Source organism: Massilia sp. Root418, assembly GCF_001425265.1.
Lineage (GTDB): Bacteria > Pseudomonadota > Gammaproteobacteria > Burkholderiales > Burkholderiaceae_D > Rugamonas.
This window is the reverse complement of the sequence record NZ_LMEC01000020.1, coordinates 1199397-1254645: the sequence shown is the minus strand read 5'-3', so window position 1 is coordinate 1254645 and position 55249 is coordinate 1199397. Positions and strand designations below refer to the sequence as shown.

Annotated in this window: 50 protein-coding genes and 1 tRNA gene (2 of these 51 only partly in view); 14 read left to right on the top strand and 37 right to left on the bottom strand. The window is 66.5% G+C overall.

Going from position 1 to position 55249, the window contains the following annotated elements:
* The 4 genes from ASC94_RS17915 to ASC94_RS17900 all read right to left on the bottom strand — a co-directional run.
* Nucleotides 1-2134 carry the 5' portion of an ATP-binding protein gene (locus tag ASC94_RS17915; protein WP_229417311.1) on the bottom strand. It extends 758 nt beyond the left edge of the window, so 2134 of the gene's 2892 nt are visible here — the first part of the coding sequence; the start codon lies at nt 2132-2134; the stop codon falls past the left edge of the window.
* A gap of 75 nt (nt 2135-2209) precedes the next feature.
* Entirely contained in the window at nt 2210-3157 is a 948-nt protein-coding gene (rsgA, locus tag ASC94_RS17910) for a ribosome small subunit-dependent GTPase A (RefSeq protein ID WP_056397691.1), read from the bottom strand.
* Entirely contained in the window at nt 3154-3504 is a 351-nt protein-coding gene (locus ASC94_RS17905) for a 4a-hydroxytetrahydrobiopterin dehydratase (RefSeq protein ID WP_056397688.1), read from the bottom strand. The genes rsgA and ASC94_RS17905 overlap by 4 nt, the downstream gene beginning before the upstream one ends.
* Nucleotides 3505-3514: 10 nt before the next feature.
* Nucleotides 3515-4783: a M48 family metallopeptidase gene (locus ASC94_RS17900; RefSeq protein WP_056397685.1), complete on the bottom strand. Its 1269-nt coding sequence runs from the start codon at nt 4781-4783 to the stop codon at nt 3515-3517.
* A 47-nt stretch (nt 4784-4830) separates the two neighbouring features.
* Here ASC94_RS17900 and orn point away from each other — a divergent pair, with 47 nt between their 5' ends.
* Entirely contained in the window at nt 4831-5415 is a 585-nt protein-coding gene (gene orn / locus ASC94_RS17895; protein ID WP_056397682.1) for an oligoribonuclease, read from the top strand.
* 22 nt (nt 5416-5437) lie between these two features.
* On the opposite strand, the gene ASC94_RS17890 is transcribed toward orn, so the two are convergent.
* From ASC94_RS17890 to ASC94_RS17860, 7 genes are all read right to left on the bottom strand, one after another.
* On the bottom strand, nt 5438-5866 hold the full coding sequence (locus ASC94_RS17890; RefSeq protein WP_056397678.1) for a hypothetical protein: 429 nt from the start codon (nt 5864-5866) through the stop codon (nt 5438-5440).
* Between the two features lie 66 nt (nt 5867-5932).
* Complete coding sequence (locus ASC94_RS17885; RefSeq protein WP_056397676.1) at nt 5933-6352, bottom strand: DUF6691 family protein; 420 nt, start codon at nt 6350-6352, stop codon at nt 5933-5935.
* Between the two features lie 9 nt (nt 6353-6361).
* Nucleotides 6362-6796, bottom strand: a complete 435-nt coding sequence (locus tag ASC94_RS17880; RefSeq protein ID WP_056397671.1) for a YeeE/YedE family protein — start codon at nt 6794-6796, stop codon at nt 6362-6364.
* Nucleotides 6793-7116, bottom strand: coding sequence for a helix-turn-helix transcriptional regulator (locus ASC94_RS17875; protein ID WP_056397669.1), 324 nt, complete (start codon nt 7114-7116; stop codon nt 6793-6795). The genes ASC94_RS17880 and ASC94_RS17875 overlap by 4 nt, the downstream gene beginning before the upstream one ends.
* 95 nt (nt 7117-7211) lie before the next feature.
* Nucleotides 7212-8588, bottom strand: coding sequence for a DUF1501 domain-containing protein (locus ASC94_RS17870; protein WP_162251436.1), 1377 nt, complete (start codon nt 8586-8588; stop codon nt 7212-7214).
* Nucleotides 8589-8602: 14 nt separating this feature from the next.
* Nucleotides 8603-10207, bottom strand: coding sequence for a DUF1800 family protein (locus ASC94_RS17865; protein ID WP_082616614.1), 1605 nt, complete (start codon nt 10205-10207; stop codon nt 8603-8605).
* Between the two features lie 164 nt (nt 10208-10371).
* Complete coding sequence (locus ASC94_RS17860; protein ID WP_056397661.1) at nt 10372-11070, bottom strand: UPF0149 family protein; 699 nt, start codon at nt 11068-11070, stop codon at nt 10372-10374.
* Between the two features lie 87 nt (nt 11071-11157).
* Here ASC94_RS17860 and ASC94_RS17855 point away from each other — a divergent pair, with 87 nt between their 5' ends.
* From ASC94_RS17855 to ASC94_RS17845, 3 genes are all read left to right on the top strand, one after another.
* Nucleotides 11158-12162 carry a serine/threonine protein kinase gene (locus ASC94_RS17855; protein WP_056398150.1) on the top strand — a complete coding sequence of 335 codons (1005 nt, stop codon included), beginning with the start codon at nt 11158-11160 and terminating at the stop codon, nt 12160-12162.
* Between the two features lie 209 nt (nt 12163-12371).
* Complete coding sequence (locus tag ASC94_RS17850; protein ID WP_056397657.1) at nt 12372-12794, top strand: cupin domain-containing protein; 423 nt, start codon at nt 12372-12374, stop codon at nt 12792-12794.
* A gap of 142 nt (nt 12795-12936) precedes the next feature.
* Entirely contained in the window at nt 12937-15267 is a 2331-nt protein-coding gene (locus ASC94_RS17845) for a hypothetical protein (RefSeq protein ID WP_056397653.1), read from the top strand.
* Nucleotides 15268-15374: 107 nt separating this feature from the next.
* On the opposite strand, the gene ASC94_RS17840 is transcribed toward ASC94_RS17845, so the two are convergent.
* Nucleotides 15375-15749 carry a hypothetical protein gene (locus tag ASC94_RS17840; RefSeq protein WP_056397649.1) on the bottom strand — a complete coding sequence of 125 codons (375 nt, stop codon included), beginning with the start codon at nt 15747-15749 and terminating at the stop codon, nt 15375-15377.
* Between the two features lie 37 nt (nt 15750-15786).
* Nucleotides 15787-16818: a DUF475 domain-containing protein gene (locus ASC94_RS17835; RefSeq protein ID WP_056397646.1), complete on the bottom strand. Its 1032-nt coding sequence runs from the start codon at nt 16816-16818 to the stop codon at nt 15787-15789.
* A gap of 113 nt (nt 16819-16931) precedes the next feature.
* Between ASC94_RS17835 and ASC94_RS17830 the strand changes: the two genes are divergently transcribed.
* The 4 genes from ASC94_RS17830 to ASC94_RS17815 all read left to right on the top strand — a co-directional run bounded on the left by ASC94_RS17830 (nt 16932) and on the right by ASC94_RS17815 (nt 23528).
* Nucleotides 16932-17363 carry a divergent PAP2 family protein gene (locus ASC94_RS17830; protein ID WP_056397643.1) on the top strand — a complete coding sequence of 144 codons (432 nt, stop codon included), beginning with the start codon at nt 16932-16934 and terminating at the stop codon, nt 17361-17363.
* A gap of 166 nt (nt 17364-17529) precedes the next feature.
* Entirely contained in the window at nt 17530-18708 is a 1179-nt protein-coding gene (locus tag ASC94_RS17825) for an efflux RND transporter periplasmic adaptor subunit (protein ID WP_056397640.1), read from the top strand.
* 3 nt (nt 18709-18711) lie between these two features.
* A complete protein-coding gene (locus ASC94_RS17820) occupies nt 18712-21924 on the top strand; it encodes an efflux RND transporter permease subunit (RefSeq protein ID WP_056397637.1) in 3213 nt (1070 codons plus the stop codon).
* A 191-nt stretch (nt 21925-22115) separates the two neighbouring features.
* On the top strand, nt 22116-23528 hold the full coding sequence (locus ASC94_RS17815) for an OmpP1/FadL family transporter (protein ID WP_056397634.1): 1413 nt from the start codon (nt 22116-22118) through the stop codon (nt 23526-23528).
* A gap of 70 nt (nt 23529-23598) precedes the next feature.
* On the opposite strand, the gene ASC94_RS31990 is transcribed toward ASC94_RS17815, so the two are convergent.
* From ASC94_RS31990 to ASC94_RS17735, 16 genes are all read right to left on the bottom strand, one after another.
* Nucleotides 23599-23952, bottom strand: a complete 354-nt coding sequence (locus tag ASC94_RS31990) for a hypothetical protein (RefSeq protein ID WP_082616613.1) — start codon at nt 23950-23952, stop codon at nt 23599-23601.
* 105 nt (nt 23953-24057) lie between these two features.
* Complete coding sequence (locus ASC94_RS17805; RefSeq protein ID WP_056397627.1) at nt 24058-24990, bottom strand: NAD(P)H-hydrate dehydratase; 933 nt, start codon at nt 24988-24990, stop codon at nt 24058-24060.
* Between the two features lie 30 nt (nt 24991-25020).
* Nucleotides 25021-25782, bottom strand: coding sequence for a histidine phosphatase family protein (locus ASC94_RS17800; RefSeq protein WP_056397617.1), 762 nt, complete (start codon nt 25780-25782; stop codon nt 25021-25023).
* Nucleotides 25783-25852: 70 nt separating this feature from the next.
* Nucleotides 25853-27265: an L-cystine transporter gene (locus ASC94_RS17795; RefSeq protein ID WP_056397613.1), complete on the bottom strand. Its 1413-nt coding sequence runs from the start codon at nt 27263-27265 to the stop codon at nt 25853-25855.
* 68 nt (nt 27266-27333) lie between these two features.
* The gene (locus ASC94_RS17790; protein WP_056397610.1) at nt 27334-28143 is read right to left on the bottom strand and encodes a hypothetical protein; all 810 of its coding nucleotides are present in this window, start codon (nt 28141-28143) and stop codon (nt 27334-27336) included.
* 130 nt (nt 28144-28273) lie between these two features.
* On the bottom strand, nt 28274-29698 hold the full coding sequence (locus ASC94_RS17785) for a PAS domain-containing sensor histidine kinase (protein WP_056397607.1): 1425 nt from the start codon (nt 29696-29698) through the stop codon (nt 28274-28276).
* A 38-nt stretch (nt 29699-29736) separates the two neighbouring features.
* Nucleotides 29737-31200 carry a sigma-54 dependent transcriptional regulator gene (locus ASC94_RS17780; protein WP_056397604.1) on the bottom strand — a complete coding sequence of 488 codons (1464 nt, stop codon included), beginning with the start codon at nt 31198-31200 and terminating at the stop codon, nt 29737-29739.
* Nucleotides 31201-31236: 36 nt separating this feature from the next.
* On the bottom strand, nt 31237-32451 hold the full coding sequence (locus ASC94_RS17775) for an ABC transporter permease (RefSeq protein WP_056397599.1): 1215 nt from the start codon (nt 32449-32451) through the stop codon (nt 31237-31239).
* Nucleotides 32451-33689: an ABC transporter permease gene (locus ASC94_RS17770; RefSeq protein ID WP_056397596.1), complete on the bottom strand. Its 1239-nt coding sequence runs from the start codon at nt 33687-33689 to the stop codon at nt 32451-32453. Before ASC94_RS17770 ends, ASC94_RS17775 begins: the two co-directional genes overlap by 1 nt.
* A gap of 9 nt (nt 33690-33698) precedes the next feature.
* Complete coding sequence (locus tag ASC94_RS17765) at nt 33699-34364, bottom strand: ABC transporter ATP-binding protein (protein WP_056397593.1); 666 nt, start codon at nt 34362-34364, stop codon at nt 33699-33701.
* Nucleotides 34365-34376: 12 nt separating this feature from the next.
* Nucleotides 34377-35621 carry an efflux RND transporter periplasmic adaptor subunit gene (locus tag ASC94_RS17760; RefSeq protein WP_056397591.1) on the bottom strand — a complete coding sequence of 415 codons (1245 nt, stop codon included), beginning with the start codon at nt 35619-35621 and terminating at the stop codon, nt 34377-34379.
* 219 nt (nt 35622-35840) lie between these two features.
* Nucleotides 35841-37244, bottom strand: coding sequence for a glycoside hydrolase family 19 protein (locus ASC94_RS17755; RefSeq protein WP_056397586.1), 1404 nt, complete (start codon nt 37242-37244; stop codon nt 35841-35843).
* 131 nt (nt 37245-37375) lie between these two features.
* On the bottom strand, nt 37376-39736 hold the full coding sequence (locus ASC94_RS17750) for a chitinase C-terminal domain-containing protein (protein ID WP_056397583.1): 2361 nt from the start codon (nt 39734-39736) through the stop codon (nt 37376-37378).
* Between the two features lie 12 nt (nt 39737-39748).
* Nucleotides 39749-40783, bottom strand: a complete 1035-nt coding sequence (locus ASC94_RS17745) for a cupin-like domain-containing protein (protein ID WP_056397580.1) — start codon at nt 40781-40783, stop codon at nt 39749-39751.
* Between the two features lie 4 nt (nt 40784-40787).
* Entirely contained in the window at nt 40788-42464 is a 1677-nt protein-coding gene (locus ASC94_RS17740) for a glycosyl hydrolase family 18 protein (RefSeq protein ID WP_082616612.1), read from the bottom strand.
* Between the two features lie 274 nt (nt 42465-42738).
* On the bottom strand, nt 42739-43644 hold the full coding sequence (locus ASC94_RS17735; protein ID WP_056397574.1) for an RNA polymerase sigma-70 factor: 906 nt from the start codon (nt 43642-43644) through the stop codon (nt 42739-42741).
* A 170-nt stretch (nt 43645-43814) separates the two neighbouring features.
* On the opposite strand from ASC94_RS17735, the gene ASC94_RS17730 reads away from it, so the two are divergent.
* Together ASC94_RS17730 and ASC94_RS17725 are read left to right on the top strand one after the other, a co-directional pair.
* Nucleotides 43815-44699: a helix-turn-helix transcriptional regulator gene (locus tag ASC94_RS17730; protein ID WP_082616611.1), complete on the top strand. Its 885-nt coding sequence runs from the start codon at nt 43815-43817 to the stop codon at nt 44697-44699.
* Between the two features lie 88 nt (nt 44700-44787).
* The gene (locus ASC94_RS17725) at nt 44788-45231 is read left to right on the top strand and encodes a hypothetical protein (RefSeq protein ID WP_157201487.1); all 444 of its coding nucleotides are present in this window, start codon (nt 44788-44790) and stop codon (nt 45229-45231) included.
* Between the two features lie 37 nt (nt 45232-45268).
* Here ASC94_RS17725 and ASC94_RS17720 read toward each other — a convergent pair whose 3' ends face one another.
* Complete coding sequence (locus tag ASC94_RS17720) at nt 45269-46156, bottom strand: neutral zinc metallopeptidase (protein ID WP_056397566.1); 888 nt, start codon at nt 46154-46156, stop codon at nt 45269-45271.
* Between the two features lie 39 nt (nt 46157-46195).
* Nucleotides 46196-47110 (bottom strand): GGDEF domain-containing protein, encoded by a 915-nt coding sequence (locus tag ASC94_RS17715; RefSeq protein ID WP_056397563.1) that lies wholly within the window; start codon nt 47108-47110, stop codon nt 46196-46198.
* Between the two features lie 144 nt (nt 47111-47254).
* Between ASC94_RS17715 and ASC94_RS17710 the strand changes: the two genes are divergently transcribed.
* Nucleotides 47255-47782: a PEP-CTERM sorting domain-containing protein gene (locus tag ASC94_RS17710; protein WP_162251435.1), complete on the top strand. Its 528-nt coding sequence runs from the start codon at nt 47255-47257 to the stop codon at nt 47780-47782.
* Nucleotides 47783-47789: 7 nt separating this feature from the next.
* Here the strand turns inward: ASC94_RS17710 and ASC94_RS17705 are convergent, their stop codons facing one another.
* Entirely contained in the window at nt 47790-48092 is a 303-nt protein-coding gene (locus ASC94_RS17705; RefSeq protein ID WP_056397556.1) for a YciI-like protein, read from the bottom strand.
* A gap of 224 nt (nt 48093-48316) precedes the next feature.
* Here ASC94_RS17705 and ASC94_RS17700 point away from each other — a divergent pair, with 224 nt between their 5' ends.
* A complete protein-coding gene (locus ASC94_RS17700; protein WP_056397553.1) occupies nt 48317-50356 on the top strand; it encodes a PKD domain-containing protein in 2040 nt (679 codons plus the stop codon).
* On the opposite strand, the gene ASC94_RS17695 is transcribed toward ASC94_RS17700, so the two are convergent.
* Nucleotides 50353-51312 carry a winged helix-turn-helix domain-containing protein gene (locus ASC94_RS17695; protein WP_056397550.1) on the bottom strand — a complete coding sequence of 320 codons (960 nt, stop codon included), beginning with the start codon at nt 51310-51312 and terminating at the stop codon, nt 50353-50355. The two genes, ASC94_RS17700 and ASC94_RS17695, sit on opposite strands and share 4 nt — an antisense overlap.
* Before the next feature lie 189 nt (nt 51313-51501).
* Between ASC94_RS17695 and ASC94_RS17690 the strand changes: the two genes are divergently transcribed.
* Both ASC94_RS17690 and ASC94_RS17685 read left to right on the top strand, forming a co-directional pair.
* Nucleotides 51502-51918: a DUF1566 domain-containing protein gene (locus ASC94_RS17690; RefSeq protein ID WP_056397547.1), complete on the top strand. Its 417-nt coding sequence runs from the start codon at nt 51502-51504 to the stop codon at nt 51916-51918.
* A 16-nt stretch (nt 51919-51934) separates the two neighbouring features.
* The gene (locus tag ASC94_RS17685; protein ID WP_056397544.1) at nt 51935-52495 is read left to right on the top strand and encodes a YceI family protein; all 561 of its coding nucleotides are present in this window, start codon (nt 51935-51937) and stop codon (nt 52493-52495) included.
* On the opposite strand, the gene ASC94_RS17680 is transcribed toward ASC94_RS17685, so the two are convergent.
* The 4 genes from ASC94_RS17680 to ASC94_RS17665 form a co-directional block, all read right to left on the bottom strand.
* Entirely contained in the window at nt 52492-53958 is a 1467-nt protein-coding gene (locus ASC94_RS17680; RefSeq protein WP_056397540.1) for a PLP-dependent aminotransferase family protein, read from the bottom strand. The two genes, ASC94_RS17685 and ASC94_RS17680, sit on opposite strands and share 4 nt — an antisense overlap.
* 9 nt (nt 53959-53967) lie before the next feature.
* The gene (locus ASC94_RS17675) at nt 53968-54552 is read right to left on the bottom strand and encodes a LysE family translocator (protein WP_056397537.1); all 585 of its coding nucleotides are present in this window, start codon (nt 54550-54552) and stop codon (nt 53968-53970) included.
* Between the two features lie 182 nt (nt 54553-54734).
* A tRNA-Lys gene (locus ASC94_RS17670) sits at nt 54735-54810 on the bottom strand.
* 62 nt (nt 54811-54872) lie between these two features.
* A protein-coding gene (locus tag ASC94_RS17665; protein ID WP_056397534.1) for a YigZ family protein crosses the window boundary here: on the bottom strand, nt 54873-55249 show its 3' portion. Its footprint extends 229 nt past the window's final position; the window shows 377 of its 606 coding nt (coding positions 230-606); its start codon lies beyond the right edge, outside the window — the gene reads right to left on this strand; the stop codon is at nt 54873-54875.

Sequence of the window (55249 nt, the reverse complement as noted above, 5' to 3'; positions counted from 1 at the left end):
CGGCCAGCTTTTCCTGCGACACCAGCTGCGTCTGCGCGTCCTGCAGTTGGCGGTAGGCTTCGGCGTTGTCGAGCGCGATGGCGCCGTAGGCGCACAGCGAGCGGAAGATCAGCCGCTCGCGCTCGCCGTAGGCGTTCACCTCCAGCGACTGCGCCGTCATCACGCCCAGTACGCGCTCGCCCACCAGCAGCGGGACGTACAGCGCGCTGCGGTTGGGGCAGGTGCCGGGGATGACGAAGCTGTGGTCCGTGCTGTTCAGGTCCGGCACGTACACTTCGCGCCGCTGGTTCAGGCAGCGCACCGAGAACGAATGCGGGTGCGACAGCGGGATCACATTGGTGCGCAGCGCGCGGCCGCCCTCCACGCCGAAGGCGCGCGTGAGCGACTGGCCGCCATGGTCCACCAGGTAGATGGCAAAGGTGTGCGCCTGCAGCAGCGCCGCCACGTGGCGGTCCAGCGCCTGGAACACGGCCGCCGCGTCCAGGTGGGTGGTGATTTCCTGGCCGATGGCCGACAGCCGCTCCAGCATGGCGCTGGTCTGCTGCAGCACCTCGGCGCGGCGCGCCTCGGACGCGGCCAGTTCGCGGTGGTGCAGGCCTTCGGCGCGCGCGTGCTCGGTCTGGTGGTGCACCTGCATGGCCACGGCGCGGTTGGTGGCTTCTTGGCTGTGCGTTTTTTCGCGCGCGGCGCTGGCGGCCACCGCCATCTGGTAGGCCTGCTGGTAGCTGCCGGCGCGCGCGTATTCGCGCGCCAGCGCGTCCAGCAGATCGCCCGGCACGGTATAGCCCTCGATGGTGGAGGCCACCGCCAGCGCCTGGTGCAGATAGTGCAGCGTGGCGTTCAGCTCGGTCATGCCGGGCGGGCTGGGCAGCGAATGGCGGCTGTAGATCAGCGACAGCACGCGCAGCGCGGTCACATGGTGGTGGGTGTTGCGCTGGGCGCCCGCCAGCCGCACCGCCTCGTGCGCCGCCGCCAGCGCCTCCTGCGGCCGGTCCAGTCCGGACAGCGCGTGCGCCTGGCCGCGCCGCGCCACGGTCTGCAGGTCGGCCTGCTGCAGCGCGTCGGCGCGGCCCTGCAGCAGCAGGAAGGCGTCCAGCGCGGCACCGTAGCTGCCGCGCGCCAGCGACAAATCGCCCAGGTACTGCAGCGCGATGGCATAGCTGCGCGCGCCCGACAGCGGCGCCAGGATGTCCAGCGCCTCGTGCAGCAGTTCCTCGGCCGCGTCCAGCCGGCCCAGGCGGCGCATGGTGTCGGCCGTGTGCATCAGGCAGGCGCCCACGCTGCGCGGCCAGCCGGCCGGGCGCGCCAGGTCCAGCGCGCACTGCATCCATTCCAGCGCGGCGTGGTGGTCGTTGAGGTTGGTGAAGTCTTCGCCGATATTGGTGGCGGCAGTGATGGCCGCGCGCAGCTGGCCGGTGGCCAGTGCGTTTTCATAGCAGCGGATGTAGTGGCTGGCGGCGGTGCCGAAGTCGCTGGACAGGCTGGCAGCCACGCCCAGGTAGTCGTGGCGCCAGGCGGCGCAGCCGGGGGCCAGCAGCGCCGGGGGCGGAGGCGGCGCGAGCGCGGCGTCCGGCGAAAAGTCGAGCGCAATGCGCGGGGTCCAGTGGGCGGCGCAGGCCGGGTCGCGCAGGATGGCCCAGCGCGCGGTGGCCGCCTCAATGATGTGCTGGCGCTGCACGTCCTGCGCCTGGCTGGCGGCGGCCAGGGCCAGCGCCAGTTCGCTGTCGCGCCCCACATGGTCGCCGCGGTCCACCTGCACCCATGCCTGCAGCCAGTGGGCGTCGGCGCAGCCGGCATGGTCGCCCAGCGCGCACAGCTGCCCGAAGGCGGCGCTGGCGCGCGCTTCGGCCGCGTCCAGCGCGCCGCGCAGCCACAGCACCTCGGCCTGCACCAGCTGCATGCGGCCGGCGATGGCGGTCTGGGCGGGGGAATCGAGATTGGTCTGGGGCAGCAAGGCGAGCGCTTCGGCGGCCAGCGCGTCGGCGCGTTCGCTGTCGCGCTGGCGCAGGTGCCAGGCCAGCGGCACCAGCACGGGCAGGCGCGCAACGCCGCGCAAGGGCAGCAGCGATAGCTCCCATTGCGCAACATCCTCCTCGACCGCGAACATGTCCATGGCCTGACCCTTGTTTGTCACCACCCCGCCAATAATGCTCTAGAGCACTGGAACGCGCAATCGACTTTTAGAATAGATGTTAAGTTAATTGTTTTTTTAATACAGCGTCTGCGCCGACTCGTGCAGCAGCTGGCCGTACAGCTCGTGGCGCAGCTTGGCGATCTCGCCGGCCTTGACCGCATCCAGCACCGGGCATTGCGGTTCGATCAAGTGGCGGCAGTTGTAGAACTTGCAACCGCCGAGATAAGGCTTGAAGTCGCGGAAGGCGCGCTCCAGCATGCCTTCGCTCAGGTGGTACAGGCCGAACTCCTGGAAACCGGGTGAATCGATGATGGAGGTGTCCGGGCCCAGGTCTGGCATGGTGTACAGGCGCGTGAAGGTGGTGGTGTGCTTGCCGGTGTCCAGCGCGGCGGAAATTTCGCGCACGGCAATGTCGGCGCCCGGCACCAGCAGGTTGATCAGCGAGGACTTGCCCATGCCGGACTGGCCGATCAGGATGGACGAATTGCCCTTGAGCAGGGGGCGCAGGGTGGCCACCGCGTGTTCGGGATTGCCCTTGGCGGACACTTCGTGCACCGGGTAGCCCAGCTTGGAGTACATCTTCAGGCGCTCGCGGGTGCGTTCCAGCGATTCGGTCACGTCCACCTTGTTCAAAATCAGGTGCACGTCGATGCCGGCCGCCTCGGCCGCCACGGTGGCGCGCGAGACCAGGTCGTCCGTGTAGCCGGGCTCGGTGGCCACGACGATGAACAGCTGGCTCACATTGGCCGCCAGCAGTTTGGACTTGTACTGGTCCGAGCGGTACAGCAGCGTCTTGCGCTCGGTGATCTCGTCGATGACGGCCTGGTCGGCCGAGGTGGCGGTGAGCTTGACGATGTCGCCCACGGCCACATTGGTTTTCTTGCCGCGCGTAACGCATTGCACGCGTTCGCCGTCTACGTCCGCCAGGTAGTGGCGGCCGTGGGCGGCAATGATGATGCCGGTCTGCTGTGCAGGCTTGCCGGATGCTGCCTTGGCTGCCTTGGCTGGTGCTGGCTGCTTCATGCTCGCTCCGCCAGTGCATCAGCCCTGGCGGCGCAGATGAAATCGTTGAGCGACAGGCCGCCCTGGCCCTGGTTCACGGAGTGGGTGTCGTAGCGGGCGATGCAGCGGTTATAGGTCACAGTCAGTTCCGGGTGGTGGTCTTCGGCGTGCGCCAGGTAGGCCAGCGCGTTGACGAAGGCCAGGGTTTGGTAATAGTCGGCAAAGCGGAACTCGCGCACCAGCTTGCCGTGTTCCAGCCGCCACAGGGGCAGCAGGGCGGCCAGGCGGCGCACTTCCTCGCCGTCCAGCGCGTCCTTGGCCGGCGCGCAGTGCAGCGTCAGCAGGTGTTGTGCGTCCAGGATCGTCATGGGCTGGCCCTCATTGAACAGCCAGGTTCAGCTGGCGGATGCGCACGCTGGCCGGCGGGTGGGAATCGTAGAACGCCGAGTGCAGCGGGTCCGGCGTCAGGGTGGAAGCGTTGTCTTCGTACATTTTCACCAGCGCCGACACCAGGTCGCGCGCGTCGGTGTGGCGGGCGGCGAAGGCGTCCGCTTCGAACTCGTGCTTGCGCGAACTGAGCGAGGTCAGCGGTCCCAGCAGGAAGGTGAACACCGGCAGCGCCAGCGCGAACAGCAGCAGCGCCATGGCGTTGTTGCTGGCGCCGGGCAGCAGCAGCGGGTCCACGCCCAGGCCGGTGTAGAACCACAGCTGGTTCTTCAGCCAGCCCAGCAGCGCCAGGAAGGCCAGCGAAATGGCGAACATCATGGCAATGCGCTTGACGATGTGCTTGAGCTTGAAATGCCCCAGCTCATGCGCCAGCACCGCCTCGATTTCCTGCGGCGCCAGGCGCGACAGCAGGGTGTCGAAGAACACGATGCGCTTGTTGGCGCCAAAGCCGGAGAAATAGGCGTTGCCGTGCGCGCTGCGCTTGGAACCGTCCATCACGAACAGGCCCTTGGAGGCGAAGCCGACGCGCTGCATCAGGCCCTCGATGCGCGACTTCAGCGATTCGTCGGCCAGCGGCGTGAACTTGTTGAACAGCGGCGCGATCACGGTCGGGAACAGCACCATCATCAGCAGCTGGAAGCCGCTCCAGACGAACCAGGCGTACAGCCACCACAGGGCGCCGCTCTTGTCCATCAGCGTGAGCACCACCCACACCAGCGGCAGGCCGATCACGGCGCCCAGCGCCACGCCCTTGAGCAGGTCGGCGAAGAACAGGCCGCGGCTCATCTTGTTGAAGCCGAAGCGCTGCTCCATGCCGAACTGCTTGTAGTAATCGAAGGGCAGGTCCACCAGGCCGGAGATGGCGGCGTAGGCCACCAGCAGGCCGATCTGGTAGGCCATGCCCGGGCCGGCCAGCTTGTACACTTCCACCGACAGCCACTGCAGGCCGCCCAGCAGGGTGAAGGCCACCAGCACGGCGGCGTTGACCAGCATGGCCAGCATGCCGAACTTGGTGCGGGCGATGGTGTAGTCGGCGGCTTTCTGGTGCGCCGCCAGCGGGATTTTTTCAGCGAATTCGGCCGGCACGGCGTTGCGGTGGGCAAGCACGTGGCGCAGCTGGCGCGAGGCCAGCCAGAAACGGACGGCCAGCGTCAGGACGAGGAAAGTAACGAACAAAATCGAAAACGCGTGTGAATACATTCTATGCCTGTGAGAAAATGGCGGATTGTTTAGGCCAAGAGAGAATTATGTCACAAGCGACCGAAATCCCAACGACTACCCCGCAAGAGCGTCCGAACGAGACCAACCTGGTGTGGGTGGACATGGAAATGACGGGTCTGGAACCCGAAACCGACCGCATTATCGAAGTGGCCATCATCGTCACCGATATGCACCTGAACTTCCTGGCTGAAGGCCCGGTGTTCGCCATTCATCAATCCGATGAAACGCTGGACAAGATGGACAACTGGAACAAGGGCACGCATGGCCGTTCCGGCCTGACCGAGCGCGTGAAGGCGTCCACCATCACGGAAGAATTCGCCGAAGCCGAACTGATCGCCTTCCTGAAGAAGTGGGTCCCTGCCGGCAAGGCGCCGATGTGCGGCAACACCATCGGCCAGGACCGCCGCTTCATGGTGAAGTACATGCCCAAGCTGGAAGCGTTCTTCCATTACCGCAATATCGACGTGTCCACGCTGAAGGAGCTGTGCAAGCGCTGGAAACCGGAAATCGTGGGCGGCTTCAAGAAGCACCAGAAGCACACCGCGCTGGCCGATATTGTCGAGTCCATCGAAGAGCTGAAGTACTACCGCGAGCACTTCATCAAGCTGTAAGGGGGCGGGCTAGCAGGAACGGCTAGTCGCTGGACACCTCCAGCAGCGCCTCCAGGAAGTTGTTCTCGTTGAAGTCTTCGAAGGCGGGATACTCGCCTTCCTTGGTGGCGATCTTCCAGTCCCCGGCAAGGTCGGGCAGCATGAAGCGCACCTTGCCGCGGTGGCCTTCCAGGTCAAGCCGGCCGCCGCCGGTGTCGAGCATGACGCCGACCGGCCGCAGCAGTACGTGCTGGCGCCCCAGGCTGATGCCCAGCGTGCGCGTGCTGTACGTTCCCACCAGTTCCTCCGTCAGCACCAGCGCGTGGAAATCGTATTTCACCTGCCCCTTGGCCGCGTAGCGCGCCAGCCACTGCTGCACCTCGCCGTAAAAGCCGTCAATGCGCGCCAGCCAGAGCGCCGTGCGTTGCTGATAGCGCTGCTGATCACGCAGCTGATCTTCGTTGTGCCCCATTTGCGTTCCCGCCCAAAGTCACTCTCTCTTTGATTGTAGGCCTTCCTGCGGCGGCGGGGGCGCTACTTAGGCGGCTTTGCGCTTTTCCAGCAGCTCGAACAGGCCCATGCCGGCCAGCATCGCCAGGACGAACAGCAGCACCTTGGGGTTGCCCGTGCCCAGCGACGCCAGGGCCGGCCCCGGGCAGAAGCCGGCGATGCCCCAGCCTGCGCCGAACAGCAGGCTGCCCAGCAGCAGGCGGCGGTCGATATCGCGCCGCGCCGGCAGGCGGAAATGCTCGCCCAGCAAGGACGCCCGGCGGCGCCTGGCGATGGCGAACGCGAGCAGCCCCACCGCGACGGCGCCACCCATGACGCAGGCCAGCGACGGGTCCCACTGGCCGGCCAGGTCCAGGAAGCCCAGCACCTTGGCCGGATTCGCCATGCCGGACACCATCAGGCCGATGCCGAAGACCAGGCCCGCCAGCAATGCAAACAAGATCAGCATGACGGCCTCCTAAGCGGAAAGGACATGACGCAGCAGGTAGACGGTCAGGAAGCCCGCTGCCATGAAGGTGGCAGTGGCTGCCGCCGAGCGCGGCGACAGGCGGGACAGCCCGCACACGCCGTGGCCGCTGGTGCAGCCCGCGCCGTAGCGCGTGCCCACGCCCACCAGCAGGCCGGCCAGGACCAGGGCGCCGGAGCCGGCATCGATCTGCGCTGCCGGCATGGGCGCGAACAGCGCGTAGGCAGCCGGCGCGGCGGCAAGGCCGAGCACGAAGGCCAGCCGCCAGGCGACGTCGCCCTTTACCGGCCGCAGCAGCCCGCCGACGATGCCGCTGATGCCCGCTATCCTGCCGTTCATGAGCAGCAGCAGGGCGGCGGCAAGACCGATGAGCACGCCGCCCGCCAGGCTGGCGTACGGGGTGAATTGACTCCAGGCGATGCTCATGGCTGCTCCTTGGGACAGTAGAGGCGGTACAGCACCGCCAGGATCTCCAGCAATTCCGGCGACGCGACGCGGTAGTAGATTTTTTTGCCGTCCCGGCGCGGAACGATGGCTTCCTCGTTGCGCAGCACGCCCAGCTGCTGCGACAGCGTGGGCTGGCGGATGCCCAGCGCGGTTTCCAGCTCGCTGACGCACATTTCGCCCTGCGACAACTGGCACAGCAGCAGCAGGCGTTCTTCGTTGGCGAGCAGTTTGATGGCGCCAACGGCACGGCTGGCGCCGGACCGCAGCGCATCGACGTTGATGGCGTGTGTTTCCTGCATTAGAAGAGAGGGGGAGCGTGAAGTTGGGGCCATGCTATCACATATTATGAATATACATAATATGAGGAAGTATAGTGTTTGCTTCCGCTCCCCGTTCAGCCCATGAAGCCGAGGTCTTTCAGCGCGAAATTGGCCAGCTCGTTCTTGAACACCTGTGATTCCAGCATGGCGTCGTCGGCGCCGAACCAGCGGCCCAGGGTGGCGCCGTACTGCTGGTTGGCGATCTGCGGGATCCACACGCCGCGCCCGGTGGCGTCGTCCCTGCCGCCCAGCGTGAAGTCGGGGAACTGGCCGTACAGGCCGCCCTTTACCGCGCCGCCCACGATCAGGTGGTGGTTGCCCCAGCCGTGGTCGGTGCCGCCGCTGTTGGGCTGCAGGCTGCGGCCGAAGTCGGACAGGGTGAAGGTGGTTACCTGCTGCTGGGCGCCGATCTCGGCGAGCGCCAGCTGGAAAGCGGCCAGTGACTGCGACACCTGGCGCAGCATGTCGAACTGCTGGTAGGCCTGGCCGCCATGCGTGTCGAAGCCGCCCTGCGACACGAAGTACACCTGCCGCCCCGGGCCCTGCGTGGCGCGCAGGCGGATCAGCTGCGCCACGGTGTGCAGCTGGCGCGCCAGGTTGTAGCCGGGGAAGGCAGTGGCCAGCGGCGCGCCGCCGCTGGCCGCCTTCAGGTCGGACACCAGTTCCATGCCGTTGAGCAGTGTGCGGTTGGCCGTGCCGGCCACCAGGCTGGACTGGCTGGCCGACAGCAGTTCGACCAGCGCGGCGCGGCGCTTGTCCGCTTCGGCTTGCGGCCAGAAGTTCATGCCGGCCAGGTTGAGCTGGCCGTTCGCGGGGATCAGGTTGCCGTGCGTCTTCGCGCCTTCGATGAACAGGCCGCCGCCGCCCAGGGCCACCGCGTCCAGGTCGCCGCCTGTGCCCAGCAAGTCCACCAGGCGGCCGCCCCAGCCGGTGCCGGCCAGCGAGGGCGTGCCGGCCTGGTTCTGCAACTGCTGGTCCGGATGCGAGAACAGCTGCGGCGGCACCGCCACGCCGGACTGGTATTGCGCCTTGCTCAGCGGCTGGCGCAGGCTGCCCACATTCAGCACGGCAGCCACCTGGCCCTGGCCGTACAGGGCATCCAGCTCCGGCATGCCGTAGTGGAAGGCGAACGGCTGGTCGACCGGCTCGGCCACCGCCTGCAGGCGTGCGCTGCGCTCGGCCACCAGGGTCTTGCTGGCCAGCGACAGCGCCAGGCCCTGGCCGCCGCGCACGGCGTTGTACTTGCCATAGCGGACGCTGTCGAGCGGCACGATCATATTGTTGCCATCGTTGCCGCCGAACATATACAGGCATACCAGCGCCTTGTAGTCACCCACGGCCGCCTGCGCGGGGCGCGCACCCAGCAGGCCCAGGGTAGACAGCGCGCCCAGCATGCCGGCTTGTGCCCCCATGCCGAGGAAACCGCGGCGCGACAGCTTGTTCTTGCTCATATTGGTCTCCTGGATCATTTCTGTACCGAGAATTCGGCGCTGATGGCGGTGAGATAGAGCGCGGTCAGGGCGCGCTGCGTCTTGTCGGTGGTGGCGCCGACGGAGCCGGCGATGGCGCTGCGCGCGGCCGGCGACATGCGGCCTTGCAGCAGCCTGGCGTCCACCAGGTTCAGCAGCGCGGTGACGTCGCCGGCCGCGCTGACGTAGGGCGCGATGTTGATGGCCACCATGCCCTTGTATTCGCCGGACAGGAAGCGGTACAGGAAATTGGCGCGCGCCACCGCCAGCGCCGGGGCGTAGACCTGGAACTCGGGGCCGAATAGGCCGGGCGCGCCGGGCAGGCCGGTCATCGGCGAGTAGAAGTTGAAGACGCTGGGCGCGTTCAGCAGCTTCTGGCCCAGCTGCGAGTATTCCCAGAACGCGTTGCCGGGGTTGACCACGGTGGCGTCCAGCGCGCGGAACAGGCTCAGCGTGTGCAGTACCGGGTCCTTCAGCTTGCCGCGGCTGGCGCCGGCGGTGTCCTGGCGCGCTTCGGGGTCGGTCAGCACGGCGGCCAGCGTGGCTTTCAGGTCGCCGCGCCCGGCCGGACCGCTGGCGAACACGCCGGCTACCCTTTCGATATAGGCCGGGCTCGGATTGCTGGTGGTGAAGGCGCGGATCAGCCGGGTGGCGATGAAGGGCGGCAGGTTGGGATGGTTGAACAGGTTCTCCATCACCGCGTCCAGGTCTTGCACGGCAGTCTGGCCGGCGGGCAGCACGGTGCCGAGCAGCAGCGTCTTGCTGCCCTTGTCGTGCAGGCGCTCGCGCGGCTGCAGCGGGCCGCTGAATTTTTCCCAGTTGGCGCCGGTGGTGCTGGTCCCCGGGTAGGTCCAGCCGCTCAGGGCGCGCGAGATGTCGGCAATGCGGGCCTGGTCGTAGCTGGGGATGGGGTCGCCGTTGCGGTCGGTCTGCACGCTGCCGTCCAGGTTCAGCAGCACCGGGCCGATGGTGAACAGCTGCATCACCTCGCGCGCATAGTTCTCGTTCGGCGCAGGCGCCTTGCTGTTGGCCAGGTCCAGGTATTTGCCCATGGACGGGTTCAGCGTCATCTCGCGCAGCAGGGTGTTGAAGTTGCCGAAGGCGTTGGCGGACAGCGTGTGGAGCCAGGGCTGCATCTCGCTGGCATACGGGTTCTTGTCGGCGGACACCACGAACAGCTGGGACAGTGCGAATATCATGCGCTGGCGCAGCTGGTCCTGGCCGGCGGCCATATTGTTGAACCAGTTGGCGCGCAGCACGTTCAGGTCCTCGGTGGCGGGCAGGGCGCTGGCGGGCAGGTCGAACTGTTGCGCCAGCCAGGCGGCCTGGCCCAGGGTCTTCACTTTGGCGATGTCGGCAGCGGTGGGGCCGAATGTGGCGTGCTCCAGCAGGCGCGCGGCTGCCACGGTGGCCGGGTCGACAGCGGGCTGGACGCCCAGCGGCGGCTGGGCCGGCGCGGGCACCTGGGCAGGCTTGGGCGCCGTGGGCAAAGTTGACGTAGGCGCGGACGCGGGCTTTAGCGTCGGCGTGGCCGCCCAGCTGCCGGCGGCCAGGCTCATCAGGCATATCGCCGCCCAGGTCCGGCACAGTGCTCCTTGCATGGCATTCTCCTTGTTTTGGATTCTTGTTTCCAAACAGCAAGTGTCGTGCCAAGTAAAAAGTGACAATTATTGTTCGCTTGCGAGGTGCAAGGCGACAATAATTGTCACTCAGGTCAGGCTGGGTGCAAGGGGGCGCCGAAAAATGTCAGCGCCCGGGAGGCGGATTACTCGGCCGCGCCTTCCGCGCCGTGGCACTTCTTGTACTTCTTGCCGCTGCCGCAAGGGCAGTCGTCGTTGCGGCCTACTTTAGGCTCTTCGCGCACCACGGTGCTGACCGGCGCTTTGCGGCGCGGCACCCAGAACTTGTGGATGGCCGGCAGGTTGGCTTCCAGTTCCTGGCCCAGCTTGTGCGCCTTGACCGGATCTTCCACCAGCGGCAGTTCGTCTTCCTCGATCTCGTCCGCGCCCAGCAGGTAGATTGGACGCATCAGGTCGCCCACTTCCGAATCCCAGATCGCGTCCCACGAGCCCGGACGCAGTTCCATGCCTTCCCAGAAGCCCCAGCACCAGGCTTCGGCGTCGATCAGGGTCTGGCCCTCCACTTCGTGTTCCACGAACAGCGGCTCGAACTCTTTCGGCGCCACTTCGAACGTCACCAGCACCTCGTTCATGAAGCGCATGATCAGGTTGACGATGCGTTCTTCTTCCTTGGCGTTCTTGAACTTGGGCGCGTCGTTGCCGTCCGGGCCCCACACGCGCGGCAGCCATTCGGCCGGCATGATCGGCTCGGGGCCGATGGCGATGGCGGTCAGGTAGCCGTGCAGGTGGTCCATGGTCATGGAGTCTTCCGGGCTGCGCTCGGACAGCAGGAAGTTGTCCAGTTCGTCGAATTCTTTTTCGCTCAGGGGCTGATCGAGTTGCATATGCATTCCTTCTATTTGAATGCCGCCAGTATACGCTGCGGCGCAGCGTTCCGGGCGGAAGAATGCTGCGGCGCTTACAATGGCGCCATGACAACCGACACCCCAGACCAATCCGGCGTCCCGCACGCCTACGCCGCCCTCGGGCCCGACTGCGTGCTTGATGCGCTCGACAGCATCGGCCTGTATGGCGACGGCCGCCTGCTGGCGCTGAACAGCTACGAGAACCGGGTCTACCAGGTGGGCATGGAGGACGGCAAGCCGCTGGTGGCCAAGTTCTACCGCCCGGAGCGCTGGAGCGACGCCGCCATCCTGGAGGAGCACGCCTTCGTGGCCGAGCTGGCCGAGCGCGAAATCCCCGTGGTGCCGGCGCTCACCGTCCACGGCAAGACCTTGCACGAATACCAGGGCTTCCGCTTCTCCGTCTTTCCGCGCCACGGCGGCCGCGCCCCCGAACTGGGCGACCCGGCCGTGCTGGAGTGGACTGGGCGCTTCATCGCCCGCATCCACGAGGCCGGCAAGCTGGGTGTCTACAAGGAGCGTCCTGCGCTCGATCCGGCCACCTTCGGCGCCGAGCCGCGCGACTATCTGCTGGCCAACAGCTTCATCCCGGCCGAGCTGCTGGCCGCCTACAGCAGCGTGATCGACCAGGCACTGGACGGGGTGCGGCGCTGCTACGACAGGGCAGGGGATGTGTCCCTGCTGCGCCTGCACGGCGACTGCCACGGCGGCAACGTGCTGTGGACCGACGCCGGCCCGCATTTCGTGGACTTCGACGACAGCCGCATGGGCCCGGCTATCCAGGACTTGTGGATGATGCTGTCCGGCGAGCGCCACGAGCAAGTGCGCCAGATGGGCGACGTCCTGGCCGGCTACGAAGACTTCTGCGACTTCGACAGCCGCGAAATGCACCTGGTGGAAGCGCTGCGCACCTTGCGCCTGATCCATTATTCGGCCTGGATCGCGCGCCGCTGGGACGACCCGGCCTTCCCCGTGGCTTTCCCCTGGTTCAACACCCAGCGCTACTGGCAGGACCGCATCCTTGAACTGCGCGAGCAAATCGCGCTGATGGACGAGGCGCCGCTGCCGGTCTGATCCGGCGGGTGCGCGGCGTTGGCGTCCAGGCGGGCGGGCAACCGCGTGCCTGTAGGCCGTTCCATCTTATCAGCTTGGCATTGCTCACCTATACCGGCGACGGACTACATTGCCAGACGGGCGCGTGAAACAATCAAACAGGGCCGCATCAAGCTCGGCCAATGGCTGCGCCGCGCGCAGGCCACTGCCTCACTACCCTGGAGATAACGATGAAACACTTGCTCGCCATCCTGTCCGCCGCCATCCTGCCGTTCGGCGGCGCATCCGCTGAAACGCCCGGGCACAAAGCGGCGCTGAACGCCAAAGTCACCCTGGTCTACCAGCACGAACTGCCGAATGTGCCCGGCAAAAGCCTGAAGGGAGTGATGGTCGAATACGGCCCGGGCGGCTACTCGCCCGGCCACACCCACGCCCGCTCCGCCTTCATTTACGCCACCGTGCTGGAAGGGGCCATCCGCAGCCAGGTCAACGACGGTCCGGAAACCGTCTATGAGGCAGGCCAGAACTTCTCCGAACTGCCGGGCGACCGCCACGGCGTGAGCGCCAACGCCAGCCAGACCAAGCCGGCCAGGCTGCTTGCCGTGTTCGTGGTCGATACGGATGACAAAGCATTAACCACGCCGTTCGACTGAGGCCGCAGGAACAGCCCGCCATGAGGAGAAATGGCGGGTTTTTCCCGCTCTGCTTGCGGCTCGGCCGATGGGCTGGCTGTTTGATAATGCTTATTCAGAAGTCCCGGCGGGTGTCGGGGCGCAAGATTAAGCGAGAATCTCCATGCAAGCACAATCGGCACAGCCCTTCGACACCGCGGTTCCAGCCCTCGATGACCTCGCCTTGCCTGAGCAGGAGTCCGCCGAGACGGCGCCGCGCGGCGCCATGGACATGAACGCCATCAAGGAAGCCATCGCCCGCGTGGAAGCGGAAGCCAAGGCGGCGTGCGCCGCCGAAAGCCGTGCCCATGCCGAAGCGCGCGCCCGCGCCCTGGCCGACGACCGCGCCGCCATCGACGCCGCCGCAGCCGCTGCCGCGCAGCAAAGCGCGCAGGCGGCCGAGGAAGCCATTGCCGCCAACCGCGAGCGCCTGGAAAGCCTGCGCGCCGCCGCGCAAGCCAGCGTGGCGCGCCTGGAAGCGGTGAAGCAGGAAACCGCCGAACTGCGCGCCCGCGCCGAAGCCGACACCCAGATCCGCCTGGCCGCCCAGCAGCGCGCCCGCGCCGAAGAAGAAAGCCGCCGCCGGGCAACCGAGCAGATCGCCACCGAATCCGAACTGGCCGAACAAGCTGCCCGCGCCGCCGACGAGCTGACCGCGCAGACCGAACAGGCCCGCAAGCAGGCCGCCGAGCGCCTGGCTGCCGTGCAGGCCGCGCGCGAAGAGATGGTGGGCATCGCCTCCGCCGACGCGCGCCTGGCGACGCTGGCACGCGAACGCGAGCGCCACGCCTACGGCGCGCGCCAGACCGCCGACGCGCTGGCCACCGCCGAAGCCGAAGCGCTGGAGCTGACCGTGCAGCGCGAGCGCGCCGACCAGATCGCCCTGGAGGCGGCGTTCAACCGCGCCGCCGCCGAGGCGCGCGCGCTGGAGGAAGCGCGCGCGCTGGCCCACCTGGAACAGGAGCGCGAAGCCATCGCCCTGGCCAAGGCCGAATCCGAGCGCAGCGCCGCGCAGTCGCTGCACCTGCGCCTGCAGACCGAGAAGGAAATCCGCGACGCCGCCGTCCAGCGCGAACGCCTGGAAGCGGTGGCCGCCGCCAGCGCCCAGGCCCGCCGCGATGCGGACGCGCGCATTATCAGCGCCACCGAGGCGCGCATCGAGGTGGACCGCCAGCTGCGCGCCGTGGCGCTGGTGCGCTTCGAGGCGGAGCAGCAGGCGGAACTGGAAACCCTGGCCAAAGTCGAAGCGGAATCGCAGGCGCTGGAACAGGCCCGCCTGCGCCAGGCCGCAGAGCAGGCCGCCGCCGAAGCGGCACGTGCCGACAGCCTGGAGCAGCAGCGCGCCGCCCAGCTGGCCGACGAGCGCGCGTCGCTGTCGCGCGCCGCCGTGGAGCTGGCTGCGGCCCAGAATGCCGCCGAGCAGGCCGAGGTGGCCACTCTGGCGGCCCAGGTGGAAGCGCAAAACGCCGCCACCACGCTGGCGGAAGAGAAGGCCGCCCGCGCCGCCGAGCTGCTGGCTGCCGAGCAGGCCCGCGTGGCCGCCGAGCAGCAAGCCATTGCCGCGCTGAAGGAGCGCCTGCAGGCCGAGGAGGACGCCGCCGCTGCAGCCCAGGCGCGCGCCGCCGCCGAGCAGCAACAGGCCGCCGCGCTGCGCCAGCAGCAAGCCGCCGATGAAAGCCTGGCCGCCGCCGCCGGCAAGGAAGCCGCCGCCATGCAGATGATGGCCGAGCAGACCACCGTGGAAGCGGAGCAGAAGGCGGTCGCCGCGCAGGCCGTCGCCGCCCAGGCCCGCCTGGCGGTGGAGCTGAGCGAAGTGCACGTGCAGCGCGCGCAGGTGGAAGAAGAGAAGGCTGCCAAGGCGGCCGAGCTGCTCAAGGCCAAGCAGGAATTTGTGGAAACCGAGCGCCATTCGCTGGCGGTGATTGACCAGAAACTGACCCAGCAGCGCCTGGCCAACGCCGCCGAGGCGCGCGCCGCCAAGGCCATCGAGAGCCGGCTGGAATCCGAACAGGCCGCCACCGCCGCGCTGCGCGCGCAGGCCGATGCGGAGCAGGAACAGGCCGAGCTGGCGCGCCAGCATGCGCTGGCCGTGCAGGCCGCTGCCCAGGCGGCTCAGGATAAGGCGGATGAACAGAAGGCGCTGGTAGAAGCAGCCCAGGCGCACGCGGCCATGCAGCGCAAGGTGGCCGACACCACCCAGGCCATGACGCTGGCCAAGCAGAAGCTGCTGGAACTGGAAACCCGGCGCCAGCACGCGGCGCAGAATGCGCTTAACGCGATCGAGGAGAAGCTGGCGGCGGAGACGGCGCAGACGGCGCTGGTGGAGGAGAATGCGTTTGCCGCCACCCTGGCTGCGGCCCGCGCGCGCGCCGAGCATGAACAGTCGGAGACGATGGCGCGCGACGTGATCGGGCGCTTGAAGGAGACGGCCGGCGCTGTGTGGCGCGGCCGGTGAGGCTGCGGCGGGTTACGGCGCTGCGCGCCTAACCCGCCCTACGGAAGACGAGCGGCGGCGTAGGGCGTAGGGCGGGTTAGGGGCAAAGCCCCGTAACCCGCCATTTTTCATTGCGCCGGAACCTGCAGCCGTTCGGCGTAGTACTCGGTTTCGCCGAAGCAGTCGGTGGGCACGCCTTTGTGCTGGGCGTAGGTGAGCAGCACGCGCTTGCCGGTGGCGGCGGACATCTGCCTGGCCAGCTCGGGATCGCGCACGCTGAACTGGAACTTCTCCGGGATGGCGCCCGGCATCGAGGTCAGCAGCAGTTCGCCTTCCCAGGTCTTGCAGATCCAGCCCCGTTTGGAGAACTTTTGCAGGTAGCCTGCGCGTTCGCCCTCTGAATAGGACACGCTGAGCGTGATCCAGGTATAGCCGGCGAACAGCAGCCCGGCGCCCAGCACGAGCGCCAGCAGGATGTATTTGATGCGAGGTGATTTGATCATGGGTTTTGCTGGTTTTGGTGGCAACCTTGCGATCTTATCATTCCCCGCCCATCCGGCGGCGGTAACGCACCGACGACCATAGCGACACCAGGATGAAGGCCACGCCGGACAGCCCGGTGAACCATTCCGGAATGTGGTATTTCACGCTGGCCAGCATGATCAGCGCCAGGATGCCGATCGCGTAGTGCGCGCCGTGTTCCAGGAATACGAATTCGTCCAGCGTGCCTTTGTGCACCAGGTACACCGTGAGCGAGCGCACGAACATGGCGCCGATGGCCAGCCCCAGCATGATGATGACCACATCCGAGGTGATGGCGAAGGCGCCGATCACGCCGTCGAAGCTGAAGGAGGCGTCCAGCACTTCCAGGTACATGAAGCCGCCGATGCCGCCCTTGGCCAGCGCCACGCCGGTGTGCGGGTCGTGCTCTTCGCTTTCCAGCAGGCCGCTGATCCAGTCCACCGCCACGTACACCGCCACGCCGATCACGCCGGAGGACAGCACGCTGAGTTTTTTGGCTTCCGGCACCAGCGCCACGCAGGCCAGCACGCCCAGCAGGGCCAGCAGCACGGCCAGGCCGCTGGTGCCCAGCGCGCCCAGCTTTTCCTCCACCCAGCCCAGCCAGTGCAATTCCTTTTCCTCGTCGAACAGGAAGTTCAGGAACACCAGCAGCAGGAAGGCGCCGCCGAAGGCCGCCACCTCGGCGTGCACGCCGGTCAGGTAGCGCGAGTATTCGTCCGGCGTGGTGAGCGCCATATTCCACACGGCCACCAGGCCCAGCCCGGTGGCGAAGGAGACGATCAGCAGCGGGAACAGCAGGCGCATGCCGAACACGGCCACCACGATACCCACAGTGAGGAAGAGTTTCTGCCAGAAGGCGTTCCAGTCTTTCAGCACGGCCGCGTTGACCACCGCGTTGTCGAAGGAGAGCGAGACTTCCATCACGCCCAGCACGGCGGTGATCCACAGCGCTGTCAGCAGTCCGGCGCTGCCGCCGCGGCTGTAGCCCCACCAGCCGGCGATACCCATCAGGATGACGGTGACGAGGATGGATATTCTGAAGTGTTTCATGTAGTTCCTTGTTGTGTTCTTTTAGCCTGTTGAGGGTGTCGATTTTATATGACTTGCTACCGCCGTCCACACCCATTCTGCGATAATGGACGGATTGCCACAAAGGAATTCCGATGGATCTCGCCTATTTGCTCACCCCTGTCATCACCTGGACCGCCGTCGGTCCGATCAAATTTTTGATCAATAGCGTCAAAGCGCGCCGCTGGGCGTTCAACCTGGTCGGCAACGGCGGCTTCCCCAGCAACCACAGCGCCGTGGTGTCCAGCATGGCCACCCTGATCGCGCTGCGCGAGGGCATGGGCCATCCCGCCTTCGGCGTGGCGGTGACGCTGTGCTTCATTGTCGTCATCGACGCCAACAGCCTGCGCCAGCACGTGGGGCGCCAGGCGTCCGCCATCAACCGCCTGGCCAAGGGCGACGACGGCAAGAGCGGCGCCCACACCTGGCTGCGCGAACGCATGGGCCACACGGTGGTCGAAATCATCGGCGGCCTGTGCACCGGCATCGCCATCGGTCATCTGGTGCATGCGTTTTTTGCCCGATGAATGCCCGCCGGTTTTGCTGTCTATCCGCCATTTCAGCATTCCAGCCACAAAAACCCGCAGTCTGGCCCCCTGCGAATTGACACTGCCCCCGGCCGAACGGATACTCTGCGGCTTGCAGAAACTGCATCTAATAACAGCAAAGTAGTTCTATCCTCTGGAGATTTATATGTTGCGTAAAACCCTCATAGCTTTTGCCGTCGCCTCGGCGCTGGTCGCTTGCGGCAAGTCCGACAAAGCGCCGGAGGCCGGCAAGGCCAGCGCGTCAGCCACGGCCAAGGCGGACGACAAAAAACTCGCTACGCTGCAGATCGCCCCAGAGGATCTGGTCACCGTGGAAACCAACGCCCTGGCGTCGGGGCCGGTCATCACCGGTTCCATCGAGCCCGAGCGCAAGGCCGACATGCGCGCCGAAGTGGGCGCGGTGGTGATGCAGGTGCTGAAGGAAAACGGCGAGCCGGTGAAGAAGGGCGACCTGCTGGTGCGCCTGGACGACACCTCGCTGCGCGACGCCATGAACTCGGCCAACGAGGCCGTGCGCGCCTCCACCCAGTCGCTGGAACAGGCCGAGCGCGTGCTGGTGCGCCAGAAAACGCTGAAATCGTCCGGCATGGTGTCCTCGCAGGTGCTGGAAGACGCCGAAGTGCGCCGCAACAATGCCCTGAGCGACCTGTCCGCCGCGCGCGCGCGCCTGGTGGCGGCCAACCAGCAGCTCTCGCGCACCCTGGTGCGCGCGCCGTTCGACGGCATTGTTTCCGAACGCAAGGTGTCGGCCGGCGATACCGCCCAGATCGGCAAGGAGCTGGTGAAAGTGGTGGACCCGTCTTCCATGCGCTTTGAGGGCCGCGTCTCGGCCGACAAGGTGGGCGTGGTGAAGACCGGCCAGAACGTGGTGTTCGCCATCAACGGCTACCCGGGCCAGAGTTTCAACGGCAAGGTCAAGCGGGTCGACCCGGCTGCCAATTCGGTCACCCGCCAGGTGGAAGTGCTGGTGGAGTTCGCCGACAAGCACCGCCCCGGCGTGGCCGGCCTGTTTGCCGAAGGCCGCATCGAGGCCGCCACCACGGCCGCGCTGATGATACCGGAGTCGGCGCTGGTCAAGCAGGGCGACGACGCCTTTGCCTGGAAGATCAAGGACAAGGCCCTGGTGAAAGCCCGCCTGGCGATCGGCGCGCGCGACGCGCGCAGCGGCAGCTGGCAGGTGCAGAACGGCCTGGTCTCGGGCGACATGGTGCTGCGCGCGCCGTCCTCGGCCTTCCGCGACGGCCAGAAGGTTGAAATGCAGCAGTCCAAGGCCGTGGCCTCGGCCGGCGGCAACGCGCCTGCGGCAGTAAACAAAGGAAACTAAGCCATGTTCTTATCCGATTTCAGTATCAAGCGCCCCGTGGCCATGATCGTGCTGATCGTGGCGATGATGGCCATGGGGCTGCTGGCGCTGTCCAAGCTGCGCGTCAACCAGAACCCGGACGTCGACATTCCTGTCCTGATCGTCAACATCCCGTATCCAGGCGCGTCGCCGGAAACCGTGGAGCGCGAGATCGTCAACCGCCTGGAAAAATCGCTGCAGAGCATTTCCGGCGTGACCGACGCCTTCAGCACCTCGCGCGAGGGCAGCGCCACCATCGAACTGCGCTTTGCCTTCGACAAGAACCTGATCGAAGCCTCGGACGAGGTGCGCAACTCGATCGCCTCGGTGCGCTACAAGCTGCCCACCGAGATGCGCGAACCCATGATACAGCGGGTGGACGACTCGGCCCAGCCGGTGATGCAGATCTCGCTGTCGTCGAAGGGCATGTCGCACGCGGCGATTTCGCGCCTGGCCGAAGACAAGCTGGCCGACCGCTTCCGCGCGCTGGACGGCGTGGCCGTGGTCAACGTGAACGGCGCGCTGCGGCGCGAGCTGTCGGTGCTGCTGCGCGCCGAGAAGCTGCGTGAATACAATGTGTCGGTGGCCGAGGTGGCCAACGCGCTGCGCATGCAGAACACCAACGCCCCGGTGGGCAAGGTGCGCGGTGCGCTGGACGAGAAGGCGATCCGCCTGGTCGGCCGCATCGAGCGCCCGGAAGAGTTCCAGGACGTGGTGGTCAAGCGCCGCGGCGACGAGCTGATCCGCCTGGGCCAGCTGGCCACCATTGAAGACGGCTTTGCCGAAATCAACAACGTCAGCCTGCGCTCCGGCAAGGCCAACGTGGGCCTGTCCATCATCCGGTCGCGGGAAGCGTCCACCGTCAGCGTGGCCAAGGAAACCCGCGCCATGGTGGCTGAAATCAACAAGGAACTGGGCGACACCGCTTCCCTGGAAATCACCCAGGACGGCGGCGAGGACGCGCAGGATTCCCTCAACAACGTGATCGAAGCGCTGGTGTTCGGCGCCGTGCTGACCATTTTCGTGGTGTACGCCTTCCTGAACTCCTGGCGCTCCACCCTGATCACCGCGCTGTCTCTGCCGACTTCGGTGGTGGCTGCCTTCATCGCCGTGTGGCTGTGCGGCTTCACGCTGAACTTCATGACCCTGCTCGGCCTGTCGCTGGCGATCGGCGTGCTGATCGACGACGCCATCGTGGTGCGGGAAAACATCGTGCGCCACATGCAGATGGGGTCGGACCGCCGCAAGGCCGCGCTGGACGGCACGGCCGAGATCGGCCTGGCGGTTGCCGCCACCACCTTCTCCATCATGGCGGTGTTCATTCCGGTGGCCTTCATGCCGGGCATGCCGGGCGAGTGGTTCCGTCCGTTCGCGCTGACCGTGACCTGCTCGGTGGCGGTGTCGCTGTTCATCTCCTTCACGCTGGACCCGATGCTGTCGGCCTACTGGGGCGACCCTCCCGACCACCATACGGCCCAGAAGAAGGGCATTGGCAAGGTGCTGGACAAGTTCAACCACTGGTTCGACCACCAGGCCGACCGCTACGGCAAAGTCATCGCCTGGGCGCTGCACCATCGCCGCTGGATGGCGGTGATCGCCTTCGCCACCTTCGTCGGCGCGCTGTTCCTGCAGGCCAAGTGGGGCGGCACCAGCTTCCTGCCGAAATCGGACTTCGGCAGCCTGGCCATCGAGGTGCGCACGCCGTCCTCGTCGAGCCTGGAATACACCAAGATGAAGATGTCCAAGGCGGCGCAAATCGCCCACACCATTCCGGAAGTGAAGGCCACCAGCACCTATGTGAACCTGTCGGGCGGCCGGATCTGGGTCGACATCGGCAAGCGTTCCAAGCGCAACCGCGACGCCACCGCCATCGGTGTGGAGCTGCGCCAGAAGCTGGCCGGCCTGGTCGGCGGCGAGTTCGTGGTGCTGGACGACCTGTCCAACAATGCCCGCAAGCCGGTGCAGATCGACTTCGTCGGCCCGGACTCGCGCAAGCTGATGGAAATCACCAACACCTTCATGGAGAAGCTGCGCCAGGTGCCGGGCGCGGTGGACGTGGGCCTGTCCGAGCAGGATCCGAAGGACGAGCTGCAGATTGAACTGAACCGTTCGCTGGCCAACTCGATGGGCATTTCGGCCGGCGACGCGGCGCAGGCGCTGCGCGTGGCGTTTGCCGGCATCGAGGTGGGCGACTGGGTCGACCCGACCGGCGAAACGCGCGACGTGGCGGTGCGCCTGCACCCCGAAGACCGTGTCAGCCTGGACAATATTGAACGCCTGCCGATCGGCGTGTCCAACACCAATATGATGGTGCCGCTGGACCAGATCGCCCGCATCACCATGGGCAAGGGCCCGTCCACCATCCGCCACAAGGACGGCAAGCGCTCCATTTCCGTGTCGGCCAACGTGGAAGGCCGCTCGCACGGTGAAGTGATCTCGGACGCCATGAAACTGGCCAAGTCGCTGGACTACCCGCCCGGCTTCGGCCTGGACGTGGGCGGCTCCGGCAAGGACCAGAAGGAAGTGTTCACCCAGATGGGCATTTCGCTGGCGGCCGGCATCGGCCTGATGTACCTGGTGCTGGTGATGCAGTTCGGTTCCTTCACGGCTCCGGGCGCGGTGATGCTGTCCTTGCCGCTGTCGCTGATCGGCGTGGTGGTGGGCCTGCTGCTGACCGGCGGCACCCTGAACCTGATGAGCTTTATCGGCGTCATCATGCTGATGGGCCTGGTGGCCAAGAACGCCATCCTGCTGCTGGACGCGGCGCGCAAGCGCGAGGAAGAAGGCTACGGCCGCGAGGATGCGCTGATGTACGCCGGCCGCATGCGCTTGCGTCCCATCCTGATGACGACCTTTGCGCTGATCGCCGGCATGATGCCGGTGGCCATCGGCATGGGCGAGGGCGGCGAATTCTACCGTCCGATGGCGATCGCCATCATCGGCGGCACCATCACCTCCACCTTCCTGACCCTGCTGGTGGTGCCGACCTTCTACGACAGCATCGAGATCGCCCGCGACCGCATGGTGGCCAAATTCCACCGCCGCGACGCGCGCTGGGGTTCGGCGCTGGCCTTCCTGCTGACCTTCGTGGAAGCGCTGCTGGCGCTGGTGTTCGTGCGCCTGGTGTACCGCATGCTGAAGTGGGTGGTGCTCAAGCTGATGGGCCGCGGCGCCGGCAGCCTGAAGCCGGCCGCCTGACGCCTGACGCCAGATCCCGGCCGGAACGCACGGTGACGCTGAAAGGACCCTTCGGGGTCCTTTTTTTATTAGAAGGATAACTCAAGGTAATTCCTTCATAAATGTAGTATGCTACCGCCCCTCCCGCACCGGTCCCCCGCTGCAGGGAATATGAAAATGGCAATGAAGCATAATACTCAGCGAGACCCACATTGAAAACTAAACACCTGCCCCTGATCGTGGCCGCCGCCCTGGCCGCCATGTCCACTTCCGCCCTGGCTTCCGGCTACCGTTTCGGCTCGCAGAGCGTGGCCGCGCAAGGCACGGCGGACGCCAACGCCGCCGAGGCGGACGACGCCAGCGTGCTGTTCTACAACCCGGCCGGCATGAGCCGCCTGCAGGACCAGAACTTCAGCGCCGGCGCCACCGCCGTGGTGCCGCACTCGACTTACAAGGACACCGGTTCCAGGCGCTTCACCGGCACCCCGACCGGCGGCACCGCCACCGAAGACTACGCCCCGGACCTGGTGGTGGCGCCGTCGCTGTACTACACCAGGCAGATCAATAGCCAGTGGACCGCCGGCGTGGGCTTGTTCGTGCCTTATGGCACCAAGCTGAACTACGGCGACAACTGGAACGGCCGCTTCGCGCTGACCAACATCAAGCTGGAATCGATCGCGCTGAACCCGTCCGCCTCGTTCAAGCTGAACGAGCAGCACTCCTTCGGCTTCGGCGTGACCGCCGAGTTCATGAAGGCCGAGCTGGGCCAGGCAGTGGACGTGCCGGGCACCGTGGCCGCGCTGGCGGGCACGCCGAACAGCGCCGCGCTGATCAAGCAGATCGTGGCGCTGGGCGGCAACCCTGCCGCGCTGGCCACCGTGAAGGACGGCCGCGGCGAGAACGACGGCAAGGACTGGGGCTTCGGTTTCAACCTGGGCTATATGTTCCAGCTGAACAAGGACACCCGCTTCGGCATCGCTTACCGCTCGTCCATCTCGCACAAGCTGAAAGGCTCGACCGTGTGGGACTTCTCCAAGGTGACCGGCGACCAGGTGGTGAACAAGGTGCTGGCGGCCAGCTCGCGCAAGGTGAACTCGGCTGCCCTGGTGGCGCTGCGCACGCCCGAATCGCTGTCGGTGAACGGCTTCCACCAGATCAACGACCGCTGGGCCGCCATGGGCGACGTGACCTGGACCCGCCATTCGCGCCTGGGCGACCTGCACATCGAATTCCCCGGCACGGACGAAGGTGACGAGGTGATCCGCCAGCAGTGGAAGAACAGCGTGCGCGTCTCGCTGGGGGCGAACTACAAGTTCGACGACAAGCTGACCCTGCGCGGCGGTATCGCGCATGACCAGACGCCGGTCAACAGCGACGAGCTGCGCCATCCAGCGCTGCCGGACAGCGACCGCAACCAGTTCTCCTTCGGCGCCAACTACAAGCTGTCGCCGCGTTCGTCGATCGACCTGGCGTACAGCTACCTGGACTTCAAGGATGCGAACGCCAACTACCGCAACAATTGCTCGCCGCTGACCCTGGGCTGCACCGGTAACGGCGAAACCACGCGCGGTACATACCAGACCCATCTGCAACTGCTGGGCGTGGCGTACAACTACCAGTTCTAAGCGCCGCCAGGCGGCTTGAACGCGAAGAGGCAGGCTGTCCCGCAAGGGCAGCCTGCTTTTTTTTTATTGATTAGTATTTCGGCGGCGGCGTATCTTTGCTGGTGTTGCTGCCGCTGGTACCGCTAGTACCGCTAGTACCGCTAGTGCCGCTGCCGGTAGTCCCCGATGTGCCCGACGTGCCGCTGGAGGGCGGCGTGGCCGAAGGCGTGGTGCCCTGGTCGGCTGGCGGGGTGGGGGCCGGGGTCGGGGTGGTGTCGGGCGTGGTGCTCGGCGTAGGTGTCGCGGCCGGCGGCGTGGTCGTGGCCGGGGTGGTCGTGTTGCCGCTCGTGCCGGTGCTGGTGTCGGTGGCGCGGTCCTTGCAGCCTGCCAGGGTGGCGGTGGCGAGGACGGCGCTCAACAGCAAGGTGGTGCTCAGTGCTTTCATGGTGTTTCCTTTCACGGTGATCAGGTTATAACGGTGGATTCGCCAGAGTAAGTCCTTGTGATTGGATTCGCTTGCGGGCCGAAGGTTCCGCCTATCTTTGCCCGCTCAAGCCGGCGCCAGCGTGCGCAGCAGCGCCGGCACTTCGGCCGAGATTTCCCGCGCCAGGTAGCCCAGGATGCCGTAGCGCAGCGCCAGCTGGTCGCCGGCTGCCGCGTGCAGCGCCACGCCCCAGGCGGCGGCCTGTTCCAGCGCGCAGCCGCGCGCCGCCAGCCCGGCAATAATGCCGGCCAGCGCGTCGCCCGAGCCGGAGATGGCCAGGCCGATATTGCCGCCCTGGTGTTCCCACAGCTCGCCGTCCGGCGCGGCAATCACGGTCATCGCCCCTTTCAGCGCCACCACCGCATTCCAGCGCGTCGCATAGCGCTGCGCCATGCCGTGCGGGTCGGCCAGCACCGCCGGGCGCGGTTGCCCGCTCAGGTGGGCCAGCTCGCCGGCATGCGGCGTGAGCAGCACCGCTTCCTCGAAACGGAAGTGTTCGCTGTCCACGGGGTCGGCCAGCAGGTGGGGCTCGGCCGGCGGGCGCAGCAGTTCCATCGCGCCCGCGTCCAGGATGATCTTGCAGCCGGCAAAGCGCGGCAGCAGGGCGCGCACCAGCTCGGCGCTGGCGGCCTCGTCCTGCATGCCGGGCCCGACCAGCAGCGCATCCACCTTGGACGCCAGTTCGCCCAGCTTGCGCGCGGCGTCGATGGAAAAGCCGCCGCCGGCCGTCTCCGCCAGCGCGATCACGCGTGCTTCCGGCAGCGCGGCGGCCACGTGCGGCGCGGTGCTGGCGGCCGTGGCCAGGGTCAGCTTGCCGGCGCCTGCGCGCAGCGCCGCCGTGGCTGCCAGCAGGGCCGCGCCCGGCATTTCACGCGAGCCGCCCACCACCAGCACGTGGCCGCGCACTTCCTTGTCGCTGTCGAAGTTGGGCAGCGGCAGCGGCCACTCGCGCAGCGTGCGCATGCTGATCTCGATGGCGGATGTCTTATTGCTGGGCATGGCTGCTCTCTGCGTATGCCTGTGCGGCGGTCAGGATTTGGGCGCGGCCGGCAAGTCCGGCTTGGCGGTGACGGGCGTGCCGCTGTCCTCCAGCGGTGCGACGAAATTGGCCGCTTGCAGCACCAGCTTGCCGTGCTTGCCTGCCGCCGCGTCGAACACATAGGAGGTGACGCCGCAGTTGGGCACGTCCGCCTCGCGGTCGATGGCCAGGATTTCGCCCTCGTCCATGCGCTCCAGCAGATAGCGGAAGCAATTGACGATGACCTGGTGGCCAACGATGAGCACGCGGTCGCCCCGGTACTCGCGGGTGATGGTGTCGAGCACGCTGCGCAGGCGCAGGATGACGTCGCACCAGCTCTCGCCGCCGGGCGGGCGGAAATAAAACTTGCCCACGTGCTTGCGCTGCTCGGCCAGCTCGGGAAACTTGTCGGCAATGCCGAGCGGCGTGAGCCGGTCCAGGATGCCGAACTCCTTCTCGCGCAGGCGCTCGTCGGCAATCACCGTCAGCCGTTCGCGGCCCAGCAATTCGACCACGGCGGCCGCTGTGCCGGCTGCGCGCACATAAGGGGAATGCAGCACCACGTCGGGCTGCTGCGCGGCGGGCAGGCCGCCGAACCAGGCCGCCAATGCGCGCGCCTGGCGTTCACCCAGTTCGGACAGGGGAACGTCGACATCCCGGTGGGCGATGTCGATCAAAAACTGCGACGCGGCCTCCGCCGCTTCGCGTGCCACGTTGCCCGCGCTCTGGCCATGCCGCACGAGCCACAGTTGCTGAGGCCACTTCTGTTCCATGCCGTCTGCTCCGTCCGAGAAGAAGTCCGGCCATGCTAGTCGAATTTACAAAAGTGTGTCGCGAGGATGCTTAGGCTGCTTTACTTTTCTCTTCCGTTTCCGTGTCCTCGCCCAGTTCGGCGTCGGCATGGAACACCGCCATATCGGTCTGGCCCAGCACGCGGCTGGCGACGGTGCCGGCCGCAATCGAGCCGCTCACGTTGAGCGCGGTGCGGCCCATGTCGATCAGCGGCTCGATGGAAATGAGCAGGCCGGCCAGCGCCACCGGCAGGTTCATGGACGAGAGCACGATCAGCGCGGCGAAGGTGGCGCCGCCGCCCACGCCGGCCACGCCCACCGAGCCGATCGCGATGATGGCCAGCAGCGGCACGATGAAGCCGGCCGTGAAAGGATCCATGCCCACGGTGGGCGCGATCATGACCGCCAGCATGGCCGGGTAGATGCCGGCGCAGCCGTTCTGGCCGATGGTGGCGCCAAAGGAAGCGGCGAAGTTGGCGATGCCTTCCGGGGTGCCGAGGCGGCGCGTCTGGGTCTGCACGCTCATCGGGATGGAGCCGGCGCTGGTGCGCGAGGTGAAGGCGAAAGCCAGCACCGGGAATATTTTCTGCACGTAGCGCAGCGGGTTCAGGCCGGCCGCCGACACCAGCGCCAGGTGCACGCAGAACATCAGGATCAGCGCGCTGTACGAGGCCAGCACGAAATGGATCAGCTTGAGGATGTCGGCATAGCTGGAGCTGGCCACCAGGCCGGCCATCAGCGCGAACACGCCGTAGGGGGTGAGCCGCAGCACCAGGGTCACCATGCGCATCACGATGGCGTGCGCCACCTTGATGAAGTGGTCGAAGGAGGCGAACAGCTCGGGCTTCTTGTCGTGGATGCCGATGGCGGAGATGCCGATGAAGATGGAGAAGATCACCACCGCGATGGTGGAGGTCTTGCGCGCGCCGGTCAGGTCGAGGAAGGGATTGGCGGGGATGAAACTGATGAGCATGCCCGGCAGCGAAATCGCCTGCGCGTCGCCCAGTTTGCCTTGCAGGTAGGCGCCGCGCGCGGCCTCGGCCGCGTTGGCGGTCAGGCCCACGGCGCTCAGCTCGAACAGCCGCGCCATCAGGATGCCGATGCCGGCCGCCACGATGGTGGTGGCGATCAGGGTGCCGATGGTGAGCGCGCTGATCTTGCCCAGCGATGTGGCGTTCTTGAGCTTGAGGATGGCGGCGATGATGGAGACCATGATCAGCGGCATGATGATCATCTGCAGCAGCTTCACGTAGCCGGTGCCGACAATGTCCAGGTAGTCGCCGGTGGTCTTGAGGTCCAGGCTGGCGGCGCCGTACACGGCTTGCAGGCCTGCACCCAGCAGCACGCCCAGGCCGAGGCCGGTGAACACGCGCACGGTAAAGCTGGCGTGGCTGCTTTGCTGCCGGTACATGAAGGCCAGCAGCGCCAGCGCCACCGCCAGGTTGATAACTATGTTGATTGCCATTGGCCCGCCCCGGACTTGTTGTGAATGAACTGTTGCCGGTGCATTTTAAGGTAAATCCAGCTCAGCCGTCAGACCGCCACCTTGTTGTACTTCAGCCAGCGCGCCATGGCCTCGTCGCGCACCGGGCCGGGCGGATGTTCCTGCACGCTGAGCTGGGTCTGCAGCAGCCAGCGGTACAGCGCTTCGTTGTCCTTGAAGACGGCGGCCGGCGCATGGATGGTGAGGCAGGCCAGCGCCTGCCGCGTCCACAGGCTGAGCACGAGGTAATGGCTCAGGTGCGCACCGCTGCCGTCCAGCCCCGGGAAGGTGCCCTGGTATTCGGTGGCTACACCCTGCACCCGCATGCCCCAGTTCTCGCCCTCCAGGCGGTAGGGGCGCTTCACCTGATTGAGCCAGGGCATTTCCTCCGCCACCTTGCGCAGGCGCAGTTCGTTCCAGTCATGCACGGTGAGGCTGGTGTTGGCCACGCCAACGGCTGCCAGCTGGCTGCCGCCGGAGATGTCGAACAGCTGATAGACGTGGCCGTCCACGTTGTCGCGCCAGCCCTGCGGCGCGTTCAGCACGATGCCGATGCCGGGGCTGGCGAAACGCTTGAGCGGCAGGGTGCTGAAGTCCGGCGCCTCGGCCTCGATGTGGCAGGCGCAGCCGCAATTTTCCAGTGCCTGGGCGAATTGCTGGGCGCTGGCCAGGTCGATGTCTTTTTTCACGATGGCAAACGGCGCCGCCAGCAGCGTGTGCATCTGCTGCACGCTGCGCTGGAACAGCGCGGCCAGGCGCGCCGCCACGTGCGCGGTATCTTGCCCGGGCTTGGGGCCGCGCGCGATGACGCGGTAGCGTGCTGGCAGGCCGGCGGCGGCCTGGTCGACGGAGTTTGGCATGCGGTGTATGCGATTTAACAGAATTGCCAATAGGATAGGATAAACAGGGGCGTGCAAAATGCGCGCATTGTCACTTACGCAAAAAAAGTTTGCCAAACGGAAGTACGGGGCAGGGCGGGGCGGTTAAGGTTCAGGCGGGTGCGAGCCAGATGTCGAAGCTGGTTTCGCCGCTGCCGGTGGCGGCCAGCTTGTGCGCGTAGCCGTGCCGGTTCAGCACTTCGCGCGCGAACAGCAGGCCGATGCCCTGGCCGCCCTTCTTGGTGGTGAAGAAGGGGGTGAACAGCTGGCTGGCGGGCACGCCGCCCAGGCGGTCGCCCGAATCAATAATGCGCAACAGGATGCCTTGCCCGGCGGTCAGCGACAGGTGCACGTGGCCGCTGGCCTCGCCGCGTTCCTGCATGGCCGCTTCCACTGCCTCCATGGCATTCTTCACCAGGTTGAGCAGCGCCTGCTCCATCAGCTGGCTGTCCATGGGCAGCGCGGGCACGTCGTCGCGCCGCGTCCAGGCCAGGGTGATGCCCCGGCTGCGGCAGGGCTCGCGGTACAGGCCCACGATGTCGTCCAGGATGGCGCCGATGGCGGCGGGACGCAGTTCGGGCGCCGGCATTTTTACCACGCGGGTGAAGCGTTCGATGAATTCCCCCAGCCGCACGTTGCGGCGCCTGACCGCCACGATGGCGGTGCTGAAATCGTCGGCGTCGCGCTCGGCCAGCTGGCTGCGGTAGTACAGCAGGGATTCCAGCACCGAGCCGGTGGCGGCCACGGTGTTGTTCACCTCGTGGCCCAGTACCCGTATCATCTTGTCGTAGGTGGCGTGCTCCGAGTCGGCCAGCTCGGCGGTCAGCTCGTCGATCAGCAGGAAATGGCGGGCGAAGCCGCGGTCGTAGAAGTGCCCGCGCTGGCCGCGGTAGCGGCGGCCGTCCGGGTCGCTCAGCAGGCGGCTTTCGCCAAGCGGCAGCGCGTCCAGCTGTTCGAGCAGGCTGATGCGACGGGCGCGCGCCTGTGCGCCGGCCGCCGACGCTGGCGCCTCGGGCGGCGCAGCGGACGCGCTGCCGTCCAGCCACGCGCGCAAGGGCTTGCCGAGCGGCGCGTCCAGCCCGAGCAGGGCGCCGGCGCTGGCGTTGAGCAGGCTGATGCGGCCGTCGAAATCGAACACCACTACGGCGCTGGGCGTCGCCTCCAGCAGGCGGTCGAGGAAGCCTTGCTGTTCGCCCAGGCGCAGGCGCTCCTGGCAGAGCGCGTCCAGCATGCCGTTGTACTGGCTGACCAGCTGGCCCAGTTCGCTATCGTCGTCCGGTCCAGCCCGCTTGCCACGGGTGCGCAGGCGCGCCGCATAGTCCTGGTCCTGCAGCAGGCCCTGGAAGCGCTGGGTGTAGTCCAGCGGCTCAAGCGCCTGGCGGACCAGGCGCAGGCCCAGCACCCAGCTGGCCAGCAGCGTCGCTTCCAGGCCGATGAACAGCAGCGGCTGCGTGCGGTAGTGCAGCAGCACGGCCGCCAGCAGCAGCACATGCAGCGCCGCCAGGTACAGTTGCAGGCGCCGCCGCAGGCCTAGCATGCAGGCTCCCTCATGTGCTTACCCTCATGTGCTTTCCCTCATGTGCTGCCCCGGCCTTGGAGGGGGGCGGCGGATTCGGCGGCTTCGCCGGAGCCGCCGCCCATGCCGTGCCGCTCCAGGCGGCGGTACAGGGCGTTGCGGCTCAGCCCCAGCGCCTTGGACACGCGGGAGATATTGCCCTGGTGCTGCTGCATGGCCTTTTCTATCATGTGGCGCTCGACCTGCTCCAGCGTCATGCCGTCCACGCCCAGGCGCGTGCCGTGCCCCGTGGACGCGTCGCGCTGCTCGGCGTCGAGGAAATCGGCCTGCGCCAGCTGCCGCTTGCCCGATAGCAGGATGGTGCGCTCCAGCGTCTGCTTGAGCTGGCGGATATTGCCCGGCCAGGGCTGGGCGCCCAGCCAATCGAGTGCCGACTGCGCCAGGCCGATGTCGGCCAGGCCATAGCTGGCTGCCACTTCGGCTGCAATATGGCGCGCCAGCAGCGGAATGTCGCTGCGGCGCTCGCGCAGCGGCGGCAGGCGCAGGGTGATCAGGTTGAGGCGGTAGTACAGGTCCTCGCGGAACTCGCCGGCGGCGACCTGCCCGGCCAGCTCGCGGTTGGTGGCCGAGACCACGCGGATGTCGGCCTGCTCGCTGCGGCTGGCGCCCACCGGCAGGTAGCGCTGGTCCTGCAGCACGCGCAGCAGCTTGACCTGGTCGGTCCGGTTGAGCTCGCCGATTTCGTCCATGAACAGCGTGCTGCCGTGCGCCTCCGCCACGTGGCCCTTGCGGTCGGCCTTGGCGTCGGTGAAGGCGCCGCGCACGTGGCCGAACATTTCGCTTTCAAACAGCGACGGCGTGATGGCGCCCATGTTGATCTTCACGGCGGCGCGCGCGGCGCGCGGACTGTTGCGGTGGATGGCGTCGGCGATCAGCTCCTTGCCGCTGCCGCTTTCGCCCAGGATCAGCACCGGCGCACGCGTGGCGGCCACCTGGCCCACGGTAGCCAGCAGCTTGAGCAGGGCAGGGTGTTCGCCGACGATGCCGCTGAAGTCGAAGCGGCGGTCGAGCGCGGCGCGCGTGGGCGCTGCGGGCTGCGCCGCATCGCCGCTGCCGCCATCGCCGCCATCGCCGCCGCAGCTGTCTAGCGTGGCGCGGATCAGCTCCACCAGTTGCGCGTTATCCCAGGGCTTGGTGAAGAAGTTGGCCGCGCCGGCCTGCATGCCCTTTACCGCCAGCGCGATGGAGCCCCAGGCCGTCATCAGCAGCACCGGCACGGCGGCATGCTGCCGGCGGATGCGGCCCAGCAGGTCCAGTCCTTCTTCACCGCTGGTTTGCAGCGAGAAGTTCATGTCCTGCAGTACCAGGTCGTATGGTTCCGCAGCCAGCAGCGCCAGCGCGCGGCGCGGGTCGTCGCAGCTGTGCGGGTCGAAGCCGGACTGCTTGAGCAGCAAGGCCAGCGATACCAGGACGGCGTTGTCGTCGTCGACGATGAGGATGCGGGGCTTGCGGGATGATTCCATTGAGGCCATTGAGCTGCTTGTCGGTTGCGGGTTGATCTACTCGTAATGCAGCGCGGCGGTCGGGCTGAGGCGGCTGGCCCGCCAGCCCGGATACACGGAGCAGAGCAAGGATAGCAGATAGATAACGAGCATCGCCAGCCCGGCCGCCGCGAAAAACACTGGCCAGTTCAGGCTGGCGCCCAGCGCTCCGGTCAGCGGCAGCTGCACCAGCAACGCCAGGCCGCCCAGCATGGCCGCGCTGCTGAGCATGAACTGCTCGGCGATGATCTGGCGGTAGATGTCGCCGGCGCTGGCGCCGACGGCGCGCCGCAGCCCGATCTCCGGAATGCGCCGGGTGGTGTTCTGCCACAGCACGCCGAACAGGCCGAAGGCCACCATCAGCAGCAGGAAGGCCGCCACCACGGACAGCACCAGCAGCGGCGCCATGTCCACCTTGTGCATGGCGCTGCGCAGGTCGTCGAGCGGGGAGATGGCGAATTCCCAGCCGGGGCGCAGGCCTTTCAACTGCGCCTGCAGCACCGCCTCGAAACCGCGCGGCGTGCCCGGTTTCATGCGCAGCAGGATGGTCTGCGCGCCGTGCATGGTGGCGTCGGGGCCGAAGCGCATCAGCATGTAGGGGCGCGGCGTGGAGAACTCGCCGTGCTGGCGGAAGTCCTCCACCACGGCGCGCACCACGTAGCGGCTGGGCGTGCCGGCATATTCGCTGCTCAGGTACACCTTGCCGACGGCGCGCCGGGCGGCATCCGGTCCGGGAACCAGCTGTTCGGCGAACAAGCGGTTGATGACCACCGGCGTGTCGGCCAGGCCGTCGTCCGCCGCCGAATACCATGTGCCGGCCAGCGCCTGCATGCCGAGCGCGCGGAAGAAGCTGTCGCTGGTTTCCATCATGCCGACGCGAACGGCGCGCGCATCCGGCTGCAGGCGGAAGGTGCTGCTCATGCTGGCATGCTGGAACGGCGAGAAATTGCTGAAGGCGACTTCCTCCACCTGCGGCAGGGCGGCCAGCGTGCGCCGGAAGTGGTCGCGCAGTTGCGCGTCCCCTTTCATGGGCGGCGCATCCCTGCTGGTCTTGATCGTCACCGACCACACGTCCCCGGGCTGGTAGCCCAGCGGCATCCGGTACAGCTGCCAGCTGCGCGCGCCGAAAGCGGCAATGGCGAACACCAGCACGAAGGCCAGCAGGATTTCCAGCGTCAGCATCAGGTTGCGCGACTTGCGCTTCCAGATCAGTTTAAGCAGATGGCGCAGCATCAGGCGGCTCCCTTCAGGGCATGGACAGGATCGAGGCGCGACATTTTCCAGGCCGGCAGCACGCCGGACAGCAGGCCGAAGACGATAGTCACCATCAGGCCGTAGCCGAACACGGTGAAGTTGAGGTGCACCTTCAGGTAGGGGATGAGGGCGGACGCCTCCAGCCAGGCCAGAAGACCCCAGGTGCACAGCAGGCTCAATGCGCCGCCTGCCAGGCACAGCAGCACGTTCTCCAGTAGCAGCTGCCCGGCCAGCTGCGCGCTGGTGGCGCCGAAAGCCTTGCGCACGCCGATCTCGCCGCTGCGCTCCATGATGCGGCCCATGTTCAGGTTCACCAGGTTGAGCGCGGGCAGCAGCATGAACAGCAGCATCAGCACCGCCAGCGCCGCGAGCACAGTGGCGGCGCCGGAGTCCTCGCCTTCGCTGCGGGTGAGCATGCGCGAAAACAGCTCCAGCTTGTTGTCGGCCCAGAATTGCGCCGTGGCCCAGGCCTTGGGGTCGTCGAACTGGAAGTTGCGCGCCGCGCGCATCACTTCTTCCTTGATCAGCGGCAGGCTGGCCTGGTCGCGCGCCATCAGCAGCGCGGTGAAATTGCCGAATTGCTGGTTGCGGTATTCGGAGGAGGCATAAGTGGTGTGCGGCACCCAGATGTCGGAAAAGGCGTTAAGGTGCAGTTCGTCCTCCACCACGCCGACGACCTTGAACAGCTGGCCTCCGGTGCTGATCGGCTGGCCCAGCGCGGAAGCGCCGGCGAACAGCTTGCGCGCGGTGGTGGCGTTGACGACGGCCACCATGCGGCCCTGCGCCACGTCGTCCGCGTTCAGCACGCGCCCGGCCAGCACAGTGAAGTCGAGGATGCCCCAGTATTCGGCGTCGGTGCGGCGCAGCAGCAGTTCGCTCACGCGATCGCCCTGGTACACCGACACCGTTTCCGGCCCCGTGACGGCGGATACCAGCTGCGCCGATTTGATTGGCTTGAGCGCCTGCTCGATCATCTTGAAACCCAGCGGGCTGCGGCTGAGCTGGTGGCGGTCGGCGCCGCGGGCCTCGATCAGGTGCACTTGCAGATAGCGTCCGCTGCGCCCTTCCACGCCGGTGGGCTGGAAGGCGTTTTGCAGCAGCGCCGTCACCACCAGCAGCACCACCAGGGTGAGCACGATGCAGGCCAGGTTGATGGCCGTGAACAGCTTGCGGCGCATGAAGACCTTGAAGGCGGTCAGCAGGTAATTGCGTAGCATGGCGTCTCCCTACGTGACCAGCTGGCCGTCGAACACGCGCACGATGCGGTTGGCGCGGCGCGCCTCGTTTTCGTCGTGCGTGACCATGACAACCGTGGTGCCTTCGGCGTTCAGCTTGAGCAGGATGTCCATCACCTCGGCGCCCATCTTGCTGTCCAGGTTACCCGTCGGTTCGTCGGCCAGCAGGATCTGCGGACGGCCGGCAATGGCGCGCGCGATCGCCACGCGCTGCTGCTGGCCGCCAGACAGCTGGTTCGGATAGTGCTCCATGCGCGCGCCCAGGCCCACCTTCTCCAGCGCCTCGCGCGCCAGGCGCTTGCGTTCGGCCGCCGTCACGCTGCGGCGGTAAAGCAGCGGCAGTTCCACATTGTCGATCACGCGCAGGTCATTAATCAGGTGGAAGTTCTGGAAGATGAAGCCGAAGGTGCGGTTGCGCAGCCTGGCCACTTCCTTGTCGCGGTAGGACTTCACGGGTGCACCGCCGACGCGGATGGCGCCGGAGCCGGGCCGGTCCAGCAGGCCAATGAGGTTGAGCAGGGTGCTCTTGCCGCAGCCGCTGGGGCCCATGATGCAAACGAATTCGGCTTCCTTCACGTGCAGGTCGATATCTTTCAGCGCCAGGGTTTCCACCTTGTCGGTCTGGTAGGTCTTGCTCACTTTTTCAAGCTGGATCATGCGGTTTCTCCTTTATTCGATGCGGATGCTGTCGTGTTTCTGGTAGCGGCTGGTGTCCGAGATGATGACCCGTTCGCCGGCCTGCGCGCCGCCTGCGATTTCCACCACCTTGCCGTCGCTGGCGCCGATGTCGATTGCTGTGCGGCGCGCCACGCCGCCGCGCAGCACGAACACTTGCTGCCGTCCCTTGCCGTTGAAGGCCGGGCCGCTGTCGGCCACCAGCACGTTCGCCTTTTGTTCGGTGACGATGTTCACGTCCACGCGCAGCTTGTTGCGCAGCAGCGGGTGGCTGGGCTGCGCCAGCGCCACCAGCAGCTTGACGCTGCCGTTCTGGATTTCGGGCAGGATGGTGTGCACGCGGCCCGCCAGCACCTGGCTGCCTTGCTCCACGCGCACCGCCTGCCCGGGGCTGAGCAGGCGTGTGTGGAAATCCGACAGCGTCGCTTCCACGCGGTAGTGGGTGAGGTCGGACACCTTGGCCACCAGCTGGCCGACCGAGACAGCGGTGCCCTCTTCGGCGGCGAGCGACGTCAGCATGCCGGCGAAGGGGGCGCGCACCCGGGTTTGCGCCAGCAGCGCCTGCTGCTGGCCCAGCTGCTTTTGCAGGATGGACTTCTGCAGCCGGGCGCCCTCGACGCCGCTGGCGGTGCTGCGGCGGGTGTCCTCGATCAGTTCCTTCTGCTGGCGCAGCTGCACTTCGGTGCGCTGCACGTTGAGCTCCGCCGTCAGCATGTCCTCGCCGGACACCGCGCCCACCTTGCGCAGGGTCGCGTAGCGTTCGCGCTTGGCGCGCGTGCTTTGCAGGTCCAGCTCCAGCAGTTCGATGGCGCTGGCGTACTGCTTGTGCTTTTGCTGCATGTCCAGCGTCAGCCCGAGGATGCGGTTGTCCTGCTGCGCGATTTGCTCGTCGATGGCATCGATGGCCAGGCGCACGCTGCGGTCGTCCAGCTCCAGCAGCAGTTCATCGGCGGCCACCTGCTGCCCCAGCCTGGCGTGGACCTTGGCGACGCGGCTCTGGATCGGGCTGGGCACCAATTCCTCGTGTTCGGGCACCACCACGCCCGACGCGCTGACGGTATTGGCGATGCTGCCGCGCCGGACCTCGGCCACGGCCAGGTCGTTCAGGCGCACGCTGGGGCCGGCCGCGCGGTTGATGCCCCACGCGGCGGCGCACATCAGCAGGAGGGCGCCTGCGCCGGCAGCGAGTGCGCGGCGCCGGCGGCGGCGGATGATACGGGGATCGAGTTCGGTGTCCATGGCGATGCGCTTTGCAAGAGATACCGTTGCTATTGCAAAGCCTGTGCCAGCCGACACGAAGTTGACGGCGCAGCGGATTTCGCTGTGGAATCAAGCGCTTGGGCGCGCGGCGGGCACGCCGCACAGGGCGGCGCCCGGCGCTGCGTTGCCCGCCCCGGGGCAGCACTGCCCGGATCCGGGCAGTGTGCTTCAGGCTGCGTTTGAGCGCCTGGCCAAGGGCTACTTCAGCACCACGCTCCAGTTTTTTTCCACGCACCTGGCGTAGTTGCCGGCGATGAGGGCGCTGTACGGGGTCTGGTAGCTCACCAGCTGGCACTGGTAGTCGCCGCCGCTGTTCCAGTTCTTCTCCCAGTAGATGCTGTAGGCCGCCGAGCTGGAGGGGCCGAAGCGCTGCATGGTGGCGCAGGACAGCTGTTCGCCCGCCGTGTTCCAGCCCAGGTCCGCGGCGAACTGCCGGTAGTAGTCGATGCGGTTCTGCGCGGCCGGCTTTTCGGTGCCGGTGCCGCATTCGGCGTTGATGATCATGATGGTGGTGGCGAAGTTGTTGCCGGCGCCGGCGGCCGCGTCGGCCGCATTCGGGACCCAGGTGCCGTCGATCACGTGCAGCATGGAGGGCTTGGGCGGCTGCGGGTAGACGAAGAAGAAGGTGGCCGAGGCCAGGTTGAGCCAGGTGGACGCCACCAGGTCCGGCTCCTTCAGCAGCACGGACTGGTCGCCGCCGTACATCACTTGCGAGAAGGGGCCGTAGTTGTAGTTGTAGGAGAGCTGCTTGGCGCCGCGGCCGAAGTATTTCTTGTAGCTGCCGTCGGCGTTTTTCCCGCAGGTCCAGACCGCGTTGAACACGGGGTCCGCGCATTCCGTGTTGTAGCCGCAGCTGCTGCCGTTGTCGTCGCAGCCGATCTCGCGCAGGTACTTGAGGCCCTGGCGCCATTGGGGCAGCGGGACGCTGGCGTTGTGGTCGCCGGTCTCCTGGGCGAAGTGGGCGAACATGGTGGCCAGGGTGTGGCGGCAGATGCTGTCGGCGTTGCGGCCGTCGGTGTAGTCGTCGCATACGGCGGGGAACTTGGCGACGGCTTGCAGGAAGCGGCGGTAGGTGTAGCTCGGCTCGCGCATGCCGAAGTAGAAGTCCCATTTGGCGGACGGCAGCAGGCGCTCGACGCGCCTGACGTTGGCCGGGTTGGCGGCCGCGCCGGGCGTCACGGCTTCCACGGCGGGGTTGTCCAGTGTGCGGATGGTGGCCTTCACCTTGCGGAAGAAGTCGCTGTTGGTCAGGTCGGCCTCGCGCGCTTCGGCCTGGGCCCTGGTCGGGACGCCGCCGGGCTGCGTGCCGGGGTCGGGGTTGGGCGGCGGGTCGGTGGCGTCGCTGATGTATTTCCACGGGCCGTAGGTGTCGGTGGCGCTGGGGGAATTACCTTGGGTCCACCATTTGGCTTGGTATTGTTTGCCGAGGTGGATGGCGCACATGCCGGCGGTGTAGACCTGGGATGTGGACCAGGCGGGGCAGGATGCGGCGGTGGCGGCCAGCAGGCGCGGTGCGGCGGAGGCTGGTGACGGGTTGTCGCTGCCGCCGCAGGCCGTGAGCAGGGCGGCGAGCAGCGGCGCGAGAAGGCGAGGCTGGGGCATGGGGTCTCCGTTCGGGTGTTGTGGCCGGCGGGTTACGCGGCTGCGCCGCTAACCCGCCCTACGGATCTTGTACAGGCGGACCGTAGGGCGGGTTAGGCGGAGGCCGTAACCCGCCGCGAGCCGCTGCGGGCTTACTTGAGGACCACCGGCAGGTCCGGATATTCGTCAGCCAGCGCGTAGCGCACGCCGTTGACGGTGATGGTGTAGGCGGACGGCCCGCTGATCGGCAGCGTGTAGTTCAAGGTGAGCGACACGGACGCGCCGGGCGCCAGCGACTGCCACGCCGGGATGGTGAACCTGGCGCGGTTGAAGCTGGCCTTGAAGCCGCCGATGTTGTTCGGCCCCGTGTAGCCCGCCTTGATCACGCTCAGCCCGAAGCCCGACTGGTCGCTCATGCTGGCCGGTGCGGAAACCGGATAGTCGAATTCCACCACCGAGCCGCCGGGAATGGTGGCGGTGCTGTTGTTCGTCACCGTCATCACCGGATTGATCGGGTAGTTGCTGTCGCCCAGCTTCCAGCCGCCCAGTTCGATGCTGACCTTGGCGCTGCTGGCCGGGATCGGCGATTCTGCCCGTACTGCGCCGTACGGGCCGGCGGCCTTGAAGGCGTTGTAGATATTGGTGGTGAGCGAGTAGCCCATGAAGTACTCGCCCTGGCCGCCGCGCCTGGTGGCGTCCCATGCGTAGTCGCCGGCCAGCTCCCAGATCATGATGCCGCCGATGTTGTTGTCGATGACGTATTGCGTTTTGGCGGCCATCGACTGTGCGGTTTCGGTGGAGAGGAAGACCTTGCGCGTGGCGTTCCACAGCCATGGTGCGGCCATGGTGGCGCTGTAGTTCGGCAGGTAGCTGCCGGTCAGCGTTTTCTCGGTGATGCCGTAGGCGTCCAGGTAGTCCGGCACGATGGCGTTCTGCAGGTTGAGCGCGTGCCATAGCGGGTTGCCGCCGCCGGGCACCGGCTGGCCGTTGGCGTCCAGGTCGTGCCAGACGTTGTCGATGCCGGTCGCACCGGTGCCGCAGGTTTTCACGCCGGCGCAGGTGACGGTGCTGTTCACCAGCGGCGTGGTGCCCCACAGGCCGTTGCTGCCGCCGGTGACGTCTTTCCAGCCGCGCGTGTAGTACGGCACGCCGATGTTGATGCGGCCGGCCTGCAGCGCGCCGCGGTAGTAGCGGTAGGCCCAGTCCACGTTCAGGTAGCCGATGCCGCCGTACTGGTAGGCGTTGCCGGCCTTGAGTTCGGCGTCGTTGCCGTCGTCGAACAGGGCGGCGTTGGGGCCGACGTACTGGTTCCAGCCGCCGTGCAGGTCGTAAGACATGAGGCTGGCGTAGTCCAGGTACTTCAGGCCGGACAGGTTTTCCTCACCGCGCAGTATCCAGGCAGAGGCGGAGCCGGCGATGGTGAGCATGTAGTATTTCTGGTCCGCCACCGCTGCGGTGTCGAGCTTCTGGCGCACGGTTTTCAGCAGCACGTTGTAGCTCTTCATCAGGCCGGCCAGGCGCGGCTTGGACACGCCGAAGTCGAGCGGGTTGCCGGCTTCGTTGTTGGTGGTGGGGTGCTCGTAGTCGATGTCGATGCCGTCGAAGAAGGTGTACTGGCGCAGGAAGGCGACCATGGAGTCGGCCAGGGTGTTGATGCCTGCGCTGTTCAGGGAGCCATCGGCGTTGGTGGTGGCGGTGTAGAAGCCGCCGCTGCCAGCCCAGCCGCCCACCGACAGCATCACCTTCACGCCGGGGTACTTCTTCTTGTATTGCGCCAGCAGGTTGAAGTGGCCTTTGTAGGGCAGGGCCGGGTCCATCGCCGCCGCAGGGATGCCGGGCCAGGTCATGCCGGTGTCCGGGTTGGTGGGGCCGCTGCCGATCTGCACCTTGTTGGCGCCGTCCACTGCGGCGAAGGCGTAGTTGACGTGGGTGATTTTGTCCCAGGGGATGTTGTTGACCAGGTAGGACGGCGTGCCGCCCGCGCCCGTACGCCAACTGGTGAAGTAGCCGACGATGCGGCGGTTCAGGCCATTGGCCAGCTTCTCGCGGCCGTTGGCGTCGTACACGCTGCAGTAGGGTACGTTGGTGACCGGCGAGGCCAGGCCATCGGGGCGGCAGGCGACCGGCGTCGGCGTTGGCGTTGGCGTTGGAGTTGGAGTTGGAGTTGGAGTTGGAGTTGGAGTGGGCGTTGGTGTCGGTGTCGGTGTCGGTGTCGGTGTCGGGGTTGGCGTCGGCGTCGGCGTGGGCGTCGTCGCCTGCAGCTCCCACGGGCCCCATTGCTCGGTGCCGGGTACATTATTCTGTGTCCACCATTTGGCGGTGTAGGTCTTGCCCTGGTAAGTGACGCAGGCGCCGGCGGTGTAGACGCTGGCGGCGGCCCATTCGTCGCAGGGCGCGGCTGTGGTGCCGGCCAGCCGCCTGGCTTCGGGCGCGGTGGTGGCGGTGTCGCTTGAGCCGCCGCAGGCCGCAAGGGCGCCGCTCAGCAGCATGAGCATCAGCATATTGGTCTTCATTGTGTCTCCGATTTAGAAATCGTGATGTTGTGGGTAGTTGCTGTAGAAGTCGTTATCCCAGCGGAAGTTAGTGGCGGACACCGTGATCGAGACGTCCAGCGCCTCCACGAAGTGCCACCAGCCCACCGGCAGGAACAGGATCTCGCCCGGCGCCAGCACGCAGTCCAGCACCGGCACGCCGGCCATGGCCGGGTAGCGTTGCAGGTCGATGGCGCGGCCGTCCACCGGCGTGAAGCAATGCCGCTGGTTGTACAGGCGCGGCGTGTCGCACGGCGCGATCAGGCGCACCCGCTTGCGGCCCGAGATCTGCACCATGAAGTTGTTGGTCAGGTCGTGGTGGAAGGGCGTGATGGTGCCCGCTGGACCCAGCCAGAAATAGCCCGCGCGCTCGCCCGTCAGGTAGTCGGGCAGGGCGGGGACGTCGGCCCACAACTCATGCAGCGCCTGGCGGTTCTGCGTGTCGTTATTGGCCGTCATGTAGAAGTCGTTGGTCACGCCGCTACTGCGCACCAGTGCCGCATAGTCGCCGAAAGGCATGCGGCGCTTGTGCGCGATGCTGTTCATTTCGTAGTCCGGGTCCGCGTTGCGGCCGAACTGCACTTCCACCATGCGGTCCGCAAAGCGCCGGCCCAGCGACTCCAGCGTCCACTCCCTGCGCGCCACGCTGTCCTCCAGCATGCCTGTAATGATGACGGGCTGGTTGACGCGGTAGTGCTGGTGCAGGAAATCCTGCACCGATAGGCGCTCGCGGCGCGGGATCGCCGCGGCCTCCGGCGCCAGCCGGTTCAGCTGCGACTGGATGCCGAGCACCCAGTCGCGCTTGGCGAGGCGGTTGTGCAGGCGCTGGACGCCTTGCAGGTATGGGCTGCGCAGCGCGGCGTGGATTTCCGCGTGCGCGTCGCGCGCAACGACGCCGGACTTGATCAGGATGCCGGCCAGCGTCTCCGGATGGCTGCCGAGGATGAGGTTCTCGGCGATCCAGCATTTCCATTCGTCGCTGATGCCGGCCGGCTGGACCACTGTCCGGGCCATTGCGCGCGTCTTCATGGGCTTACCTTCCTTTCCACACTTCGCTGGTCAGGGCGCCGCTGGCGTCGCCGTCCAGCTCCCAGGAGAAGGCGCCGCGCAGGCCTTCATCGCGCACGTACTTCATCTTGGTGCTGATGACGGCCGGGTCGTCGTAGCTCCACCATTCGCCGGTGGTGGTGTACAGGTACAGCTGCTTGGTGACCGGGTGGGTCCAGCGCTGGCCGGCCTTGGCGATCAGCACCTTGTAGTCCTCGATGCCGGTTTCATAGGCGCCTGGTGCGCCGCCGGCGGCGGACTGGTACAGGCCGTTGCCGTTCGGGCCGGCGGCCACGCCTTTCCAACCACGGCCGTAGAAGGGCACGCCGAGCAGGATCTTATTCTTCGGCATGCCGGCCGCCACCAGCGCCGTGATGGCGTCGTGCGCGTTGTACTTGGCGACGTTGCCGGTCGATGGATCGGCCGGATCGTGGAACAGCGGGGAATGGAAGTTGGTGGTGCTTTCCCAGGCGCCGTGGAAGTCGTAGGTCATCAGGTTGATCCAGTCCATGTACTGGCCGTACTGGGCAGGCTCGGTCTGGGCGATCTTGTCCGCGCCGGCGCCCACTGCTGCGGTGAGCGGGTAGCGCTTGCCGTCGATGGCGCCTTGCGCGTCCAGCTGCGCGCGGAATTCGGCCATCAGCAGGGTGAAGTTGTGCTTGTCGTTCACCGCATCGAAGGTGTTGTAGGGCTGGCCGCCGCCGCCCGGGTATTCCCAGTCGATGTCGATGCCGTCGAACACGCCCTTGGCGGAGCCGGGGCCGCCGCGCCCATCCTGTACCGGCAGGTCGCCGGCGATGAACATCTTCACGCAGGACTTGGCAAGCTGCTTGCGCAGCGCGTCGGTCTTGGCGGCGGCCGAGAAGAATTTGGACCAGCTCCAGCCGCCCAGCGAAATGAATACTTTCAGATTCGGATGCTGCGCCTTCAGCAGCTTCAGTTGCAGGAAGTTGCCGGACAGTTTGGCGTCCCACGGCACGGACTGGCCGTTGACGGTGCGGGCGGGCTGGCGCTGGTAGTCGGCGTAGGCGTCGCCGCCGGTGCCTGCTGCGGGTGAAGTAGGGTTCTCGTTGCCGGTTTCGGCGCGCGTCACCATGTCGCATTCGTAGCCGCCGTTCTTTTGGTAGACGTTGCCGAAGGCGTAGTTGATGAAGGTGAGCTGGTCGGCGATGCTGGTCTGCACGCCGTTGACCGGGGTCTTGGTGGTGTGGATGTCGGCCACTTCGTAGCCGCGTCCGTACACGCCCCACTGGGCGAAGTAGGAGCCGATTTCACGGCCGGCCGGCGTTGGCGTTGGAGTCGGAGTTGGAGTGGGAGTGGGAGTTGGAGTTGGAGTTGGAGTAGGGGTGGGAGTTGGCGTCGGCGTCGGCGTCGGAGTTGGCGTGGAGGCTTGCAGTTCCCACGGCCCCCATTGCTCCGTGCCCGGCACGTTGTTCTGGGTCCACCACTTGGCCTTGTAGGTGGCGCCGTTGTAGGTGACGCACATGCCCACGGTGTAGATCGCGCCTGCGTCCCATGCGGGGCAGCCGGTGTCCGCCGCCGCCATGGCGAGCAGGCGCATGGCCTGCGGTTGTGCTGCCTGGTTGCCGTCGCCGCCGCAGGCGGCCAGCATACTGCCTAACAGCCCGACTAGCAGGCTGTTTGCCTTCATCGCGTTGCCCATACATGCTCCTTGGTCTAGGTTTTATTTCTGGATGTGTCCCCGGCTTTTTTGCGTAGCCAGGGACCAGAATGCGAGCATGAAAAGTGGTAGTCAAGTGGTTTTGACAATTACTGCCAATCTAAGACCAGTTGCAGTTTTGAAATACGCCAGCGGACGGAAATCCAGCGCCGACGCATATCGCGCGCCATAGCGGAAGGGCAGAATGTCTCAAATGAGACATTCTGTTATTTCGTGAGTACCAATCCGAACTGGATTTAAAGTGGTATGGCAGGGATCAGAGCTGCTGCGGCACGCCGGCCAGCTTGTCGGGGTTGCGCACCACGTAAATGCCGGCAATGCTGCTGTCCACGATATGGAAGGCCAGCGCCGATTCCAGCCGGCCGCCCATGTATCGCAGCAGGCCCGGCTCGCCGTTCAGCAGGGCGTTGCGGTATGCCACCTGGCCGGGGAATTTGTCCAGCGTGCGGCAGAACAGGCGCGTAACGGCGCCGATGCCGTGGATGATGCGCGGGAAGGACGGCACCTTGCCGCCGCCATCGCTCACCAGTTCCACGTTGGCCGCGAGCAGCGCCTGGATGGCGGCCGCCTGGCCCGTGCGCGCCGCGTCCAGGAATTTGCCGAGCAGGCTGCGGTGCGCTTCCTGGTCCACGCCGAAGCGTTTGCGGTCCTGCTGCACCCGTTCCTGCGCACGGTGCACCATCTGGCGGCAGGCCGCTTCGCTCTTGCCCAGCAGTTCGGCCACTTCGCTGTAGTCATAGTCGAAAACCTGGCGCAGCAGGAAGGCGGCGCGTTCGTCCGGCGACAGGCGCTCCAGCACCCACATGAAGGCCACGCCCAGCTCGCCCGCCATTTCCGCCTGCGTTTCCGGCGTGCGCTCGTCCACTTCCACCAGCGGTTCCGGCAACCACCAGCCGGCGTAGCTTTCGCGCTCCGCCTTAGCCGCGCGCAGGCGGTCGATGGACAGGCGGGTAACGATGGTGACCAACCACGCTTCCGGCGATTGCAGGCCATCCTGCTCGCTGCCGTCCCAGCGCAGCCACGCGTCCTGCACCACGTCCTCCGCATCGGCGCGCACGCCCAGCATGCGGTAGGCAATGGCAAACAGGCGCGGTCGCAGGCTGGAGAAGGCCAGCGCGGAATCGGTGACGGCGGTAGCGGGGGTGGCGGCAGCGGTGGACATGGCAGAGCGGCAGATGGTGAAAATGCATAGTATGCACCAGGACGACATATACGTTTTGCCGGGGGAATCCGTCCTGGACATCATTGAAAAAAATACCGGATGTCACTTCTCACATGGCTATTCCCGGTGATGCGTCCTAAGCTGATAGCTGCAGTGGTAGGGGAGGTCCTATGCGAGCGGAAGAACTGGCGTTGCAATACGATTTGATCGGCCGCCTGTACGACGCGGCCCTGCACGAAGACCATTGGCCCGGCGTATGCGCCGACGTTGCCGCGGCTTTTGGCGCAAGCAACGCGGCGGCGCTGCTGCAGCCGGCAGGCGCCGGCGGCGTGGTGGCCTGCGGCGGCCGTTCCGATGGCTTGCTGACCGCTTTCCTGCCCCATCTTGAGCGCGCGCAGCAGCTGCGCAGCCGCCTGGCGCACAACGAGATGGCGGAACGCTGCAGCGTGGCCGCGCTGGATGCGCTGGCCACCGCCGTGGTGCTGCTGGATGCCGGACTGACGGTGCTGTACGCGAACGGCGCGGCAGGCACCCTGTTCGGCGCGGAGGCCCCGCTGCAGCTGCGCGGCGCCCGCCTTGCGCAAGGCGGTTCGCGCGGCGCGCAGACCCTGGCCCACATGGTGCGGCGCGCAGTGCGCTGCCTGGAACCGGACACGCTGAGCGGCCCGGCACAAGCCCCGCAATCGCTTTGCCTGCCGCGCAGCGGCCACCTGCCGCTGACCCTGTCCGTGGCGCCGTTCATGCTGGGCGGCGGCTGCGCGGAGGGGACGCCTTGCGCCATCATCATGGCGCGCGATCCGGAAACCGTGACCGCTTCCGCCGAGGTGCTGCAGCAGCTGTTCCAGCTGACGCCGGCGGAAGCCGCCGTGAGCCGCGCGCTCGCGGGGGGCGCGTCGCTGGAGGACATCGCCGCGGCGACCGGCGTGAGCGTGAACACCGTCAAGACGCATTTGCACCGGGTGTACGGCAAGACCGCCACGCGGCGGCAGGGCGAACTGATCGCACTGATCCACGGTTCCACCGCCACCTTGTTGCCCCCTCATCCAGTTGGATGACGCCAGCGGACGCCGGCCTGCCTACAATGACTTCGACCTGCTGTACACAGGCAGGGTCATAATCCAGCAAACAGGGATGGTACCTATCATGAAAACTTCAATACTGGCGGCATTGTTGGGAGCAGTAAGCATGGGCGCGGCGTGGTTGCCGGCGGTAGCCCAAACCGAACAGCAGGGCGACACGGTGACCATACCGGCGCCCGAGCTGAGGATAGACGCGCCGACGCGGCGGCACTTCATGGACGAGGCGGATTTCCGCGCCTTCAAGGGCGGCTACGAGCTGTCGAACGGGCAGGTGCTGGTGCTGAAGCGGCTGGGCACGCGCATGTATGCCGAAGTGGGCGAGATGGGCTTGCACCAGATCGTGGCGGTGTCGCCCAATACCTTCGTGGCACTGGACCAGAAGCTGAAAGTGCGCATTGACATTAACAGCCGTGGCGACGTCGGCGGCGAACTGCTGATGGTGGTGCCTGGCAGCAGTATTGCCGGACAGCCGGCGCAGGACCGGCTGCTGCGGATGGCATTTCAATAGCAGCAGCGGCGCACAGCCCGGGGCTTGGGGCTTGGGCTCAGAGCTGCTGCCCCGCCTCAAAAGTATTGCAGCGCGCCGTGTCGCCGCTTTCAATGCCGCGCTTGAACCAGCGCACGCGCTGCTCCGAGCTGCCGTGCGTAAACGAGTCCGGCACCACGTGGCCCTGGGACTGGCGTTGCAGCGCGTCGTCGCCGATGGCGGTGGCGGCGTTGAGCGCCGTTTCCACATCGCCCTGCTCCAGGATGCTGCGCGCGCGGTTGGCGTGGTAGGCCCACACGCCGGCGAAGCAGTCCGCCTGCAGTTCCAGCCGCACCGACAGCGCATTGCCCTGCCGTTCGGAAGCGCGGCGGCGCTGCTGGTCCACCTTGTCCGAAATCCCGCTCAGGTGCTGCACGTGGTGGCCCACTTCGTGCGCGATCACGTAGGCTTGCGCGAACTCGCCGTTCACCTTGAAGCGCTCCTGCATCAGGCGGTAGAAGCTCAGGTCGATATACACTTTCTGATCGCCGGGGCAATAGAACGGCCCCACGGCGGCCTGCCCGGTGCCGCAGGCCGTGGCCGTGCTGCCGCTGAACAGCACCAGCGTGGGCTTGACGTAGTCGCCGCCCTTGGCGCGGAACAGTTCCGTCCACACGTCCTCGGTATCGGCCAGCACCACCGACACGAACTTGCCTTGCCGGTCGCTGGGCGGCGCGGTCGGATGCTGGGTTTGCTGCTGTACCGGGACTGAACCGCCGCCGCCGCCGCTGAGCAAGTTCAGCATGGTGAGGGGATTGACGCCGAATACGTATGAGCCGATCAGTGCCAGCACCACGGTGCCGATGCCGATGGAGCGGCCGCCCAGGCCGAAGCCGCCGCCACCGCCACCACCATCGCCGCGCCTGTCTTCAACGTTGTCGCTTTCGCGATTGCCTTCCCATTTCATGGCGAGCTCCTGTCATGCAGTCTTATCAGTGTGAAGCCACTATACGCTTACTATCCGGTTCCGGCCGGCGCGCTTGGCGCGGTACAGTGCGTCGTCCGCACGTTTGAGCGCGTCTTCTGCGTGGCTGTCGCCAGGCAAGAATTCACTCAGACCGCCGCTGATGGTGCCGCCGCCGCCGATGGCGCCCAGCCGCAGCAGCGCTTCGGCCACGCGCAGGCGCAGCCGTTCGGCGATGGGCGCGGCCTGCTCGCAGCTGGTGTGCGGCATCAGCACCACGAACTCGTCCCCGCCGAGGCGGGCCGGGAAGTCGGTGCTGCGCAATTCGTCGCGGCACACGTCGGCGGCGGCGCGGATGGCCTTGTCGCCGAACAGGTGGCCGAACTGGTCGTTGATGTTCTTGAAGTGGTCGATATCGAAAATCAGCAGCGCGGTCGGCGTGCGGTAGCGCAGGAACACCTGGTAGTGCTCGGCCATGGTGCCCATCAGCTTGCGCCGGTTGTACAGGCCGGACAGCTCGTCGCTTTCGCTGTGCAGGCGCAGCTGCGCTTCCAGCTGGTGGCGTGCCGTGATATTGCTGGCCACCCACAGCACCGCGTCTTCGCCGTCCACCTGGAAGTCCAGCGCCTGCACCCGGCCCTCGAACCAGCTGGCCTTGAGCGGCTGCTTGCCCTCCATCTCCAGAATGTCTTCGCTATCCAGGCCATACTCCACCACGTGCAAACTGCGCGTGGCCAGCGCCTTGTGGATCTCGGCCAGGAACCATTCGGCCTTGGCCGGCACCAGCAGGCCGCTCATGGTTTTCCCGGCCAGGAAGCCGATCTCATCGTAATAGCGCACGTCGGCGCCGCCGAAGATGGCCGCGTAGCGGCCGCTGCGGGTAAGCAGGAAGGCCGGGTCGGGCAGGGCTTTGAGGACAGACGCGATCTGTTCGCTTGACAGTGCAGTGGGCTGCATGGGAAATCCGGATGGTGATCTAATTATTGCGCAGCTATTGTGCAGCGCCGCAACGGTAGCAGAGCCATGGCCATAAGGCAAGGTGGCGCCGGTCCCGCTTCAGTCCGCATAACATGGCGTTCACCTTTGCATAGGAGGCTGGCCATGTGGATTTCATTGAAACGCGCGTTGTGTGTTTTCCTGCTGGCCTGCGGTGCCAGCGCCTCGGCGGGAACCCTGGGCGACCGGGTGTCGCTGCAGTATTTCTATCCTGACCTGAACACCCCCACCCGCAGCTTTGCGGCCCAGCTGGTGGACGCCAACGGCGCCCTGTTCAGCAACGTGGCCGGGGTGTTCGACCTGACGGTGACGGATACCCAGGTTATCGCCAGCAACTTCAACACCAATGCCATGTGGCTGGGCGGCGCCTTCAACGGCTTCGCGCTTACCAACCTGGACCACGACTTCCAGCCTTTCGCGGCGCTGGGCCGGCAAACCAATATGCCGGGCTTTACGCCCGCCAATGTCTCCATCAGCAACAACGTGGCGTACGTCAACTGGCAAGGCCTGTACTTTGACGAGAATACGCAAGTGGTGCTGTACCTGAGCGCGGTGCCCGAGCCGGCCGCCTGGGCCATGTTGCTGGCGGGCGGCCTGATCCTCATGCTGGCGCTGCGCCGCGGCGCGCGCTGACTGCCGTTCAGGCCGGATGGACAGGCGCGTCGGCCAAGGCGCCGGCCACCGTCATCCACGGGCGGATGCGCCAGCCCGTCACCAGGCCGTTGGCCACGTAGGGATCGGCGGCGACAAAGGCCTCCACCACGGCGGGCGAATCCGCCTTGAACCAGAACATGGCGCCGTCGACCGGCTCGGCCAGCACGCCGCCCAGCTGCAGTTCGCCGCGCGCGTGCGAATCCCATGCCAGTTTCAGGTGGCCGTCGCGGAACTGCGCGCGGCGTTCCATGTAGTCTGCCGAGTAGTCGTAAAACAGTACGTAGTGCATGCGTCCTCGCTTTGTCAGGGGAAGGACCATCATAGCACCGGGGTGGAGAACTTGCTTCGCAAGCAACTGACTGCCCTTTTTTCTTAACGTTGCCGTATTTTGCAGGAGTGCACACTCACCTCAAAACTTCGCCCTTCCTTGACATTAATTGCTGTGCGGATACATTTCTTTGGTATGTTATCGGTTGAAACCAATCGCCAAGGGGAGCCCACATGCCGAGTTTAATGATCAAGAAGATAGCCGCCGCCTCCGTGCTGGCGGCCCTGGCGATAGGGACGCTGGCGCTGCCGGAAAGCGCCCTGGCGCAGACCGCCGCCAAGCGCTCCACCCAGGCGCAGCAGGCCAAGCCGCCGCATCCGCAGCTGAACCTGCCCGACCACAGCAATGGCGAGCGCGCCATCGCCCGCCTGGGTGGCAGCCTGCCCGCCGTGGCCGCGCACTATGGCAAGTCCGCCGACGCGCTGCGCGCGCAGCTGCGCAACGACCGCTCGGCCTGGATCGACAAGACCGGCCGCATGTATTTCATCGAGCTGGGGCTGACCGCCTCGCCGTCGGACATTGCGCAGAGCGGCGCCATCTATCCGGCCGACCAGACCTTTCTGCTGCATTCGCGCAAAAGCTCCAAGCGCAAGATCTATTTGGACTTCAACGGCCACACCACCACCGGCACCGCGTGGAACACCAGCTATGGCCTGAGCACCATCATCAGCCCCGCCTTCGACCTGGACGGCTTGCCCGGCACCTTCAGCAGCACCGAGCTGGCCGTGATCCAGAACATCTGGCGCCGCGTGGCCGAGGACTACGCCGCCTTCGACGTCGACGTCACCACCGAAGAACCGCCGGCCGACCAGCTCTCGCGCACCTCCACGCTGGACGATACCTACGGCACCCGCGCCGTCATCACCAGGAACTTCACCGCAGGCACGGCGAAAGGCGACTGCGGCTGCGGCGGCTTCGCCTACGTGGGCGTGTTTGACGCCACCAGCGAAGCCAACAAGCCCGCCTTCATCTTCCAGGACAAGCTGGGCAACGGCGAAAAAGCCATAGCCGAAGCGACCTCGCACGAAGTGGGCCACAACCTGGGCCTGTCGCACGACGGCACCAGCACCGTCGGCTACTACGCCGGCCACGGCACCGGCGCCACCGGCTGGGCGCCCATCATGGGCGTGGGCTATAACAAGGAGCTGGTGCAGTTCAGCAAGGGCGAATACCTCAACGCCAACAACACCGAGGACGATTACCTTGTAATGCAGAGCAACGGCGTGCTGTTTGCCGCCGACGACTTCGGCAACAGCATCGCCGCCGCCGCCACCTTGACGCCGACCGCCGTGAGCGGCATGAACACTTACGACATCATGGGCGTGATGGAAACGCCGTCGGACGTGGACGTGTTCCGCTTCAACGCGGGCGCCGGCGTGGTCACCATTAACGCCAAACCGTTCGAGCGCGGTCCCAACCTGGACGTCCTGATCCAGCTGCGCGACGCGGCAGGCAACCTGCTGGCCGAAGCCAATCCGGCCGACGCGCTGACCGCATCGCTGTCCATCAACCTGCCGGCGTCGGGCACATACTACCTGAGCGTGGAAGGCATGGGCCTGGGCGATCCGCTGGGCACCGGCTACAGCGCCTACGGCAGCGTGGGGCGCTACGTGGTGGCCGTGTCGGCCCCGCTGACCTCGGGCGGCGCGCCGGTGGCCGTGATCGGCACCAGTGCCACCACCGGCCCGGCGCCGCTGAACGTGTCCTTCTCGGGCGCCGGCTCCACCGATTCCAGCGGCAGCATCGTCAGCTATGAATGGAACTTTGGCGACGGCACGCCCCTGGCCAGCGGCGCCAGCGCCAGCCACGTGTACAACGCCGGCGGCAGCTATACCGCCTCGCTGAAGGTGACCAATAGCGCCGGCTTCAGCGGCAGCAGCACGGTGCTGATCACGGCCACCACGGTGCAGCCGAAGGTCTACGCCAGCGGCATTGCCATGGCACTGGCGGCGTCGAACCGCCTGCAGGCTTACGCGCAGGCAAAGGTCACGGTCAAGGATGCGTCCGGCCGGGTGATTCCCAACGCAACGGTGGCCGGCAGCTGGAGCGGCATCGTCAGCGGAGCGGCGTCGGCCGTGACGGACGCCAACGGCGTTGCCACTGTCAGCTCGGCGTCCAGCAAGAAGACCGGTACTTTCAAGTTCACGCTCACCGGGATCACCGCCCCCGGCTACAGCTATGACGCCAGCCTGAACGTCATGAGCAGCAATTCGATTTCCCGCTAAGATTTTCCTGCGCGGTTTTCAGGGCGCGGCGCCGGATTCGGCGCCGCGCCTTTTTCCATGGCGGCCGTTAATGCCTTGGCCACCGCGTCGGCAATATCGTCCTGCACCATCAGCAAATCATCCACCGGCTTGTCATAGGTGCCGGACCAGATAATAAAACCATTGTCGGCCTTGAATAAGCGCGCCGCCACGCGCAGGGTATTGCCGGATTTGCGTACGCTGCCGTCCAATATATAGCTGACGCCCAGTTCCCGGGCGATGCCGGCGGGCGCTATCTGCTTGCCCTTGTAATAAAAGGACGATGTCGGCCCCGGCACTTTCAGTCCGGGTATTTTGCTGAAACGGTCGATCAGCTCTTCCGTCATGCCATCGGCGAAGGTTTCGTGCCCCATGCCGTCCGTCAGATCCGCGAACGGCAGGACGGCGACGGAGTTCTGCGCGGGCGCGCGCGATGGCGGCTTGCCTGCGTGCGTCTCGGCCAGCCAGAACGCGGCGCCGGCGACGGCTGCCGCGCCTGCCGCCAGCAGCCAGCTGCGGCGGTTGCGGCCGGGCGCCGCCGGCGCGGCGGCCGCCACCGCAGGGGGGAGCGGTGCCGCCGGCAGGCTGGCCTGCGGGGTAGGCGAGGCCGTCCATGGAGCGACCTCGGCCACCATCCGGTATCCCTGGCGCGGCAGGGTGACCACATACCTGGGCTGTTTGGGATCGTCCCCCAGCAGGCGGCGCAGCGACGCGATGGCCTGGTACACCGAATCCGGCGTGACCACCACGCCCGGCCAGACCTGGCTCAGCAGTTCCTCCGCGCTCACGATTTCACCGGGCCGCGCCGTCAGGCACAGCAGCAGGCGCAGCATGCGCGGTTCCAGGCGCACGGTTTCGCCGTCGCGCGTCATTTCGCTGAGCGCCGCGTCGACGCACCACGCGCCCACGCGCAGTTTTGCACTTGCTGTAGTCTCCATCCGGCTCCCTGGTTTTCTTGTATTTTTGACAGGATGCAATTATAGCCGAGGGCCGTGCGGGGTATTTCAGAGAGTTTCAGCAAAATTTCAGGCCGATTTCAGACCGATTTCAGGACTTCGCAGCGCCTTTGGCCGCACTGTGCGGGCTCACCTTTAACGATACGGAGCCCAAGTATGACTGTAGGAAACTTGCCCTTTTGGATCCGCTGCGCCTGGCTGGCCGCCTGGCTGGCGGCGCACGCCAGCCAGGCGCAGCCGAGCTGGACAACTAGCGATAGCGGCCGGGACGTGAACTGGGAAGAGGCCAAGGCGTTTTGCGCCGGGCAGGGCGCCGGCTGGCGCCTGCCGCGCCTGGAGGAATTGTCCGGCTTGTACAGCACCGCGCAACGGGACGGCAACACCGTCCCCTGCGGCAATGCCAGCTGCATGGCGCCGCCGGCGCTCAAGCTGAGCGGAAACTGGTACTGGAGCTCGAGCGACCTCAAGAAGGACAGCGCCGAGTCCTCCCCGCTATTGGCCTGGGGCGTACTGCTGGTCAACGGCAGCCGTAACCAGACATTCAAATTCATGCCGCACGGTGCCCGCGCATTGTGCGTGCGCGATTAATTCCAGGAGCTTATTAATGAAATCTTTGATACTGCCGGCCTTATTCATTTTCAGCCTGCCCGCATTCGCTGCGGAAGAACTGGCGATAGTCGCCCGCCATAGCGCAGTGATTTTTCAATGGAACCATTTCGGCTATTCCAATCCCGCCGCGCGCTTTGAAAAACTGGAAGGCAAGCTGATACTGGACGAAAAAGACCTGGCCAAATCGTCCGTCACGGTAAAAATGCCGCTGGACGGCTTGCGCACCGGTGTCGAGGCGTTGGACGAGCATTTGAAAACGGAAGAGTTTCTCGACGCCGCCAAATATCCCGACATTAGCTTCACCAGCACGGGCATAGAAAAGGGCCCGATGGACAGCCTGAAAATCGCCGGCAAGCTGGTGGTGCACGGCGTGAGCAAGGACGTTGTGCTGAACGGGAAGATCAACAAGATCAGCGTCGACCCGGTCACCAAAAAAAGCCGGGCCGGCTTCGACGCGGAAGCCATGGTGCGGCGCTCGGATTTCGGCGTCGGCAAATTCGTGCCCTCGGTGGCGGACGAGCTGCACGTCCGCATCACGCTGGGGGCGGGGGGCTAGCGCCCGCCGCTGGGACTGGCCGCGCCGCTGGCGCGCGCCAGGCTGGAGCGTGCGCCCGCCACCGCCTGCAGGCGCTCCTCCAGGTAGCTGCTCAGGCGCGGATGCTGGCTGAACGCGACATTGAAACGGATGTGCCGGTCCGGCGTGTCATTGGCCGAGAAGGCGGCGCCGCGCATCAGCAGGATCTTGTTCTGGTAGGCGTCCTGCACCAGCAAGTCCACGTCCAGGCCTTCCGGCATGGTGCCCCACAAGAAGATGCCCGCGTCGCCGGGCTGCTCGAACAGCACGCCCGCAGCGCTCAGCTGGCGCGCGCTGGCGTTGCGCGCGGCCATGATCTTGCGTTGCATGCGGTCCAGGTGCTTGCGCAGGTTGCCCGCCTTGAGCACTTCCAGCAGCACGTATTCGTTCAGCGCCGGCGTGGTCATGATGGCGTGGATCTTGGTCCGCATCAGTACCTTGAGCAGGGCCGGCGCGGCGGCAAGATAGCCCATGCGCAGGGCCGGGCTGAGCGCCTTGCAAAAGCTGGAGTAGTAGATCACGCCGTCGAGCCCGGCCAGCGAGGCCAGCCGGGTACTGTGGCCGTGCTGGAAATGGCCGTGCACGTCGTCTTCGGCGATCAGGAAGCCGTGCTGCCGCGCCAGGATCAGCACCTTGTGCAGATTGGCGGCGCTGCTGCTCCAGCCTGTGGGGTTGTGCAGGGCGGTTTGCACGAACAGCAGGCGCGGGCGGTGCTCGCGGCAGGCCGCTTCCAGCTGGTCCAGGTCCAGCCCGTCGGGGCCGCGCCGGATGGGCAGCAGGCGGATGCCGTCCTGGCGCAGCCTGCCGAACATGAGGAAGTAGCCGGGGTCTTCCACCAGCACGGTGTCGCCGGGCTGCAGGAAGCTGCGGCAGATCAGGTCGATCGCGTGGGTGCCGCCGAAGGTGGTGAGCACGTGGCCGGCGTCCACGGCAATGCCGATGCCGCGCAACAGCAGCGCGATGTGCTCGCGCAGTTCCGGCAGTCCCTGGGGCGGGCAGCGCGAGGCCATGCCGGCAGCGCTGCGCGCCAGGCCGCGCTGCACGGCGGCTGCCGGCACTGCGTCCTGCAGCCAGGTGGGCGGCAAGGCGCCGCTGCTGGCCAGCAGGATGCCGGCGCGCTGGTCGTTGGCCTGCTGCGCCAGCCAGACCGGCTCCTGTTCGGCGCCGGCTTCCAGGGCTACTTCGTCCGGAACGGTCCTGCCGGCGTCGCCCGCCGCGCAGACATAGAAGCCCGCCGTGCCGTGGGAGCCGATGATGCCGGCCGCGACCAGCCTGTCGTAGGCCACCACCACGGTATTGGTGCTGACCGCAAGTTGGGTGGCCAGCTGGCGGATCGACAGCAGCTTGGCGCCGGCGGGCAGGACGCGTGTTTCAACCATCTGGCGCAGCCTGGTCTCAATCTGCGTGGACAGGGCGATGGGGGAGGAGCGGTCGATGGCGAACATGATGGCAGTCTAGCGCAAAAACATCACGGCCAGTACCAGCAGGATAGCGCCCATGGCCAGGTTGAAGACGCGCTGCTTGCGCGGATCGGTGAGCAAGTGGCGGATCGACACGCCGAACAAGGCCCACATGATATTGCAGGGCGCGCCCACCACGCAGCCGATCAGCGTTAGCAGCAGCGCGTTGGCGAGCGTGTTGCCGCCGGCCGGCATGAACACCGACGCCATGGTGATGGCCTTGATCCAGCTCTTCGGGTTCAGCGCCTGGAACACCGCCGCCTGGGCGAAGGACACCGGCTTGGCCGCCTGCGCGCCGGCTGCCGACGCCCCGCTGAGCTTCCAGGCCAGGTACACCAGGTAGAGCGACCCGGCAATCCGCAGCGCCTGGTGCGCCAGCGGGAAAGCAGTGAACACGCTGCCCAGGCCCACGCACATCAGCATGGTCTGCACGAACATGCCGGCCTGGATGCCCAGGATCAGCGGCAGCGCGCCGCGGCCACCGAAATTGGCGCCGGTGGTGGCCAGCATGACGTTGTTCGGGCCGGGCGTGGCGGACATTACCAGGCAGTAGCTCATCAAGGGCAGGAGTTCGGTCATGGGTGCAATTCGCTAGGTCGGAATGGCACCAGTCTAGAAGCAGGCAGGGGCACGGACAAGACACAAGGCTGGCGCTACAGAGCCATGCTGTATCAGTCGGCGCGCAGGTACAGCTGAAACGGGGTGGACGAAAAAAAAGCTGCATGCGTGAACATGCAACCTTTTTCCGTACTGCGAATTCGTGGTAGGCCGTGCGGGATTCGAACCTGCGACCAACGGATTAAAAGTCCGCTGCTCTACCAGCTGAGCTAACGACCCGAAAGAGGCAGCATTATAGGGCGGCTTGCGGGATTCTGCAAGCGCGGATTTTTCGCAGGGCGCTACGCATCGATCTCGTCGGGCACGTCCAGCCAGACGATGCGGCCGCCGCCGGTCTCACCCAGGCGCGCCACCAGGGCCACGGCGGCGCTGTCCTGCAGGCTGAAATCGAAGCGCACCAGGTCGGCGTGCTGCACCTGGTCCAGGCGCGCATCGGCCAGTTCGAGTTCGCGCCGCATCAGGCCTTCCAGCGCATACGGCACCTCGCAGCGCAGCGCGCGCAGCTTGACAATGGCCACTTTCTCGGCGCCCAGCAATGCCTGCGCCACGCTGTCGGTGTAGGCGCGTACCAGGCCGCCGGCGCCCAGCTTCACGCCGCCGAAATAGCGCACCACGGTGGCCAGCACGCCTTCCAGGTCCTGGTGGCGCAGCACGTCCA

What these genes read in the sequence shown, in the direction of transcription:
- ASC94_RS17685 (WP_056397544.1), top strand. Translation starts at nt 51,935, where the DNA reads ATGAAATCTTTGATACTGCCGGCCTTATTCATTTTCAGCCTGCCCGCA.
- ASC94_RS17705 (WP_056397556.1), bottom strand. Translation starts at nt 48,092, where the DNA reads ATGCACTACGTACTGTTTTACGACTACTCGGCAGACTACATGGAACGC.
- ASC94_RS17735 (WP_056397574.1), bottom strand. Translation starts at nt 43,644, where the DNA reads ATGTCCACCGCTGCCGCCACCCCCGCTACCGCCGTCACCGATTCCGCG.
- ASC94_RS17730 (WP_082616611.1), top strand. Translation starts at nt 43,815, where the DNA reads ATGCGAGCGGAAGAACTGGCGTTGCAATACGATTTGATCGGCCGCCTG.
- ASC94_RS17740 (WP_082616612.1), bottom strand. Translation starts at nt 42,464, where the DNA reads ATGGGCAACGCGATGAAGGCAAACAGCCTGCTAGTCGGGCTGTTAGGC.
- ASC94_RS17770 (WP_056397596.1), bottom strand. Translation starts at nt 33,689, where the DNA reads ATGCTACGCAATTACCTGCTGACCGCCTTCAAGGTCTTCATGCGCCGC.
- ASC94_RS17725 (WP_157201487.1), top strand. Translation starts at nt 44,788, where the DNA reads ATGAAAACTTCAATACTGGCGGCATTGTTGGGAGCAGTAAGCATGGGC.
- ASC94_RS17745 (WP_056397580.1), bottom strand. Translation starts at nt 40,783, where the DNA reads ATGAAGACGCGCGCAATGGCCCGGACAGTGGTCCAGCCGGCCGGCATC.
- ASC94_RS17785 (WP_056397607.1), bottom strand. Translation starts at nt 29,698, where the DNA reads ATGCTAGGCCTGCGGCGGCGCCTGCAACTGTACCTGGCGGCGCTGCAT.
- ASC94_RS17870 (WP_162251436.1), bottom strand. Translation starts at nt 8,588, where the DNA reads ATGAGCAAGAACAAGCTGTCGCGCCGCGGTTTCCTCGGCATGGGGGCA.
- ASC94_RS17675 (WP_056397537.1), bottom strand. Translation starts at nt 54,552, where the DNA reads ATGACCGAACTCCTGCCCTTGATGAGCTACTGCCTGGTAATGTCCGCC.
- ASC94_RS17800 (WP_056397617.1), bottom strand. Translation starts at nt 25,782, where the DNA reads ATGGAACAGAAGTGGCCTCAGCAACTGTGGCTCGTGCGGCATGGCCAG.
- ASC94_RS17860 (WP_056397661.1), bottom strand. Translation starts at nt 11,070, where the DNA reads ATGCAACTCGATCAGCCCCTGAGCGAAAAAGAATTCGACGAACTGGAC.
- ASC94_RS17830 (WP_056397643.1), top strand. Translation starts at nt 16,932, where the DNA reads ATGGATCTCGCCTATTTGCTCACCCCTGTCATCACCTGGACCGCCGTC.
- ASC94_RS17710 (WP_162251435.1), top strand. Translation starts at nt 47,255, where the DNA reads ATGTGGATTTCATTGAAACGCGCGTTGTGTGTTTTCCTGCTGGCCTGC.
- ASC94_RS17755 (WP_056397586.1), bottom strand. Translation starts at nt 37,244, where the DNA reads ATGCCCCAGCCTCGCCTTCTCGCGCCGCTGCTCGCCGCCCTGCTCACG.
- ASC94_RS17790 (WP_056397610.1), bottom strand. Translation starts at nt 28,143, where the DNA reads ATGCCAAACTCCGTCGACCAGGCCGCCGCCGGCCTGCCAGCACGCTAC.
- ASC94_RS17825 (WP_056397640.1), top strand. Translation starts at nt 17,530, where the DNA reads ATGTTGCGTAAAACCCTCATAGCTTTTGCCGTCGCCTCGGCGCTGGTC.
- ASC94_RS17720 (WP_056397566.1), bottom strand. Translation starts at nt 46,156, where the DNA reads ATGAAATGGGAAGGCAATCGCGAAAGCGACAACGTTGAAGACAGGCGC.
- ASC94_RS17760 (WP_056397591.1), bottom strand. Translation starts at nt 35,621, where the DNA reads ATGGACACCGAACTCGATCCCCGTATCATCCGCCGCCGCCGGCGCCGC.
- ASC94_RS17905 (WP_056397688.1), bottom strand. Translation starts at nt 3,504, where the DNA reads ATGACGATCCTGGACGCACAACACCTGCTGACGCTGCACTGCGCGCCG.
- ASC94_RS17780 (WP_056397604.1), bottom strand. Translation starts at nt 31,200, where the DNA reads ATGGAATCATCCCGCAAGCCCCGCATCCTCATCGTCGACGACGACAAC.
- ASC94_RS17900 (WP_056397685.1), bottom strand. Translation starts at nt 4,783, where the DNA reads ATGTATTCACACGCGTTTTCGATTTTGTTCGTTACTTTCCTCGTCCTG.
- ASC94_RS17765 (WP_056397593.1), bottom strand. Translation starts at nt 34,364, where the DNA reads ATGATCCAGCTTGAAAAAGTGAGCAAGACCTACCAGACCGACAAGGTG.
- ASC94_RS17835 (WP_056397646.1), bottom strand. Translation starts at nt 16,818, where the DNA reads ATGAAACACTTCAGAATATCCATCCTCGTCACCGTCATCCTGATGGGT.
- rsgA (WP_056397691.1), bottom strand. Translation starts at nt 3,157, where the DNA reads ATGAAGCAGCCAGCACCAGCCAAGGCAGCCAAGGCAGCATCCGGCAAG.
- ASC94_RS31990 (WP_082616613.1), bottom strand. Translation starts at nt 23,952, where the DNA reads ATGAAAGCACTGAGCACCACCTTGCTGTTGAGCGCCGTCCTCGCCACC.
- ASC94_RS17820 (WP_056397637.1), top strand. Translation starts at nt 18,712, where the DNA reads ATGTTCTTATCCGATTTCAGTATCAAGCGCCCCGTGGCCATGATCGTG.
- ASC94_RS17795 (WP_056397613.1), bottom strand. Translation starts at nt 27,265, where the DNA reads ATGGCAATCAACATAGTTATCAACCTGGCGGTGGCGCTGGCGCTGCTG.
- ASC94_RS17850 (WP_056397657.1), top strand. Translation starts at nt 12,372, where the DNA reads ATGAAACACTTGCTCGCCATCCTGTCCGCCGCCATCCTGCCGTTCGGC.
- ASC94_RS17805 (WP_056397627.1), bottom strand. Translation starts at nt 24,990, where the DNA reads ATGCCCAGCAATAAGACATCCGCCATCGAGATCAGCATGCGCACGCTG.
- ASC94_RS17890 (WP_056397678.1), bottom strand. Translation starts at nt 5,866, where the DNA reads ATGGGGCACAACGAAGATCAGCTGCGTGATCAGCAGCGCTATCAGCAA.
- ASC94_RS17695 (WP_056397550.1), bottom strand. Translation starts at nt 51,312, where the DNA reads ATGGAGACTACAGCAAGTGCAAAACTGCGCGTGGGCGCGTGGTGCGTC.
- ASC94_RS17855 (WP_056398150.1), top strand. Translation starts at nt 11,158, where the DNA reads ATGACAACCGACACCCCAGACCAATCCGGCGTCCCGCACGCCTACGCC.
- ASC94_RS17775 (WP_056397599.1), bottom strand. Translation starts at nt 32,451, where the DNA reads ATGCTGCGCCATCTGCTTAAACTGATCTGGAAGCGCAAGTCGCGCAAC.
- ASC94_RS17715 (WP_056397563.1), bottom strand. Translation starts at nt 47,110, where the DNA reads ATGCAGCCCACTGCACTGTCAAGCGAACAGATCGCGTCTGTCCTCAAA.
- ASC94_RS17885 (WP_056397676.1), bottom strand. Translation starts at nt 6,352, where the DNA reads ATGCTGATCTTGTTTGCATTGCTGGCGGGCCTGGTCTTCGGCATCGGC.
- ASC94_RS17750 (WP_056397583.1), bottom strand. Translation starts at nt 39,736, where the DNA reads ATGAAGACCAATATGCTGATGCTCATGCTGCTGAGCGGCGCCCTTGCG.
- ASC94_RS17865 (WP_082616614.1), bottom strand. Translation starts at nt 10,207, where the DNA reads ATGCAAGGAGCACTGTGCCGGACCTGGGCGGCGATATGCCTGATGAGC.
- ASC94_RS17875 (WP_056397669.1), bottom strand. Translation starts at nt 7,116, where the DNA reads ATGCAGGAAACACACGCCATCAACGTCGATGCGCTGCGGTCCGGCGCC.
- ASC94_RS17845 (WP_056397653.1), top strand. Translation starts at nt 12,937, where the DNA reads ATGCAAGCACAATCGGCACAGCCCTTCGACACCGCGGTTCCAGCCCTC.
- ASC94_RS17700 (WP_056397553.1), top strand. Translation starts at nt 48,317, where the DNA reads ATGATCAAGAAGATAGCCGCCGCCTCCGTGCTGGCGGCCCTGGCGATA.
- ASC94_RS17880 (WP_056397671.1), bottom strand. Translation starts at nt 6,796, where the DNA reads ATGAGCATCGCCTGGAGTCAATTCACCCCGTACGCCAGCCTGGCGGGC.
- orn (WP_056397682.1), top strand. Translation starts at nt 4,831, where the DNA reads ATGTCACAAGCGACCGAAATCCCAACGACTACCCCGCAAGAGCGTCCG.
- ASC94_RS17840 (WP_056397649.1), bottom strand. Translation starts at nt 15,749, where the DNA reads ATGATCAAATCACCTCGCATCAAATACATCCTGCTGGCGCTCGTGCTG.
- ASC94_RS17680 (WP_056397540.1), bottom strand. Translation starts at nt 53,958, where the DNA reads ATGTTCGCCATCGACCGCTCCTCCCCCATCGCCCTGTCCACGCAGATT.